This window comes from Dickeya undicola (assembly GCF_000784735.1).
In the GTDB taxonomy this organism is placed as follows: domain Bacteria; phylum Pseudomonadota; class Gammaproteobacteria; order Enterobacterales; family Enterobacteriaceae; genus Dickeya; species Dickeya undicola.
In genome coordinates, this window is the sequence record NZ_JSYG01000024.1 from 1 (window position 1) to 57671 (window position 57671).

The 57671-nt window shown below is 56.6% G+C and carries 44 protein-coding genes and 4 pseudogenes (1 of these 48 running past the window's edge); 11 read left to right on the forward strand and 37 right to left on the reverse strand.

What is annotated here, in order from left to right; genetic code table 11:
* Positions 1 to 456: 456 nt before the first annotated feature.
* The 12 genes from OB87_RS12125 to ftsI all read right to left on the reverse strand — a co-directional run bounded on the left by OB87_RS12125 (position 457) and on the right by ftsI (position 13385).
* A complete protein-coding gene (locus OB87_RS12125; protein ID WP_033569695.1) occupies positions 457 to 942 on the reverse strand; it encodes a DUF2501 domain-containing protein in 486 nt (161 codons plus the stop codon).
* A gap of 122 nt (positions 943 to 1064) precedes the next feature.
* Positions 1065 to 1964, reverse strand: a complete 900-nt coding sequence (locus OB87_RS19475; RefSeq protein ID WP_050515706.1) for a helix-turn-helix domain-containing protein — start codon at positions 1962 to 1964, stop codon at positions 1065 to 1067.
* A 93-nt stretch (positions 1965 to 2057) separates the two neighbouring features.
* Positions 2058 to 3584 (reverse strand): DHA2 family efflux MFS transporter permease subunit, encoded by a 1527-nt coding sequence (locus OB87_RS12135; RefSeq protein WP_033569696.1) that lies wholly within the window; start codon positions 3582 to 3584, stop codon positions 2058 to 2060.
* 10 nt (positions 3585 to 3594) lie between these two features.
* On the reverse strand, positions 3595 to 4773 hold the full coding sequence (locus OB87_RS12140; protein ID WP_033569697.1) for an efflux RND transporter periplasmic adaptor subunit: 1179 nt from the start codon (positions 4771 to 4773) through the stop codon (positions 3595 to 3597).
* 17 nt (positions 4774 to 4790) lie between these two features.
* Positions 4791 to 5261 (reverse strand): MarR family transcriptional regulator, encoded by a 471-nt coding sequence (locus OB87_RS12145; RefSeq protein WP_033569698.1) that lies wholly within the window; start codon positions 5259 to 5261, stop codon positions 4791 to 4793.
* A 196-nt stretch (positions 5262 to 5457) separates the two neighbouring features.
* Positions 5458 to 6219 (reverse strand): ABC transporter ATP-binding protein, encoded by a 762-nt coding sequence (locus OB87_RS12150; protein WP_152605892.1) that lies wholly within the window; start codon positions 6217 to 6219, stop codon positions 5458 to 5460.
* Positions 6220 to 6222: 3 nt separating this feature from the next.
* Positions 6223 to 7035 (reverse strand): ABC transporter ATP-binding protein, encoded by an 813-nt coding sequence (locus OB87_RS12155; protein WP_033569699.1) that lies wholly within the window; start codon positions 7033 to 7035, stop codon positions 6223 to 6225.
* Entirely contained in the window at positions 7032 to 7898 is an 867-nt protein-coding gene (gene opp1C / locus OB87_RS12160; protein WP_033569700.1) for a nickel/cobalt ABC transporter permease, read from the reverse strand. The genes OB87_RS12155 and opp1C overlap by 4 nt, the downstream gene beginning before the upstream one ends.
* Before the next feature lie 2 nt (positions 7899 to 7900).
* On the reverse strand, positions 7901 to 8833 hold the full coding sequence (gene opp1B, locus OB87_RS12165; protein WP_033569701.1) for a nickel/cobalt ABC transporter permease: 933 nt from the start codon (positions 8831 to 8833) through the stop codon (positions 7901 to 7903).
* A 32-nt stretch (positions 8834 to 8865) separates the two neighbouring features.
* Positions 8866 to 10428 (reverse strand): nickel ABC transporter substrate-binding protein, encoded by a 1563-nt coding sequence (gene nikA, locus OB87_RS12170; RefSeq protein ID WP_200884291.1) that lies wholly within the window; start codon positions 10426 to 10428, stop codon positions 8866 to 8868.
* Between the two features lie 71 nt (positions 10429 to 10499).
* Positions 10500 to 11279, reverse strand: a complete 780-nt coding sequence (locus OB87_RS12175) for a class I SAM-dependent methyltransferase (protein ID WP_033569702.1) — start codon at positions 11277 to 11279, stop codon at positions 10500 to 10502.
* A gap of 408 nt (positions 11280 to 11687) precedes the next feature.
* Entirely contained in the window at positions 11688 to 13385 is a 1698-nt protein-coding gene (gene ftsI, locus OB87_RS12180; protein WP_050515707.1) for a peptidoglycan glycosyltransferase FtsI, read from the reverse strand.
* Positions 13386 to 14116: 731 nt separating this feature from the next.
* Here ftsI and katG point away from each other — a divergent pair.
* On the forward strand, positions 14117 to 16318 hold the full coding sequence (gene katG, locus OB87_RS12185) for a catalase/peroxidase HPI (RefSeq protein ID WP_033569703.1): 2202 nt from the start codon (positions 14117 to 14119) through the stop codon (positions 16316 to 16318).
* A gap of 250 nt (positions 16319 to 16568) precedes the next feature.
* Here katG and OB87_RS20380 read toward each other — a convergent pair.
* Positions 16569 to 16800, reverse strand: a pseudogene (locus OB87_RS20380) (IS630 family transposase); the annotation flags it as partial.
* Between the two features lie 805 nt (positions 16801 to 17605).
* Between OB87_RS20380 and OB87_RS12200 the strand changes: the two are divergent.
* Positions 17606 to 18010, forward strand: a complete 405-nt coding sequence (locus OB87_RS12200) for a GNAT family N-acetyltransferase (protein ID WP_033569745.1) — start codon at positions 17606 to 17608, stop codon at positions 18008 to 18010.
* 798 nt (positions 18011 to 18808) lie between these two features.
* On the opposite strand, the pseudogene OB87_RS12205 reads toward OB87_RS12200, so the two are convergent.
* The 3 pseudogenes from OB87_RS12205 to OB87_RS12220 form a co-directional block, all read right to left on the reverse strand.
* Positions 18809 to 19117: pseudogene (locus tag OB87_RS12205) on the reverse strand (IS4 family transposase); the annotation flags it as partial.
* 30 nt (positions 19118 to 19147) lie between these two features.
* Positions 19148 to 20298 (reverse strand): annotated as a pseudogene (locus OB87_RS12210) (IS3 family transposase).
* Between the two features lie 67 nt (positions 20299 to 20365).
* Positions 20366 to 20953, reverse strand: a pseudogene (locus OB87_RS12220) (IS4 family transposase); the annotation flags it as partial.
* Between the two features lie 120 nt (positions 20954 to 21073).
* On the opposite strand from OB87_RS12220, the gene OB87_RS12225 reads away from it, so the two are divergent.
* Complete coding sequence (locus OB87_RS12225) at positions 21074 to 21490, forward strand: CidA/LrgA family protein (RefSeq protein ID WP_033569706.1); 417 nt, start codon at positions 21074 to 21076, stop codon at positions 21488 to 21490.
* The gene (locus OB87_RS12230) at positions 21480 to 22175 is read left to right on the forward strand and encodes a CidB/LrgB family autolysis modulator (RefSeq protein WP_033569707.1); all 696 of its coding nucleotides are present in this window, start codon (positions 21480 to 21482) and stop codon (positions 22173 to 22175) included. The genes OB87_RS12225 and OB87_RS12230 overlap by 11 nt, the downstream gene beginning before the upstream one ends.
* Positions 22176 to 22548: 373 nt before the next feature.
* Here the strand turns inward: OB87_RS12230 and OB87_RS12235 are convergent, their stop codons facing one another.
* Positions 22549 to 23346, reverse strand: a complete 798-nt coding sequence (locus tag OB87_RS12235) for a helix-turn-helix domain-containing protein (RefSeq protein ID WP_033569708.1) — start codon at positions 23344 to 23346, stop codon at positions 22549 to 22551.
* 213 nt (positions 23347 to 23559) lie between these two features.
* On the opposite strand from OB87_RS12235, the gene OB87_RS12240 reads away from it, so the two are divergent.
* Genes OB87_RS12240 through OB87_RS12250 form a run of 3 tightly spaced genes read left to right on the forward strand, consistent with a single transcriptional unit; the run spans position 23560 to position 26411 of the window.
* Complete coding sequence (locus OB87_RS12240; protein ID WP_033569709.1) at positions 23560 to 24279, forward strand: (Fe-S)-binding protein; 720 nt, start codon at positions 23560 to 23562, stop codon at positions 24277 to 24279.
* Between the two features lie 9 nt (positions 24280 to 24288).
* Positions 24289 to 25716 (forward strand): LutB/LldF family L-lactate oxidation iron-sulfur protein, encoded by a 1428-nt coding sequence (locus tag OB87_RS12245; RefSeq protein ID WP_033569710.1) that lies wholly within the window; start codon positions 24289 to 24291, stop codon positions 25714 to 25716.
* Positions 25716 to 26411, forward strand: a complete 696-nt coding sequence (locus OB87_RS12250) for a LutC/YkgG family protein (RefSeq protein ID WP_033569711.1) — start codon at positions 25716 to 25718, stop codon at positions 26409 to 26411. Before OB87_RS12245 ends, OB87_RS12250 begins: the two co-directional genes overlap by 1 nt.
* A 93-nt stretch (positions 26412 to 26504) precedes the next feature.
* On the opposite strand, the gene OB87_RS12255 is transcribed toward OB87_RS12250, so the two are convergent.
* Complete coding sequence (locus OB87_RS12255; RefSeq protein ID WP_033569712.1) at positions 26505 to 28232, reverse strand: ABC-F family ATP-binding cassette domain-containing protein; 1728 nt, start codon at positions 28230 to 28232, stop codon at positions 26505 to 26507.
* 290 nt (positions 28233 to 28522) lie between these two features.
* Positions 28523 to 29287 (reverse strand): sulfite exporter TauE/SafE family protein, encoded by a 765-nt coding sequence (locus tag OB87_RS12260; protein ID WP_033569713.1) that lies wholly within the window; start codon positions 29285 to 29287, stop codon positions 28523 to 28525.
* 233 nt (positions 29288 to 29520) lie between these two features.
* Here OB87_RS12260 and OB87_RS12265 point away from each other — a divergent pair, with 233 nt between their 5' ends.
* A complete protein-coding gene (locus tag OB87_RS12265; protein ID WP_268745837.1) occupies positions 29521 to 29955 on the forward strand; it encodes a LysR substrate-binding domain-containing protein in 435 nt (144 codons plus the stop codon).
* Positions 29956 to 30192: 237 nt separating this feature from the next.
* Here OB87_RS12265 and OB87_RS12270 read toward each other — a convergent pair whose 3' ends face one another.
* The 5 genes from OB87_RS12270 to OB87_RS12290 form a co-directional block, all read right to left on the reverse strand.
* Positions 30193 to 30420 (reverse strand): DUF1272 domain-containing protein, encoded by a 228-nt coding sequence (locus tag OB87_RS12270; RefSeq protein ID WP_033569714.1) that lies wholly within the window; start codon positions 30418 to 30420, stop codon positions 30193 to 30195.
* Positions 30421 to 30470: 50 nt separating this feature from the next.
* Entirely contained in the window at positions 30471 to 31784 is a 1314-nt protein-coding gene (gene efeB / locus OB87_RS12275) for an iron uptake transporter deferrochelatase/peroxidase subunit (RefSeq protein WP_033569715.1), read from the reverse strand.
* A gap of 11 nt (positions 31785 to 31795) precedes the next feature.
* Positions 31796 to 32914, reverse strand: a complete 1119-nt coding sequence (gene efeO, locus OB87_RS12280) for an iron uptake system protein EfeO (RefSeq protein ID WP_033569716.1) — start codon at positions 32912 to 32914, stop codon at positions 31796 to 31798.
* Between the two features lie 26 nt (positions 32915 to 32940).
* The gene (efeU, locus tag OB87_RS12285; protein WP_033569717.1) at positions 32941 to 33786 is read right to left on the reverse strand and encodes an iron uptake transporter permease EfeU; all 846 of its coding nucleotides are present in this window, start codon (positions 33784 to 33786) and stop codon (positions 32941 to 32943) included.
* 217 nt (positions 33787 to 34003) lie between these two features.
* Positions 34004 to 35560, reverse strand: a complete 1557-nt coding sequence (locus tag OB87_RS12290; protein WP_033569718.1) for a sensor domain-containing diguanylate cyclase — start codon at positions 35558 to 35560, stop codon at positions 34004 to 34006.
* A gap of 980 nt (positions 35561 to 36540) precedes the next feature.
* Here OB87_RS12290 and dgcN point away from each other — a divergent pair.
* From dgcN to OB87_RS12305, 3 genes are read left to right on the forward strand one after another with little or no spacing between them, the layout of a single operon-like run.
* Positions 36541 to 37533 carry an N-acetyltransferase DgcN gene (dgcN, locus tag OB87_RS12295; protein WP_033569719.1) on the forward strand — a complete coding sequence of 331 codons (993 nt, stop codon included), beginning with the start codon at positions 36541 to 36543 and terminating at the stop codon, positions 37531 to 37533.
* A gap of 10 nt (positions 37534 to 37543) precedes the next feature.
* Entirely contained in the window at positions 37544 to 38554 is a 1011-nt protein-coding gene (gene dgcA, locus OB87_RS12300) for an N-acetyl-D-Glu racemase DgcA (protein WP_033569720.1), read from the forward strand.
* Complete coding sequence (locus tag OB87_RS12305; RefSeq protein ID WP_033569721.1) at positions 38554 to 39414, forward strand: D-amino-acid transaminase; 861 nt, start codon at positions 38554 to 38556, stop codon at positions 39412 to 39414. The genes dgcA and OB87_RS12305 overlap by 1 nt, the downstream gene beginning before the upstream one ends.
* A 66-nt stretch (positions 39415 to 39480) precedes the next feature.
* On the opposite strand, the gene OB87_RS12310 is transcribed toward OB87_RS12305, so the two are convergent.
* The 13 genes from OB87_RS12310 to tssG form a co-directional block, all read right to left on the reverse strand.
* Positions 39481 to 40416 carry a DKNYY domain-containing protein gene (locus OB87_RS12310; RefSeq protein WP_033569722.1) on the reverse strand — a complete coding sequence of 312 codons (936 nt, stop codon included), beginning with the start codon at positions 40414 to 40416 and terminating at the stop codon, positions 39481 to 39483.
* Positions 40417 to 40459: 43 nt separating this feature from the next.
* Positions 40460 to 41827, reverse strand: a complete 1368-nt coding sequence (locus tag OB87_RS12315; RefSeq protein WP_033569723.1) for a tetratricopeptide repeat protein — start codon at positions 41825 to 41827, stop codon at positions 40460 to 40462.
* Positions 41828 to 41898: 71 nt separating this feature from the next.
* Positions 41899 to 43332 carry a VasL domain-containing protein gene (locus OB87_RS12320; protein ID WP_033569724.1) on the reverse strand — a complete coding sequence of 478 codons (1434 nt, stop codon included), beginning with the start codon at positions 43330 to 43332 and terminating at the stop codon, positions 41899 to 41901.
* Positions 43333 to 43383: 51 nt separating this feature from the next.
* On the reverse strand, positions 43384 to 46881 hold the full coding sequence (tssM, locus tag OB87_RS12325; protein ID WP_033569725.1) for a type VI secretion system membrane subunit TssM: 3498 nt from the start codon (positions 46879 to 46881) through the stop codon (positions 43384 to 43386).
* A 25-nt stretch (positions 46882 to 46906) separates the two neighbouring features.
* Entirely contained in the window at positions 46907 to 48352 is a 1446-nt protein-coding gene (gene tssA, locus OB87_RS12330) for a type VI secretion system protein TssA (protein ID WP_033569726.1), read from the reverse strand.
* 11 nt (positions 48353 to 48363) lie between these two features.
* The gene (gene vasI / locus OB87_RS12335) at positions 48364 to 48927 is read right to left on the reverse strand and encodes a type VI secretion system-associated protein VasI (protein WP_033569727.1); all 564 of its coding nucleotides are present in this window, start codon (positions 48925 to 48927) and stop codon (positions 48364 to 48366) included.
* Positions 48927 to 50465, reverse strand: coding sequence for a sigma-54 interaction domain-containing protein (locus tag OB87_RS12340; protein WP_033569728.1), 1539 nt, complete (start codon positions 50463 to 50465; stop codon positions 48927 to 48929). Before OB87_RS12340 ends, vasI begins: the two co-directional genes overlap by 1 nt.
* A 2-nt stretch (positions 50466 to 50467) precedes the next feature.
* The gene (gene tssH / locus OB87_RS12345; protein WP_033569729.1) at positions 50468 to 53086 is read right to left on the reverse strand and encodes a type VI secretion system ATPase TssH; all 2619 of its coding nucleotides are present in this window, start codon (positions 53084 to 53086) and stop codon (positions 50468 to 50470) included.
* 15 nt (positions 53087 to 53101) lie between these two features.
* Entirely contained in the window at positions 53102 to 53878 is a 777-nt protein-coding gene (gene icmH, locus OB87_RS12350; protein WP_033569730.1) for a type IVB secretion system protein IcmH/DotU, read from the reverse strand.
* A 16-nt stretch (positions 53879 to 53894) separates the two neighbouring features.
* Positions 53895 to 55232: a type VI secretion system baseplate subunit TssK gene (tssK, locus tag OB87_RS12355; RefSeq protein WP_033569731.1), complete on the reverse strand. Its 1338-nt coding sequence runs from the start codon at positions 55230 to 55232 to the stop codon at positions 53895 to 53897.
* Between the two features lie 2 nt (positions 55233 to 55234).
* Positions 55235 to 55771 carry a type VI secretion system lipoprotein TssJ gene (gene tssJ, locus OB87_RS12360; RefSeq protein ID WP_072025468.1) on the reverse strand — a complete coding sequence of 179 codons (537 nt, stop codon included), beginning with the start codon at positions 55769 to 55771 and terminating at the stop codon, positions 55235 to 55237.
* The gene (gene tagH / locus OB87_RS12365) at positions 55771 to 56985 is read right to left on the reverse strand and encodes a type VI secretion system-associated FHA domain protein TagH (protein ID WP_033569732.1); all 1215 of its coding nucleotides are present in this window, start codon (positions 56983 to 56985) and stop codon (positions 55771 to 55773) included. The genes tssJ and tagH overlap by 1 nt, the downstream gene beginning before the upstream one ends.
* A gap of 2 nt (positions 56986 to 56987) precedes the next feature.
* Positions 56988 to 57671: the 3' portion of a type VI secretion system baseplate subunit TssG gene (gene tssG, locus OB87_RS12370; protein ID WP_033569733.1), read on the reverse strand. 330 nt of this gene lie beyond the right edge of the window; 684 of the gene's 1014 nt are visible here — the last part of the coding sequence; its start codon lies beyond the right edge, outside the window; its stop codon occupies positions 56988 to 56990.

Genomic DNA, 57671 nt, shown 5'->3' on the forward strand with positions numbered 1-57671 from the left:
GTATATACCCAAAATAATTCGAGTTGCAGGACAAAACGTATTGCGTTTTGAACAACGCGAAGCGTTGGCCCTTCAGGGCAAGGCTCATGTGAGCCTTGTAACGCGGCAAGTGAGTGAATCCCGATGAGCTTACTCAGGTAAGTGATTCGGGTGAATGACAAATTGGCGTAAGCCGATTTGAACGCTGCTTGCAGCGGCCCCGAAGGGGCGAGGCCCATGAAATGGGCCGAGTAACGTAGCCAACACACCTGCAACTCGAATTATTTAGGGTATAAACGTAGATGCGTGGCGCTATATTACCGGGATTGAACCTGATGATAATCACGCACAACAGAATAGCGTTATGAATAAGGCTCATGAATGAGGGATGACTGAACAGTTTCAGGCATTCTGGATAAGGTGTTGCCATCACCCCGACCTGATGCCACTCATACCGCGCACCGGTCGGGATTTTCGTCAGGAAATAAATTTCACGCCTTGCTTTAATACGATGTCACATGCCTTGGCTTTGACTTTTTCCGCCAGCGGCGTACTGCCCAATGTACTCAGGTTTACCTGTTTTCCCTCTCCGGTATTCAGCAGGCCGCTCAACCCTTGCATATAATCGGTCTGCTTCTGCTGTTCCTGTTGAGAACTCAGGCCCAGTTTACTCAGCAATTGGTTTTTGACATTGTCGGTATTGGTTGCCGAAACCAGCTTCTGTTTCAGGCAATATTGCAGGATACCCGCCGCATTGTTCATGCTACCCGCGCTCAGCGACTGAGTTTCGCCATTAAGCAAGCCGGTCAGCCCACTCAGGTTGCCAGACGAAGCACCGTTCTGGCTTAACTGGCTGGCCGCGCTGGAAAGGGAGTCCTGCCAGCCTGCCGCCTGAGCGTAACTCGTTGCCGTCATCAGGGCGGCCACACCTACGATGTTCACTGCACGTTTGATTAATGTCATAACACGCTTACTCTTTTAGGGTCGAAAACTACGACGCAGTATACCGTCACCGCCGTCAGGCACCATCCGATAAAACCGAAAATCACCTGAGCCGAAGGGCGATTCTGTTTTACCGCTACCGTTTAGTTTCGATCAAATGGAACATAATATTCCACTTCAAAGTAATCTTTATCTATCCCGCCTTGTGAATCTTTCCTACAGCGGATGATTTCCAGATCGCAGCCGTTCATCCGGGTATAAGACCGACCGGGTAAAATATGATGGTAAATCGTTTTCAGAAACGATGTATATCCCTCCACATCCCCGGAAAACAGAAAGCGCAAATAGCGTTCCGTTTCGGCCGATGTCGCTGTGGAATAATGACCAGCGTCAACGTGATGATACGGTTCGGCAGCGCTAATATGATATTCCATTCTCACATGGCGATTAACCCGGTTCGCGTCGGGAATAAAGGTTGAAAAAGAATAAATAACCCCTTCCTGACCATCATATCGACGGAGGGTCTGCTCCCATAATTTTATTTTTTGTGGAATACCGCTTGCCGAAATAAAGTCATCAATACTTTGGGTATGCTCAAAAAAGCAGGTATTAGCCGGTCTGGCGGGCAAATCCACCACTTCGGGAATCGGCAGCCAATCCACGCTCGCGTCTAATGACGGTTGCAGGCCGGAGAAATTCCACCGTACGTCTTTACGATAATGTCCAGGCGACATCCCAAAATGTTTTTTAAAGGTACGGGTAAATGACTGCTGGGAATCAAAACAGTAACGTAACGCCACGTCCTGAATGGTTTGATTGGTCAGCTTTAACTCGACCGCTGCTCTGCTCAACCGTCGGCTGCGAATATACGACCCCAGCGAAACACCGGTTTCCTTCTTGAAGATACGCTGCAAATGCCATTTGCTGTAGCCCGACTTCGCGGTGACGTCATTGATCATCAGCGGGCTTTCGAGATGGTTCTCTATCCAGCCAATTAGATCGACGGTAAATCTCATCATGGACGGCATCGTTGATAACATCATGGCTGAACCCCCTGGCTGACATCAGAAACATTGAAATACGCGCCGATCACACACTGGCATCGGCATCACTTCACTCATCGACCGCATCGCGGGCTAATGCCCGGCAGCAGCCGGTCCTGTTTTGGTAAACGGCGGCCTGGCGAACCAGATGATCACCACCAGCCCCATAAACCCCCAACCCAGTAGATGGAAATAATCAATGGTGGATGCCATCCACGCCTGCTGTTGCACGGTTCTGTCCAACTGTGCCAACGTGGTCTGACTGATACCGCCCATTCGATTGAGGTAATCCACCGCCGCCGGGTTGTAGACGGAGACGCTTTCGCTCAGCACCGCATGGTGATAAATCTCGCGATGCGACCAGATCCAGGTGGTGAGCGACGACGCAAAACTGCCGCCCAACACACGCAGAAAGGTCGCCAGTCCGGAACCTTCCGCCACATCCTTGCCGTGCAGACTCGACAGTAAAATGGAGGTCAGCGGCACAAAGAAAAACGCCACGCCAATCCCCATAAACAGCTGTACGCCAGCCACCGTAATAAAGTCGACGTCGATGGTGAACTGGGCGCGCATCAGGCACGACAACCCCATAATCACAAACGACAACGTAGCGAGCAGGCGCAAATCGACCCGGTTGCCATAGCGGCCGATAATCGGTGTGAGTAACATCGGCAACATCCCCATCGGCGCGGCCGCCAGCCCTGCCCAGGTCGAGGTGTATCCCATCCAGGTTTGCAGCCACTGGGGCAAAATCACATTGATGGCGAAAAACGCGGCGTAGCCGAACATCAGCGACAGTGTGCCGATAGTGAAATTCCGATCGGCAAACAACCGCAGGTTGACCAGAGGCTCACGTTCCCCCAGTTCCCAAATCACAAAAGACACCAGCGCGATGACGGAAATCACTGACATCGTGACGATATCCGAGGAGGCAAACCAGTCCAGGTCGTTGCCTTTATCCAGCACCACCTGCAACAGGCCGACACCGAGAACCAGCAGGCCGATGCCGACGTAATCGACACGGGCGCGCACCGTCGAGTCCTGCCAGTCGCGCAGTTGCACCATCACGACCCCAGCAGCAAACAGACCAATCGGTACGTTGATATAAAAAATCCACGGCCAGGCATAATTGTCGGTGATCCAGCCGCCGGTAATCGGCCCGACAATCGGCCCCACCACGGTCACCATCGCCAGTAACGCCAGCGCCATGTTGCGGCGCGATGGTGGGAAAATCATCAGCAGCAACGTCTGACACATGGGGTACATCGGACCGGCGAAAAAGCCCTGCAAGGCCCGGAACACGATCAGTTCCGTCATGCTGCGCGAGAAGCCGCACAGAAAAGAGGCCAGGCTGAACAACAACACCGAAACGATAAACAACCGCCGCTGACCGACGATGCGCGACAGCCAACCCGTCAGTGGCAGAGCGATGGCGTTGCACACGGCGAACGACGTAATTACCCACGTGCTCTGATCCGAACTGACGCCGAGGTTACCGGCTATCGTCGGCAACGACACGTTAGCGATGGTGGAATCCAGTACCTGCATGAAGGTCGCCAGCGAGATCGCCAGCGTTGCCAGACCCGGATTCGGCGGTGTAAAGGCGGCTTTATCGTTCATCACCGGCACCTTAGCCACGCGAGTTCGTCAACGACGGGCTGTTGTCGTGAAGAATTTTCGCCACCAGCTTATCGGCCTGCTGAAGTGGTTCGTCGTACACATCGGTGCGATAGCGTGGTGCGCGGTGTGGTGCCTCCGGCAGCAGTTCGCCCTGAGTGCTGTGCAGATCCACACGAGCCAGCATCGACAAGCCGATACGCAACGGCCGCTGCTTCAATCCTTCCGGGTCCAGCGCGATACGCACCGGCAGACGCTGGACGATCTTAATCCAGTTGCCGCTGGCGTTCTGCGCCGGTAGCAGGGAGAACGCGCTGCCGGTGCCGATACCCAGGCTTTCGATGGTGCCGTGATATACCGTTTTGTCACCATAGATATCCGCCGTCAGGGTCACCGGCTGCCCCAGCCGCATTTGCAGCATCTGGCTTTCCTTGAAATTGGCATCCACCCAGACCTGATCAAGCGGCACGATTGTCATCAGGGTCGCACCGGCGCTGACGCGCATTCCAACCTGCACCGCACGCTTGGCGACATAGCCGCTGACCGGTGCGACGATGGCGCTACGCGCCCAGTCCAGATACTTACTGCGCAAATCCGCCACCGCGTTTTTAATGTCAGGATGGTCGTCCAGCACGGTGTTATCCACCATCGCCTGATTGGTACGCAGGGCTTGTTCCGCCGCATCCAGCGCGGTACGGGCGCTGTTGACCGCATCCTGATAATGCGCCAGATCCTCAGCAGAAATCGCCCCTTTCGCCACCAGCCCTTTGCGGCGGTTATAGTCGCCAATCGCCTGTTGCAACGCTACCTGTCTGGACGCGACCTGCGCCTGATAGTTATCAACGGTGCTATACAGGCCGCGCACCTGGCGCACGGCGCTAGCCAGTTGCGCTTCCGATTGCTGCAACGCGATGAGGGTATCGCTTGGGCTGAGTTGCACCAGCAACTGCCCTTTTTCCACATAATCGCCGTCGTCCACACTGATCTGGGTGACGGTGCCGCCGACCTGCGGCGTCAGCGTAATCAGGTTACCGCTCACATAGGCGTTATCGGTCGTTTCGTAAAAGCGCAGGTAAAGCTGGTAATAGGCAGCACCGCCTGCCGCAGCCAGCAGTAACACCAGCAGCAGGATGGCAAATTGACGTTTACGGCGGCCGTTGCGCGGCACCGGTGGCGTGGAGGTGGTATCCATGTAAGTCGTGACCTTTATTATTTTGGATAGGTTAAATGGGGGGCATAACGCGCTATCACGTCATCCGGCAACATTTTGGTCAGCAGTTGCATCAGTTGCTCTACATCCTGATGCGTCAGGCGTTCAGTGGTTTGCGCCAGCACAACGTGCATCCCTTCCTGCTCGAAATGCTGGCAGATCGCCTGCCCTTTTTCGGTCAGCGCCAGAATTACCTGACGTTTGTCACAGGGATGAGGCTGCCGCAAAATCAGTTCCCGCTTCACCATCCGCTCAATCATGCGGCTGAGCGCGCCGCCATCCATCATTACGTTCTTGCTCAAATCCACCGGGCTGGTGAAGCCTTTATAGATACTGATCAAGACCTTGAATTGAGACGCGGTGATGTCGCTGTCAGCAAAATAGTCATTCAGCAGGTTATCTTTGAACTGGTTTGCCAGGTGGATCAGCAAGCCAATCGGATAAAGCGTTTTATAACTGGTGTTGTTCATGACACATAAACCTGACTAGGCATTAATTGAAAAAGAAATTAATGCCTAGTCAACAAAATGTCAATATCAATTCTCATTCACACCATTAACCTGACAAAACACAGCACCCACGAGGTATATCGAAACCCGTGATAGCGGGCGATGATGCGCTGGCGTAGAGAAGTTGAATCGATGTGGGTGCCCCCGCCATCCTGTGTTAGCGGAATGTCATGACGGCTTGCAGCAGCGATTGTGAGTATGGATGGGAAACCGTGGATAAATCGTTAACGGCGCAGGCTTCCACGATTTCGCCCTCGCGGAAAAAAATCACGTTATTGCACAGGTACGCCGCCGCCTGAATATCATGCGTAATAAACAGGCAGGAAAGGTTAAACCGCTTTTTCAGGTCGATGAGCAGATCCAGAATCTGCACTTGTGAGGACACATCCAGCGCGCTGATGGCTTCATCCAGAATCAACAGTTGTGGATGTGTCGCCACCGCCCGGCAAATACAGACGCGCTGGATCTGGCCGCCCGACAGTTCATGGACATAACGCCCGCTGAATGCCGACGATAACCCGGCCAGTGCCAATAATTCGATTATCCGCTGATCCCGCTCGGCCCGGCGGAGGGTTTTCTGCAGCATCAGCGGTTCGGACAACGCCTGATACACCGTCATTAGCGGGTTAATCGACGACGTATAATCCTGAAACACGGCACTCATGCGGTGCCTTCTGTTTTCGGGGCAAAAAACCGGTTCACCCGCCAATAATATCTCCCCCCGGTCGGGCCGCTCCAGCCCGCTAATCAGCCGGGCCAGCGTACTTTTTCCGCCGCCGCTTTCGCCGATAATGCCGAGACAATCGCCGTGCTCAAGCGAGAATGAGACGTTCTTTATCACCGTGCGTTGTCTTTTCGAGAAAAACGACCCGCGGTTTTCCCAATAGTGTTTTTCAACCTGCCGAACCTCAAGCAACATGCGTCATTTCCCCATGACCTGATGGAACGCCGCACTTAAGCGTCTGCGGGTATCAATCAGGCTGCGCGTATAATCCTGTTCGGGGTGGGTGAATACCCGTTCGGTTTCCCCCTGCTCAACGATCCGGCCGTCTTTCATCACCACCACATACTGCGCCAGCGCCCTGACCAGCGCCAGGTCATGAGAGGCGAACAGCATGGTGCTATGGCTGTTTTTTTGCAGGTGGATAAACTGCTGCACGATGTGATACTGGGTCATGCTGTCAAGCGAGCTGGTCGGTTCATCCGCAATAATCAACGCCGGTTGCGATGCCAGCGCGATGGCGATCATCACGCGTTGCAGCATCCCGCCGGACAGCTGATGGGGGTATTTAGCCAGCAATTCGGTCGCATCACGCAGCCCGACGTTTTCCAGCATCGCTTTCGCTCGGGCCCGGCGCTGGGCGCGCGTTAACGCGGTATGCTGCTTCAGGGTTTCATCAAGATGGTTGCCTACCGTATACAGCGGATCAAACGCGCTGACGGCATCCTGCATGATCAGCGCTATCTGTTTGCCGCGAATGGTCAGCCACGTTTTGGACGAGAGCTGTTGCAAATCGCAACCGCGGAAAACCGTTTCGCCACTGACGCGCAGCCAGGGCGGCAATAAGCCGAGTACGCTTCGGCATAACAGGCTTTTTCCGCCCCCACTCTCCCCCACGACCGCCGTACAGCAGCGTTCATGCAACGTTAGGGTAATATCGTTGAGTAAGACGCGGTTTTTTCGCGTATCGGCAACCGAAAGCCGGTTTATCTCCAGCACTACCGGCGGCGTCATTGTGACTGACTCTTCATCGCGTCTTCGCGGCTGACATGCCCGGCGGGGTCGAGCGCGTCACGCAAAAAATCGCCGACCACATGGCAGGCGGCAACCACCACAGCAATGGCGATGCCTGCGGGCAACATTTGTGTCGGGTGGGTCAGCATGACGTTTTTCGCCTCGCTGAGCATATTGCCCCACTCCGGCAGCGGCGGCTGAGCACCCAGCCCGAGAAAAGAGAGCGCGGAGATCATCAGTATCACGCTACCAATATCCGCAGAAGCCAAAATAACCAGGTCGGCGGCGGCGGCCGGTAATAAGTGCCTGCGCATGACATAGGCGGAAGGGGCGGCAATAACACGCACGTAATTGACATAGTTTTTACTGCCGTGCCGTAGCGTCATCCCTCTGACCATCCGCGCATACCAGGCCCACTTCGCCAGCACCACCGCCAGAAGGATATTTTGCATCCCCGGCCCGATAATCCCCACAATGGCGAAAATCATCACCTCACCGGGGAAAGAGAGCATGGCGTCGCACGCACGCATTAAGAATCCGTCGATTCTGCCTTTACAGTAACCGGCGATCAGGCCGATGATGGCCCCGGCCAGCACGGTCAGCATCATGGCTGCCAGGCTATAAAACACCGTGGTTCTCACGCCAAAGACCAGACGTGAAAACACACAGCGGCCCAGATTATCCGTGCCGAGCGGATAGAGCAGGCTGGCACCCTGATACTTATGCCTGACCGACGTCAACGCCGGATCATGCGGAGCGATGTACGGCGCGAAGACACCGAAAATCAACACCGTCAGCAGCAACAGACCACACAGCAAAGCCAGTCGATCCTGCGTTATTTTTTTTCCGCGCTTCCACGCCATGATCAGCGTTCTCCCCTGATGCGCGGGTCAAGCCTGACCTGCAACACGTCGGTCAAAAAGTTAAACCCCAGGAACAGCAACGCCATCAGCAACATGTAGGCTTGAATCATCGGATAGTCACGATTGAAGATAGCGGAAAGACACAAGCGGCCGACGCCGGGCCAGGCAAAGATGTTTTCGATCACCACCGTACCGGCAATGAGTTTGGGAATGCTCATGCCTATCGCCACCAACGCGGCGTGCAGCGAGTTCACCAGCACGTGCTTAACGATAATCAGCGGCGCAGGCAGCCCTCTTGCTCTGGCGTACCACACGTAGTTTTGCTGCAAATTGCCGATCATACTGCCCCTGATCAGGCGGATATAGGTGCCGATGTACCCCAGCATCAACGTGCATGACGGCAAAATGACCGACCGTTCTTCCTGCATACCACCGACGGGAAACAGGTCCATGTGAACCGCCAGTCCCCACAGCAACAGCAAACCAATCCAGTAATTGGGGATGGCGACCGTCAGAAAAACCACGCAGCGAACCACGTTATCGAACATTGTGTTTTCGGTTACCGCGCAGGTGATACCCAACGTCAGCGACAACGTGACGATCATCAGCAGCGACACCGCGGCCAGATACAGCGTGGCGGGCAGCGCCTGCATAAACTCATGCCACACCGGCTGCCGGGTGATGAACGACGTGCCGAAATCAAGGTGCAACACCCGCCAAAGCCATAATAAATAACGCTGGAGAAAAGGCCGATCCAGCCCTAACTCATGACGCATCAGTTGCACCGCCGCGTCGGTCGGCACGATCTCGTTCACACGCAAGGCCACTTCAGCCGGGTCGGAAGGTGCCAGGTTCAGCAGCGAAAAAGCCAGAAACGACATCACCACGGCCAGCGGCACCGTCATCATTAGTCGCTTGATGAAATAAGCACGCATCCGCTTCCTTCTCCTCCGCCGGTCCCCGCCCTTCAGAAAAACATTTTCTCAAAGGGAATCTCATACTGTGATGCGTTAAACGACACCCCTTTCAGCCGGGGCGAATAGATGGCTTTGGTTCTTGAATAGGTCAGCGGGATATACACCGCCTCATCGGTCAGCAAGGTGAATAATTGTGCATAGCGTTCCTGACGCTGTTTTTCATTTGGCGTCAGCAATATTTCGCCAATCAGGTTATCGATGTCCGGCTTGTGGGGTAATCCCTTCTGCGCCTGATAATCCGCATGGGCGGGAATGCGGAACGACGAAATATACGATGCCGGGTCGTAAGGCGTTCCCCATGACAACGAATATTGCAGGTCAAAATCGCCCGATTTCTGGCGGTCCAGAAAAGCCTGCTTTTCCTCCCCCAGAATAGTCAGCTGTACGCCGACGCGCTTCAGGTCATCCTGAATCAGCTCGGCAATCTCCCTTTCCGCCGCGTTATTGCGGTTATAAGACAGCATCAGCGCCAGCGGCTTACCCTGCTTTTCCCGCACCGTTTTTCCCGCCGCCAGATGCCAGCCAGCCGCTTCCAGCAATATTGCGGTTTGCTGCGGATCAAACCGATACACCGGCAAATCGATATCACAATAAGGCACACGGCGGGACAGCAGAGTATCGGCAACGCTCTCGCTATTGCCCATAATTCCGCTGGCGATCGCCGCTTTATCGATCGCGTACTGCAACGCCTGACGCACCGCTTTATCCCCGCTAATGGGACGACCGCTATTCAGCACCAGCGCGCGGGAGGCGACCGGCTGGCTCATCAACGTCTGGTATTTTCCCGAAGCCTGAAGCGCAGCGAAGCTGTCCATATCCAGCATATCGCCGTCGGCACCGAAAATGAGCTGGACTGTTTCTTTTTGCAACGCCATCAGCATGGACTGCCGATCAGGTATCACCTGCCACACAACGCTATCAAGGCGCGGCCGGGTTCCCCAGTAACCGGCGTTGGCGACAAACCGCGCGTATTGATTGGGTTTATGCTCCGCCAGCACCCAGGGGCCGGTTCCCACATAACCGGTTATTCCGTCTTTGGTTTTACCGTCAATAAATGCTCGGGGCGACACAAAACGGAACGGTCTGGTCAGACCCAGTTCGATTAGCGTTGGGTAATAAGGATGTTTAAGTGTGATCTCAACGCGGTAACGGTCCAGCACGGTGACCTTATCGATCTGCTGTACCAGTTCAAGCCAGGCATGGCGCTGATAATTGTCCAGCACCGCCTCAATGTTCTGTTTGACGACATCAGCCGTCAACAGCTCACCATCGGTAAACCGAACACCGTGACGTAGAGTGAAAATATAGTGTTTGCCATCGGGAGATATTGTCCAGCTTTCCGCCAGCCAGGGTTTCACCCCTTCGGAGGTATTAATGACCAGCGATTCAAACACCATATTCTGGGCGGCCATTTCGCCCGCATAACCATGCGGATTAATGTCACGAATATCTTTGGTGCTGGCATACACCAATGAATGTTCCGCTGCACCCGCGCACACCGAAAACAGACACAATATTACTGCCAGCAGCGTGATTCGCCGTATCCTAAACATCACCCTCACTCTGAAAATAAATAAGAAACGCCAACGTGCCTGCATCTTGAATTACGACGGGCATAGCCGTTTTATTTTTCCGCAACAACCATAAACATCGGTGTCGACGCGTAATTGATTTTCTCTTCGTCATCCCATAGGTTTTCAGCAATATTTTCATCAATGAAAACCTGATTAAACCCACACGACAGCAAAGCATGACGATCCCACGCCGGGCGTATTTCCCGGCTCAACGGTAGCGTTCTGGCAATATTCTCCATCGCTATCGTATTGGTATTAGCATAGTGGTCATTCATCTTCAGGCGGCGAGCATTTTGTCGATCACGCAAATAGCCGTCACGCGCGTCGGCATTAAAAAGATGCGCATACCAGTTGGCATCGAAATTAATCAACCGGCCACCGGGCGCTAATACCCGCAACCACTCCTGATAGGCGGCCAGCGGCTGTTTCAGATTCCAGGTCACATTGCGCGTCACCAACAGGTCGAAATGATTATCAGGAAACGGCAGCGTATGGACATCCGCCGTCGCTAATGTGATGTCAACGCCATAATAATCGGCATTATTTTTAGCCTGCGCCAGCATGGCGGGCGTTGCATCCACCGCGGTAACGCGATGACCCGCCATCGCCAATGTGACAGCGAAAAAACCCGGCCCGGTGCCAACGTCCAGTATCGTTAATAGCGGTTTTTTCGGGGCGTGATGTAAAATAACGTTCTGCCATAACAGGCGTTTGCCGCCGGTTAATTCCGCGACATTAACATCATTATATCCTTCCGCTCGTTTGCTCCAGTAATGCTTTACTGCATTGAGTAAACCATCACACGTAATATCATCCGTTAATAGTGTCACAACAGTCAGCCCTATTATTACGACAAGTGAATCTCACCCAGAAAAAGTCTGTGATTGCGTTCCGCTGTTATTCAATATTCAATGACGCCCTACGCGGGGAACACGTTTTATACCCTAAATAATTCGAGTTGCAGGAAGGCGGCAACCGAGTGAATTCCCAGGAGCTTACATAAGTAAGTGACTGGGGTGAGCGAGGGCAGCCAACGCACCTGCGACTTGAAGTATGACGGGTATATGCGCAGAGATAGTACACCCTGAAAGAAATACATACCCGCCCCGCGTATGAACTTTTATAAAAACATCACACTTCATTGAGGTAGATCATGAAAGCCAAGACGCGCCGACACCGGTTCACTCCGCTGTCGACGCAACGAATGGCGAGGGTCTAGCGCCTATCTCAATAGGCGCTTATTCGGTGAGCGCGTCTGGCGGAATATTCATATGGCGCAGCACGTCACCCATAATATGGCCAAAGACCGGGCCCGCGACCGACCCGCCGAAATGCTTGCCCGCATCGGGATGATTGATCATCACCACCAGCGCTACCCGCGGCTGACTGGCGGGTGCCACCCCTGCGGTATAGTTGACGTAACCGCCGTCGTATTTACCGTCTGGCCCCATTTTCTCGGCCGTACCGGTTTTAATCGCCAGACGATAGCCAGGAACGGCGGCCGTTACCCCGCTGCCGCCGGGCAGGGCATCGCTCTCCATCATATGCACCACCGTCCGCGCCACATCCTCATCGATGACACGAGTGCCGAGCACTGGCGGCGTCACTTTGGTGATGGAAACCGGGCGGAAGACGCCGAATGACCCAATCGTGGCGTACTCGCGCGCAATCTGCAACGGCGTGACACGCAGCCCGTAGCCGAATGAAAAGGTCGCGCGTTCAATGTCGGACCACCGCTCACGATGCAGCGGGAAATAGCCGCTGGTTTCCCCCTCGATCCCCAGTCCACTGGCAACACCAAGCCCAAAGCGGTGATAGAGATCGACCAGTACGCTTGCGGGCATCGCCAGTGCGATATGCGATACCCCGATATCGCTGGATTTTTGCAAAATACCGGTGATGGTCAGTCGGCTCCAGTGCCCGACGTCTTTGATCAGGTGTCCGTTCACCGGATAAGGCGTGGTGTCGATAACCGAATCCGGCCGGATCAGATGACGTTGCAGCCCCGCCATCACCACCAGCGGTTTGACGGTCGACCCCGGCTCGAAGCTGTCCGATATCGCCACATTCCTCATGTTCTTCTGTGGCTCGCCTTCGTAATTATTAGGGTTGTAGGACGGGTAGCTAGCCATACCGAGGATCTCCCCGGTGTTGACGTCAATCAACACCGCAGCCCCGGAATCGGCCTTATTCAGTTGCACACCGTCACGCAGGTGTGAATAAAGGACAAACTGCAAATAGCTGTCGATGCTCAGCGTCAGCGTCGGTGCCTGCTGCGCCGGGTCGTCGGCCATCAGGCTGACCACGTTGCCGTAACGATCTTTGCGGTAAACCCGCAGTCCCGGTTTGCCCAGCAACAGCTTGTTGAAACTGCGTTCAATGCCGTCCAACCCCTGCCCATCCAGCCCGACGATGCCGATAAGGTTGGACACCGCATCGCTCATCGGGTAGTAGCGGCTGGAGTCCGCCGGGGTCGAGATGCCACTGATATGCAATTGGCGCACGTAGTCAGCTATCCCCGCCTCAACCTGGCGTCCGATATAGAGAAAGTGACGGTGCGCATTCTCCTGAATCTTGTCTTTAATATCGCTAAGCGGCAGCGATAACGCGGTAGATAACGCACTCCACTGCGCAGCGGCCAATGTCGGGTCGCTCTCCAGCACATGGATAGGATCAGCCACCACATCATTGGAAGCCACGCTGACCGCCAATGGATGACCGTTGCGATCGGTGATGCTGCCGCGCAACGGTTGCGTGACCAGTTCACGCAAAGAGCGCTGATTGGCTTCTTTCTCCAGTTGCAGGCTTGCCACTACCTGCAAATACCCGACGCGGGCCATCAACAGCACCAGGCAGACACTGATACCAACACACAATAAAACAAAACGACCCTGAAAATAGGTCACACCCACACGGGTAGAATGGCTTTTGAGCATAAACCGCGCCCGCTAAAATCAGGCAGAGCCTCGCGGTGCGATCATCACGAACGATTGTCACACTGCACCCACAGACTCTGCCTTAAGTAAAAATATCGATTGATCCTGTGGTCGCACTATAAATGACATCGCTTAACGATACAGAAGCAGGAAACATCCCTACGTAATTCATTAATCATTGAAATGAAAGATACAGATGAAAACACACACTGCCGAAAAAGCATACGCCGCATCAGCGACAAGCCCTTTATACCCAAAATAATTCGAGTTGCAGGACAAAACGTTTTGCGTTTTGAACGCTGCTGACAGCGGCCCCGCAGGGGCGAGGCCCATGAAACGGGCCGAGTAACGCAGCCAACGCCCCTGCAACGTGAAGTATGACGGGTATACATCACTGTTTCTCGGTTGCTCGACTTGCGATGTTACATCGCTACATACCGCGCAATAACAACTGCTTTACTTATTAATCTCCACGATTAAATAGTCAGTATCTATCACAATATTCATGTAATTCGATTTCATCTCTGACCCGACGCTGACTAAGATAGATAGTGAGTTTCAACCGAAGGACACGAAGAACCTATCCCAATAGGTGAAATTCAAATTATTGCGTTAGACACTGACGCAGCACCCAATGCCAGCATTACGAGCAATTTCCTGTCCACAGCTCACTACCCGGCAGTGTGTTTAGCCGGGTTGATGGGGACACATGAGCATGAGGTAGAGAACGCATGACAACTGAAAGCAAATGCCCATTCCATCACCAGAGTACGCCGGTTACCGCCAGCGGTAGCGGCACCGACAACCGGGACTGGTGGCCGAATCAACTGAATCTGAAAATTCTGCACCAGCACTCTTCCCTGTCCGACCCGCTGGATAAGGGCTTCAACTATGCCGACGCGTTTAACAGCCTCGACCTTGATGCGGTTAAAAAAGACCTTCATGCCCTGATGACCGACTCGCAGGACTGGTGGCCCGCGGACTTCGGCCACTACGGTCCGTTGTTTATTCGTATGGCCTGGCACAGCGCTGGCACCTACCGCACCGGCGACGGCCGTGGCGGTGCGGGAGCCGGTCAGCAGCGTTTCGCGCCGCTCAACAGCTGGCCCGATAACGTCAACCTCGACAAAGCACGCCGCCTGCTGTGGCCAATTAAGCAAAAATACGGCCAGAAAATTTCGTGGGCCGACCTGATGATCCTCACCGGTAACGTGGCGCTGGAATCGATGGGATTCAAAACCTTCGGTTTTGCCGGTGGGCGTCCGGATGTGTGGGAACCGGAAGAAGATGTGTACTGGGGTTCCGAAAACACCTGGCTGGGCGGCGACAAACGCTATTCTGGCGAGCGCGACCTGGAAAACCCGCTGGCTGCGGTGCAAATGGGCCTGATTTACGTCAACCCGGAAGGCCCGAACGGCAACCCTGACCCGGTTGCTGCGGCTAAAGACATCCGCGAAACCTTCAGCCGCATGGCAATGAACGATGAAGAAACCGTCGCGTTGATCGCAGGCGGCCATACCTTCGGCAAGACCCACGGCGCGGGCGATGCGGCGCAGGTCGGCCCGGAACCGGAAGCCGCCGGTATTGAAGAGCAAGGTCTGGGCTGGAAGAGCACATTTGGCAGCGGCCACGGCGGCGACACCATTTCCAGCGGTCTGGAAGTGACCTGGACGCAGACGCCGACCCAATGGAGCAACTACTTCTTCCAGAACCTGTTCGGCTACGAGTGGGAACTGACCAAAAGCCCGGCCGGTGCCCATCAGTGGCAACCGAAAGGCGGTGCGGGCGCAGGCGAAGTGCCGGACGCGCATGACCCGTCCAAACGCCATGTGCCGACCATGCTGACGACTGACCTGTCGCTGCGTTTCGACCCCGATTATGAAAAGATTTCTCGTCGATTCTACGAGAATCCAGACCAGTTTGCCGACGCGTTCGCCCGCGCCTGGTTCAAACTGACACACCGCGACATGGGGCCGCGTGCGCGCTACCTCGGTTCAGACGTTCCAGCCGAAGAGTTGATCTGGCAAGACCCGATCCCGGCGGTAAATCACGCGCTGGTCAGCGAGCAGGATATCGCCACCCTGAAAGCGAAAATCCAGGCTTCTGGTCTGAGCGTTTCCCAGTTGGTGTCAACGGCCTGGGCATCGGCGTCTACCTTCCGTGGTTCCGACAAACGCGGCGGTGCCAACGGTGCACGTATTCGTCTCGCGCCGCAGAAAGATTGGGCGGTTAACCAGCCGGATCAGTTGGCGAAGGTACTGGGCACGCTGGAAAACATCCAGAACGCGTTCAACCACGCCCAGTCTGGCAACAAGCAAGTGTCACTGGCTGACCTGATTGTGCTGGCGGGTGCCGTCGGGGTGGAACAGGCTGCAAAAGCCGCCGGTCACGCGGTTACCGTGCCCTTCACGCCAGGGCGGATGGATGCCTCGCAGGAACAAACCGACGTCGAGTCTTTCGCGGTGCTGGAACCGATTGCCGATGGCTTCCGCAACTACCTGAAAGGCCATTACAGCGTAGCGGCCGAAGCGTTGCTGGTGGATAAAGCACAATTGCTGACGCTGAGTGCGCCGGAAATGACGGTGCTGGTAGGCGGGTTGCGCGTACTGGGTGCCAATGTCGGCCAGGCCTCGCATGGCGTATTCACCACACAGCCTGGCGCGCTGACCAACGACTTCTTCGTGAACCTGCTGGACATGGGCACGACGTGGAAAGCAGCGGCAGGCGCGGAAGGCGTGTTTGAAGGGCGTGATCGCGTGAGCGGCGACCTGAAGTGGACCGGCACCCGTGTCGACCTGATCTTCGGTTCCCACTCGCAACTGCGTGCGCTGGCCGAAGTTTACGGCAGCACCGACGCGCAGGCGAAGTTTGTACATGACTTCGTTGCCGCCTGGACCAAAGTGATGAACCTCGACCGTTTCGATCTGGCGTAATCCTCGCCCACCCCGGCGTGTTTCACGCCGGGGTATTTCCAATGCAACTTCAGTCAACATCCTTCCCGTTAACCTTTATCCTGTCAGGCTGTATCGCATAATTACTTTTGTACAATCCAGCAGATATTGAACCAGAAGAAAGTTTTTACATGGATCGTTACGATTTACCAGGTAATACATCCCGGCGCTAAACAGCTTCTCATATTACTGCTCAACGTCGTGGTTTTTATAGATGATGTAGTTATCAACCACCAACGTAGGAGACTCGGCCCGTCCCCGAATGCAGAGCGCCAGCCAGATAATGTCTGGTTCTGTCCCGGCGTGGCGATACGCTTCTGCTACCCTTTGGGCATCCAGTCGGTACCGATTTTCGGGTTCAGGTCGATATCGACTTCATCCTGATAAAACACAGGGTTCGCCGCCACTCCCTGAGCCATAGCCTGCTCAATAGCAAGCCGCTTTTCATCATAATGCAGGTCTTGGGGATATTTGGCGACGCTATTTAGAATACAGGGTTATATCCCCCTGAAGAGATCAAAAAGGTCTGGGTCTGTGACTTAACCTGGCACCGATATTGGGAGGAGATAAGAAATCAGAAATTTCTTATTATGGTTGGGTCAGATTCGGGGTTTTTCGAAATCGCAGAGTGCAAGGTATTTATTTACTCACAGAAACAAGTTGGGTCGTTAACCAATGGCTTAGTTTTTCTCATCATGATTATTGATAAATACAAGTGTGGATATGGAAATTATTGGCACTGGTTAATTTGTGATTCCCCCATTATTAATGATGTATCAGCATCATTTTTTGCCAAAAAAAAACAGAAATGAATTTTGTTTCCGCCTGGTTAATATCAAGAAAACATAATCAAAAAACACATTTAAACTCCTCCGTTAAAATAAAATTACAAACACCCATTATAAATACTTCTTTTATTAATTTTTTAATTTAAGTTATTTGATTTACTTAATTTTTTCAAGATACACACCCAGCTTACCCCATATCAGGCAGATAAAAAACAAATGATAAAATGCAGTTTTAACTTGAGATAATTGTTGCGACCCAGCTCTCGCGCAGAATATTAAAAAATATAAGACCATATGTACCAAAATGAATCAACTCATTAAAATATATTAAATAAGTCATTACTCATAAATTAATTACACAGGTTTATTTTAAGGTTATTGGAATAGTAAAAACAATATCGAGCAGTTATTGTCATTTTATTGCAATATGAAGGAATTATAAAAGGAGACGCAATATCAATATGAAATGGAGTTATCAACAATGCTTCCTGAATATATATTTGTTAATTCAGTTCCTCCGGTCGAGGATTTTTGTCGACTCAGGTATATAGCAGGACTTAAAGAACGTCCTCTGTCTGTTGCTAAAATTGCACTCTCTCGGAGTTGTTACGGAGTGTATGTTATCAACAAAGCACAGATCGTTATTGGGATGGGGCGTATTGTCGGGGACGGAGCGCTTAATTTTGAGATTGTTGACGTAGCTGTTGATCCGGCATACCAGCGACAGGGTATTGGAAGAGAAATAATGTTTAGGCTGAAATCATGGCTGGAAGATCAGGCTAAATATTCATTTGTTTCATTAATAGCAACGGTTCCAGAATTTTATAAGGAATTTGGGTTCAGGGGTATTCCCTCTCCGTGTGAAGGGATGTTTCTTGTATGGTAGCTATCCGGGTAGACACCTAAGCAGAGGTTTTTATGTTGCAGATTTTTGAGTCATTAAGATACATGTGATGTCACTCCATTATGACCTCAAATCTGACCACTAACTTTTTCCGATGCAGAAGGAAAACCGAAAATGCATCGGGGCAATTTTTCACGCGATTACGCTAAATAAAACACAGAAATGCCGATGTCGAAAGGCATCGCTTTTCTGTGTTTGGCTCCTTTAACTGGCTCACCTTCATTAGGAACTGTCTGATAATGCGGGTATGCTTACAGTATTACTGCCCTGTTTCCTCAGCCCCTATATACGCGCTAAATATTCATAAAATATTCACAGTAAGTAAAAAATAAATATACCGCCGAATCTGTTTATCCATCGAGTGATAAAAAATATCCGCAGCGATTATTAAATACAAATATAGAACACAAAATAAAAAATTTTAATCAATTTATTTTTAATATAAAAAATTAAATCCCCGCACAGAAAACGCATCTCTTTTTCACGAGTATACTTTGGTATACATGACCTATACTTTTTAATCGTGGACGCTCTGTCTCGATTGTTTTATTTTCCTGCCATGCATTAAAGAATAACGCCGCACCATCGTCGTATTGCTCAGAGCACACTGACAATGCCGGTATCCGAGCCTATCCCAGTAGGCGTTATTGGCATAGCCAGTTTGGACTCGGACAGCGCGGAGAACCCGCAGCGTACACGGAGTACGTGAGGAGTTCGAGCACTGCCCAGGGCCAAAATGGCAAGTGAAATAGCCCTAATGGGATAGGTAATGCCAGTCAGTTAAGCCACTGACTGGCATTTTTTATACGCTTTTCCGTATTTACGCGGTCTTTCCTTCACCACTCGCGGGAAGGCCCTTTCTCTCCTTCCCGCGAGTTTCACCAACTGCGCCAGACTCTCCAGATCTCGCATCAGCTCCGGGATACGGCCCGGTGACGCTCCCTGCAACGTCATCAGCATTCTCATCACCAGACCGCTCGACTCGCTGAAGCTCAGCTGATTCGGCCAGTAGCCCTTCAACTGTCCTGCCATCTTTATCATCTGATAACGTACCAGGTTATACGCCAGCAGAACGCCCCATAACTCCTGTGATCCTACCCACGTAATGTGGACACAGCCCTAAGCGAGGTTCTGGTTTTCAAATTGTTCCGGACTGATACCGCCACAGCCACTGTGACGGCGCCACCAATTGTAATCACACTCGATATAATTAAATACCGTCGTCCGCATTATTTCCCGACTGATAAAGCGTTCACCATGGATGCATTAGACTTTCAGTGAGTGGAAGAAGCTTTCCGCACAGGCATTATCATAGCAGCAACCTTTTGCACTCATGCTCCCATGCAGATGATGCCGTTTCAGCAGGCTCTGGTAGTCCGCGGAGCAGGACTGCCCGCCACGGTCAGTGTGAACGATAACGTTTTTCGGTCGTTTACGCCGCCACAGTACCATCTGTAGCGCATCACAGGCCAGCTGTGCCGTCATCCTCGATGACATCGACCAGCCAATAACAGCACGCGACCATAGGTCAATGACGATGGCCAGATACAGCCAGCCTTCATCTGTACGTAAATACGTGATATCTCCCACCCATTTTTGATTTGGACCGCTGGCGATGAAATCTTGCTTCAGCAGATTTTCAGACACAGGCAACCCGTGCTCCCGGTAGCTGACAGGACTGAACTTCCGGGCCGCTTTTGCCCGCAGCCCCTGACGGCGCAGGCTGGCAGCAATGGTTTTCACATTATATTCCGGTAGCTCATCAGCCAGTCGCGGGGCACCGTACCGCTGTTTGGCGTTATTGAATGCCTTACTGACGGCATCATCACAGACACGTCGGAACCGGTGACGCGAGCTGACCTGATGGCGGCGACAACGCCAGGCATACCAACCGCTGCGGGCGACCCGAAGCACCCGGCACATGGCTTTGATGCTGAACTCTGCCTGATGTTTTTCGATAAAGACAACCTTCATTTCAGGCGCTTCGCAAAGTATGTCGCGGCCTTTTGGAGAATGGCCAGCTCCTCGGCCTGTTCAGCCAGCTGGCGTTTGAGGCGGGCATTTTCGGCCGCCAGTTCATTCTCGCGCTCTGAGGAGGTCATCTGTTGCTGTTGTTTACTGCGCCAGTTGTAGAGCTGGGATTCATAAAGGCTGAGCTCGCGGGCAGCGGCAGCGACACCGATGTGTTCAGCGAGTTTCAGAGCTTCATCGCGGAATTCGGGTGTGTACTGTTTACGGGCCGTTTTGCTGGTTGATGCTGGTTTTGTCATGAGTAATCACCTCTGGTTGAGAGTTTACTCACTTAGTCGCGTGTCCACTAATGGTGGGGAGGATCACCTGCTCCACCAGCTCCGGCTTTTTGCTTCTCAGCGTCAGTCTGCTCAACTGCATCGTCTGTTTTATCTCCCGGTAACCCAGCTCGATTTCCCAGCGATGGCTGTACAGGTCGGCCATCTCCCCGCCGGGATAACGCATCGCATCCGTCATCGACGTCAGCAGATAAAACACTTTTCCTTTTCGCGTGACCGTCAGCAACCGCGCCGTCATGCTATCGCCCAGCTCCGGCCATTTTTTCCGTGCCTGCAGGCTGGTTTTCAACGTGACCAGATGGTCGCCCTTGCCCAGCTTTCTGACCACGTCGTACTGCGCGCCCTTTTTCAGGGGGATCATCCAGTGCCGATGCTCTCCCGCCTGATGCCAGGCGTTCAGCAGACCCAGCGAGTAATAGCCTTTATCGAACAGCGTCAGCGTGTTGTCGCCGGTCTGTGCTATCAGGTGTTCTGCCAGCGTGTATTCACTCTCTTTCATCGTGCCGAAAGCCGCCGCGGTTAACAGATGGCTGGTCAGCTCCATCTGACAGACCATTTTGACCTGCGGGTAGAGCCCGGGTTGCCCGGCATAGGTCTGGCGCGGGCATAGAATGTCCGTCAGTCGATAAATATCGTCCTGATTTGATAATAAGCGCCACGGCCAGGCGCGCGATAATTCCCCTCGTTATCCCTCCACTTTTATTTGTGGCAACCCTTATCCGTGGCAAATGCGTTCATGAATACCTTTATGACCCGCTTCTGGCATCAGGCCAGGGCATTTTTACTGATTTATGCCTGTTTATACCTCGGTATCGGCCTGTCTGCCCTGCTGCCTATCACTTTGCCGGGCAGCATCATCGGTATGCTGATCCTGTTTCTGTTGTTGTCATTGCAGATTATTCCGGCGCAGTGGGTCAAACCGGGGTGCCATGTGTTGATCCGCTACATGGCGCTGCTGTTCGTGCCGATTGGCGTCGGCGTGATGCAGTATTTCGACTTGCTGCGCGCCCAGTTTGCGCCGGTCATCATTTCCTGTGCGGTCAGTACGCTGGTGGTGCTGATCACCGTGAGCAGTTGCTCGCATCTTATTCACGGGCGTAAATCGGCCCACCATCCAACCGACGAGAAGAAAGGAGCCGACCATGTGGCCTGATATCCTGTGGTCGTTGCCACTGACGTTGCTGGTGTTTTTTCTGGCACGCCGCCTGGCTATACGCCTGAATACGCCGCTGTTAAACCCGTTGCTGGTTTCTATGGTGGTACTGATTGCGTTTCTGCTGCTCAGTCACATCCCCTATGTGCGTTATTTTCAGGGCAGCTCGGCGCTCAACAGTCTTCTGCAACCGGCGGTGGTAGCACTGGCGTTCCCGCTGTACGAGCAACTGCATCAGATCCGGATGCGCTGGAAGTCGATCATTACCGTTTGCTTTCTCGGCAGTGTCGTGGCGATGGTCACCGGCACCTGGATTGCGCTGCGGTTAGGGGCAACGCCCGCGATTGCCGCGTCGATCCTGCCAAAATCAGTCACCACGCCGATCGCCATGGCGGTGGGCGGCAGCATTGGCGGCATTCCGGCTGTCAGTGCGGTGTGTGTGATCTTTGTCGGTATCCTCGGCGCGGTGTTCGGGCATACGCTGCTAAACGTCATGCGGATTCACACCAAAGCATCACGCGGGCTGGCGATGGGCACCGCCTCGCACGCGCTCGGCACCGCCCGCTGCGCAGAGCTGGATTATGAAGAAGGCGCGTTCAGTTCGCTGGCGCTGGTGATCTGCGGCATTATCACCTCGCTCATGGCACCGTTGTTGTTCCCGATGATGATGGCGTTGGCACACTAGATTCGGCTGTAGACAAACAGCCAATTGTCTTACGAACGATGAATTTTGTACGATAAGTGAATGGTTTCGTGCGTGATAAATGATGGTGTATCTCTGCCATTCTACCGCACGCACGACAAGGAGAGGTTCAAAACGCCACCTCTCCTTGACCACTGGCTTGAGGGCTAAACTGTGCCGCTTCGCGGTCCCTTCGGCGTTCGCCTTCGCTGTTCGGGCCGCCCGTGACGCGCTCCCGACGCGACACGAGCTTTCGCGGCATCCATGCCGCTCACCCGGCGAAGTCGTCCACCTCAGCACAGTTTTAACGCCGGAACCCCCTTTGTCTTGTACTTATCGGGGTCGCCAGCAGTCTGACCGCAGGCAAAAAATGGTATTAATAACGCGTCGGTGGTACGCCGAACATTTGACGGAAGGCGAAGGTAAACGAGGCGGTGCTGGCATACCCCAGATCCAGCGCCACCTGCGTCACGCTACGGTTGTTCTTTAGCATCACCACCGACTCCAGCAGCCGCATCCGTTTTTTCCACTCGCTGAACGCCACCCCGGTTTCCTTTTTAAAGCGACGTGAAAAGGTGCGTACCGACATGCCGGTACGCGCGGCCCATTCCTCAATACCATGCAGCGCATCCGGTGTCTGCTGAATAGCACGGCATACCCGCATCAAGGTGGTGGAAGCGGGCCACGACAGCGAAAAGCCAGCATCCGGCAACTGTCGCAACAGCGTGGTCAGCACCCGGACCAGTTGGGCGTCATCGCCATCGTAATCGTACTGCTCCGGCACATGCCCGGTGGCGTAGTGGATAAACTCACGGATGAAATCGCTCACCAGCACCACCTTACTGCCGCTGTGGTCGATAGCCACGTAATCCGGCTCGATATACAGGCTTTCCAGCAGGACATCGCTGGTCGCCAGAATGCGATGCGGTACATGCGCCGGGATCCACACGCCGTACAACACCGGCACAATCAGTGTTTTGCCTTCAATCTCCACCCGCATTCCGCCTTCCCGTGCATAGAGAAATTCGACAAACGGGTGTTGATGCTGCGCCACTTCCGTCTCCTTCGCCAGCGGGTAGGTGCGAAAGTAGACCGGGCGCGGCAGCGTCAGCAACACCGGCGCAGGTTGCCCAGCCACTGGCAGACGAGGGGAAGAAACAAACGAACGCGACATGACAGGCTGGCCTCTATTCGATGCAGTTTGTCTCGATAGGGTAGCGCAGGTCAGCCTGGCTTACCCGATAATTTGGATGCCATACCTGTACTCACTTTTACCACTGCTGGCGGCGTCTGATTCTGCTGCGACCGGCGTTTTACAGCCGAAGCCTGTGATCGTTTTACTTTAACCGATGCGTAGTTAACCCATAAGACTGGAAGCTAAAACAACATGAATGTGAATTTCTTTGTCACCTGCATAGGCGATGCGCTCAAATCGCGTATGGCCCGTGACAGCGTGCTACTGCTGGAACAGCTCGGCTGTCGCGTTCACTTTCCCGAGCGGCAAGGCTGCTGCGGGCAGCCTGCCATCAACAGCGGGTATATCCGCGACGCGCTGCCGGGCATGAAAACGCTGATCGCCACACTGGAAGCGAACGATGACCCGATTATTTCGCCCGCCGGGTCCTGCACCAACGCCATCCGCCATTATGCCGACTGGCTGGCTGAAGAGCCGGAGTGGGCCCGCCGCGCCGAACGGGTCGCCAGCCGGATGGTTGACCTCACCTCATTTATCGTCAACCAACTCGGGGTGACCGATGTCGGTGCCCGTCTGCCGGGCAAGGCGGTCTATCACCCCTCCTGTAGCCTATTTCGCAAACTGGGTGTGCGCGAAGAACCGCTCACCTTGCTACGTCAGGTACGCGACCTGGAACTGCTGCCGCTTCATGGTCAGGAAACCTGCTGCGGCTTTGGTGGCACCTTTTCCGTCAAAATGGCGGAGATCTCCGGTGAAATGGTGAAAGAAAAGGTGGCGCACATCATGGAAGCCAAACCGGATTACCTGATCGGTGCCGATGTCAGTTGCCTTATCAACATCGGTGGACGGCTACAGCGTGAAGGGCACGCCGTTCAGGTATTGCATATCGCCGAAGTGCTGATGAGCCGTTAAGGAGACGCCATGTACCTCAAAACCAGCAACCTGCCTTTTCGTGAGCGTATCCGTCAACAGATCGACGACCCGATCATGCGCCAGGCGGTCGTCAATGCGCAGGAACGCATCGGTGCCAACCGCCAGAAAATGGTCGATGAATTGGGCCAGTGGGATGTCTGGCGCACGCGGGCAGCACAGATTCGCGCCCACGTGCTCGATAATCTCGATGCCTACCTGTATCAGTTGTCGGAACAGGTGACCGCCAACGGCGGCAAGGTGTTTTTCGCCGCCACGCGTGAAGACGCCACCCGCTATATCCTACAGGTGGCACAAGCCAGACAGGCTCGCAAAGTGGTGAAATCCAAGTCCATGGTGACCGAAGAGATCGGCATGAATGCCGTGCTACAAGGTGCTGGCATAGACGTGGTGGAAACCGATTTGGGCGAGTACATCCTGCAACTGGACGAAGACGCGCCCTCCCACGTGGTGGTGCCCGCCATCCACAAGGATCGCCATCAAATCCAACGTGTGCTGCAACAGCGGCTGGGTTACGACGGCCCGGAAACGCCGGAAGCGATGACACGCTTTATTCGCCAGAAAATCCGCGAAGACTTCCTCAGCGCCGAGGTCGGGGTTACCGGCTGCAACTTTGCAGTTGCAGAAACTGGCACCGTCAGTCTGGTGAGCAACGAAGGCAACGCCCGGCTATGCACCACCCTTCCCCGCACTCATATCGCCGTCATGGGGATGGAACGCATTGTGCCCACCTTTGACGAGCTGGACGTGATCCTCACCATGCTGGCACGTAGCGCGGTCGGTGCCCGGCTCACCGGCTACAATACCTGGCTGACCGGCCCCAAAGGCCGCGGCGACGTTGACGGCCCGGATGAATTCCATCTGGTGATCGTCGACAACGGCCGCTCACAGGTACTGGGCTCACCGTTCCACGACATTCTGCGTTGCATCCGTTGCGGTGCCTGCATCAATACCTGTCCCGCCTACCGCCATATCGGTGGCCACGGCTACGGCTCTATCTACCCCGGTCCGGTCGGCGCGGTGCTGTCGCCCTTGCTGGGCGGCTATGAGGATTTCAAACACCTGCCTTACGCCTGCTCGCTGTGCACCGCCTGCGACGACGTGTGCCCGGTACGTATTCCTCTGTCCTCGCTGATTCTGCAACACCGGCGCGTACTGGCGGAACAGGGCATGACACCCGCCGCCGAACGTCACACCGTGCAGTTGTTCAACTACGCCAACCGCCATCCGGGGATGTGGAAAGTCGGCATGATCGCGGGCGCACACGCCGCGCGCTGGCTTATTCGCAACGGCAAGATGCCGTTTAACATTGGTGCCATCAGCGAGTGGACCGCCGCCCGCGACCTGCCGAACGCCGACGGCCAAAGCTTCCGCAGTTGGTTCAAACAGCATCAGCGCCAGACCAAGGAGAAACGTTAATGGAAAACCGCGACGCCTTTCTATCTACCCTGGCCCGTCGGCTCGGCCGCGAGCCACGCCACACGCCACCGCCCCTGCCCCCGCTGGACAACGACCCGGCCCGCACCCGCCTGACCGAGCTGACACCACAGCAACGCTGTGATGCCTTTATCGACTACGCCAGCAACGTGATGCAGGTGCACTGTGAAGTCACCTCACCAGCCGAAGTGGCGCAGGCCGCCATCCGGCTGTGCCAGCGTTATGGCGGTGCGCCGGTGCTGGTCAGCGGCGATGCGCGACTGGTGGAGCTGGGTGTCACCGACCACCTGCGGCAGTTGTACCAGGCCCCTTGTTGGGACCCAACCGGCGGCGAGGAAAATGTACGACTGGCGACTCAGGCCCGCATCGGGGTGGTGTACGCCGAGTACGGGCTGACCGAATCCGGCGGCGTAGTGTTATTCTCCACACCGCAACAAGGGCGCGCCATCAGCCTGCTGCCGGAGTCCACGCTGTTTATTGTACGCAAAAGCTGCCTGCTGCCACGCGTGGCGCAACTGGCGCAGCACCTGCGCCAGCGGGTTCAACAGGGCGAACCGCTGCCGTCGTGCATCAACCTGATCGCCGGGCCTAGCTCTACTGCCGATATCGAGCTGATTAAAGTGGTGGGGGTACACGGGCCGCTGAATGCCGCGTACCTGATTATTGAGGATTGCTGATAGCCGTACCGCCTGCCTGATCGTGAAGGCATACCAGGTTGGCGGAATGAGCCGCAAGTTGATGCCCCCTCTGACGAGGGGGCTAGGGTTGACTTACTCCAGTCCCAACAGCGCGTTAAGACGGTCGATCCGCTCACGCCACTGCGCCTGCAACGCCGGTTTCTGGTGTTTTGCCTTACGCGCCAGATCCTCGGCCAGCCGGTTTTCCAGCTCAACCAGTTGTGCCAGCAGCACGTCTGCTTCATCGACCTGATCCGGTTCTGCCACCAACGGCTGCACCGGATGTACCGCCGCGTCGCCATCGGGTTGCGCCCCCAGACGCTGATAGACCTGATCCAGGTCGTGCCACTCGCTCAACTCACCCTGCTCAACCAGCCAGAAGCGGTTGCAACTCTGGCTAATCAGCGCCCGGTCGTGCGTCACCAGCAACACGCCGCCGCCAAAGGTTTGCAACGTGTCGGCCAACGCTTCTTTGCCTTCCATGTCCAGATGGTTGGTCGGTTCGTCCAGCATCAGCAATCCGTAGCGCGCCAGCGACAGCCCGACAAACAACAGCCTGGCACGCTCGCCGCCACTCAGGGTGGCGACCGTCTGCTGATGGCGCGACCACGGGAAACCGGCGCTAATCAGCGCCATCTTGCGGTCCTGCGCCAGCGGAGCGAACGGCGTCAGTGCATCAAACAACGTATCGTCGTCACGCAGTTGATGCAGCGTCTGGTCGTAATACCCCAGCCGAACGCGCGGGTGCAGGCGAATTGCCTCGTCCGTCGTCGGCTGCTGGTACTGCTGCCACAGCAGACGCAGCAACGATGACTTGCCACAGCCGTTGCGGCCGATAATCGCCACCCGGTCGCCGCTTTTCACCCGCTGCAACGGCAGGGTGAATAACGGCGGGCAGGTCGGTGCCGGACATACCGACAGCGCCGACATCTCCAGCAATCGATCAGCCGCCAGCGCTTCACCGTGCAGCGCCAGCCGCCACTGACTGCCTGCGGTCAGCTCGGTTTGCTCGTCCTTCAGCCGTTCAATGTGCTTTTCCATCTGCTTGGCTTTACGCGCCAGATCTTCGTTATCGTAGACCTTGCCCCAAATAGCCAACCGTTTGGCGCTGGCGGTAACGCGGTCGATTTCCTTTTGTTCCGCTTTGTGGCGCAACGCATCACTGTGGTCACGCGCCACCAGCGCAGCACGGGCAGCGCTACAGGGCAGTGCAAAGTAATGCAGCTGCCGGTCGCGCAGGATATAACTGCCGTTGGTGACGTTATCCAGCAGTTGGCTGTCGTGGGAAACCAGCACAAAGCTGCCGCTCCAATGTTGCAGGAACTGCTCCAGCCACAATAGCGTCGGTAAGTCCAGATGGTTGCTCGGCTCGTCCAGCAATAGCAGGTCCGGCGAGGTGATCAATGCCCGCGCCAGCAGCAGTCGGGTATGCTGCCCACCACTCAACGTGCCGGAAGAAAGCAGCCAGTCCCGTTCGCTGAATCCCATCTCCGCCAGCAACGCCTCCGCCCGCCAGCGCTCGCTGGCACGTTCAGGCTCAGGTAAGCGAGCCAGCACCGCTTCCAGCATCGTCAACGAATGCAGCGCCGGTGGCAGATGTTGCTCAACACGCGCCAGCAGGCAGTGATGGGCTTGCGTCACGCTACCGCGAGTTGGCGTCAACGTGCCGTCCAGCAGTTTTAGCAGCGTGCTTTTGCCGCAGCCGTTATGGCCAATAAGACCGAGACGGTCACCTTGGTTCAGGGTAAAAGAAACGTTGTCCAGCAGAAGGCCGAAGGGTGTATCCACGCTCAGGGCGTGTACTGTCAGTAAAGTGCTCATTGCTTACTCAAGAGTTATAGGCATAAAAATGCCTCGTCAACACATCGCTGACGATAACCCGGTAAGCCCGAGGGAAGGAGAAATGCGGTTTGCTTCGCTCAAGCCACCGTTATCGCAGCACGATATCGATAACGCTTGAGCAGCGGCGATCGCCAAAAGGATGTGAAGTGTTAAACATTTCACAGCGCAGCATGAGGGTCCTCCTTATTGTTATCCGTAGGTGAGTCGATGACCGGATTGTAGCGGCAACGGGCGGGCTTCGCCACCCGTCAGACGCCGTTTCCGGCGCGTTATTTCGTTACCAGCATCACCAACGCCACGCCCACCAGCACCAGACAGAACGCCAGCCGTAACACTGCCACCGGCAATTTATGCGCCAGCGCCACCCCCCACGACACGCTCAGAATGCCGCCTACCGCCAGCGGGATGCCGGTCGCCCAATCGACATTACCAGCCTGGGTGTAAGACACCAGAGCCGCCAGCGCGCCGGGCACTACCAGCGCCAGCGCGATGCCTTGCGCCTGGGTTTGGGTGAATCCGAACAGTGTCACTAACGCGGGCACCACCACCAGCCCACCGCCAACGGTAAAAATGCCGGACATAAAACCGCTCGCCACACCGAGCACCGGCAGATAGCGGTGAGACAGTACCGAGGTCGGCGTGCGGCTGCGCTGGCTGTTGATCCACTGCCAGATGTAATACGTCGCCAACACCAGCAGGAAAATGGCGAACGCCTTTTGCAAATTATCAACCTGAATGGCCGAGGCGATATGCGCGGCGAGATAAGCCGACACCGTAGCGAAAGCGCACAACATCAGCGTCATACGGGTGTCGATCTTATTGCGCTGCCGATAGCGCAGAAAACCGATCAGCACGTTCGGGGTAATCATGATCAGCGCTGTTCCCTGCGCCAGGTGCTGGTTCATGCCAAACAGCATCCCCAGCACCGGAATGGCGATCAGCCCGCCGCCAATTCCCAGCATCCCGCCGCACACCCCAAGCCCCATCCCCAGAATCAAACACAACACCACATGAGTCATCAGCAAACTGGTCATAAATAACCACTACATCCTGTTACATCGTTTTTAGAAATCATGAATTGAATAAAACGCGTCTTCTATGATCAAACCACGTCATGACGGAGATATTCCGCAATTTCGATCAGATTCAGGTCAGGGTCGCGTAGATAAACCGTTCGAATAGGATGACATCCTAGGCGCAGACGGCCCTTTTGATAATTCCTCAATCGTCAATCACCCTTTCCTGACAGGAAAGGGTCGCCGACAATGTGCCCTCTCCCGGCGTGGAAAAGATCACGTACCGGGAAGACCAGTTAGTGGTGCTGGTGTCGCCCCACCATCCGCTGGCTGAATACCAGGACGTCACCTTTGCCGACACCTTGCCGTTCGATTTCGTCGGCCTTAACAACAGCAGTTCGCTGCTGAAACTGTTGCAGGACACCGCCGAAGAACACGGGAAAATGCTGCGTCTACGCATTCAGGTCAGCAGTTTTGACGGTGTATGCCGTATGATCGAAGCCGGGCTGGGCATCAGCATCCTGCCCGAGGGCGCAATTCGTCCGGAAATTCTCGGGGCGGGGCTGCGTGCCATCCGCCTGACCGATGGCTGGTCCACCCGTAAGCTGTGGCTGGGCATTAAATCCGGGGCGATATTACAGCCTGAAGCCGCCAATTTGCTGGCACACCTGCGCCAGCCGGTGTGAATCATGTCTGCGGTCAGTCGGCGTACTGAATCTCGGGGCGATCACCTCCACCATGCTGGAAATCACCTCCAGATTGCTGGACGCGTTGCGTCAACAGCAACCATTTTTGTGCGTGAAATCGACAGTGTGAAAGCCGACACGCCATTACCGACAGACCGCGCCTGATGACCCGCCACCCCTCGGGTCGACGGGTATTTTCACGTCAGGAACAAGCCGTCAGCAACCAACAATCGCGCGCTAACGGGCCAACACCCGCCGGGTCGACGCCGGGTTATTGATGAGCTTTTCTGCCGGTCGAACCGGCCGACGAACCAGTTCGCCGCCGCAGTTAGGGCAATGACCGTGCAGTTTTTCCTCGGCGCAATCAGCGCAGAAGGTGCATTCAAACGAACAAATCCGCGCCAGTAAGGAATCCGGCGGCAGATCAACGTCACAGCATTCACAATTAGGCCGCAATTCCAGCATGGTGACACTCCTGTTTTACGCTCTCAACCCGGCTTATCATGCGGCCTGACTTATGCCTTCAGCAACCCGCTCGCCAGCCAATCGTCGGCATGTTTCACCCCCGGCAACACGAAGAAGTAACCACCGCCGATCGGTTTGATGTACTCCTCCAGCGGTTCGCCGTTGAGCCGTTTTTGCACCGTCAGAAAGCCTTTTTCCAGGTCGGCCTGATAGCAAACGAACAGCAGCCCCATATCCAACTGGCCGGAATTGGACACCCCCAGCGAGTAGCTGTAGCCACGGCGCAACATCAGATTGGCCTGGGTTTCCCGCGTGCGCGGGTTCGCCAGACGAATATGCGCATCCAGTGGAATCACTTTACCTTCCGGGTCCTGACTGTAGTCCGGCTCATCATGTTCATGAGCCATGCCCAGCGGCGCACCGCTGTGTTTTTCCCGGCCGAAAATGGTCTGCTGCTCCCTGAGCGGCGTGCGGTCCCAGAATTCGACATGAAAACGGATGATACGCGCCGCCTGATAGCTGCCGCCCACCGTCCATGCCGGTTCGCCGGATGGCGCGCCAACCCACAGGATTTGGTCCATCAGCGTATGATCGCCGGTATTGGGGTTCGCGGTGCCGTCTTTGAAACCTAGCAGGTTGACAGGGGTTTCCTGACCTTTGCTGCGCGCCGCGTGTGCGGAAATAAACCCTTCCCGCTTCCAGCGCACGCTGAGCAAGTCTGGCGTCTGCTTGATGATATCGCGCAGCGCGTGTAACACCGTTTCGTTGGTGTTAGCGCAGATCTGCAACAGCAGGTCACCATGACACAGGCTGGCGTCCAGCGCGTCGTTGGGAAAGCGCGTCATGCGCTGCAATTTCAGTGGTTTGAGCGCCTGTAAACCAAACCGCTCGTCAAACAGTGACGCGCCGACCGAGACGGTGATGGTGAGATTATCCGGATAGATTTCCGGCCCCATGATGCCGGAATCCAACGGCGGCAGACGCGGGTCGACATCCGGCACGTTGCCGCCCTGCGTCAGAAACGCGATACGCTGGGTCAGCAACTGGAACAGCCGGGTCAGATCCGATTTGCTGGTTGCCAGCACATCGAACGCGACCAGCAACATCGCGGCCTGTTGCGGCGTGACGATACCGGCCTGATGCGGACCGTAGAACGGCTGTTTTTCCCAGCGTTCATCCTGCGGTGCCTGCGGTTTGTCCTCCGCCTGCGCCAGCCGATCGGCACCAAGCGCCAGTACGCCGCCCATCATCCCCAACCCCTGCAACAGTCGGCGGCGTGAGGGCGATGCGATGTCCGGCTGTACCGGACATGTGGAAGGCTGGGAAGAATGCGGCCCGTCCTGCGGGCCCGTGGTATGGCTCATGATAGCTCGCCTCAATCCAGACCGAGCACGCCGCGCAATTGCGCCAGGTCTTCCGCCAGCGTGGTGATCGGCCCTTTCAGCGCGGTGCGGTCGGCATCGCTCAGCTTCTCGTAGGATTCAAACCCGTCTTTGGTTTTATACTTCGCCAGCACGCCGTCGACCGTTTTGAAGTTGGCGTCTACCTTGGTCAGCAACGGTTTATTGGCTTTCTCCAGCAGTGGACGCAGCAGGTTAACAATCTTCTGTGCACCGTCAACGTTGGCCTGGAAGTCCCACAAATCGGTACGGCTGTAGCGATCTTCCTCGCCGCTGATCTTGGTCGCCGCCACTTCTTCAATCAGCCCAGCCGCGCCGCCCACCACTTTATTCGGCGGGAAGGTCAGGCTGGCGATGCGTTTTTGCAGTTCCTGCGTATCGGCGTACAGCTGATCCGCGTAGTGCTCCATGCCTTTGGTGCTGTGATCAGCAAACAAGGCTTTCTCCAGCCGGTGGAAGCCGGTGAATTTCGGGTCGTCCGCTTTCTTCTCGTAGTCGTCTTCACGGGCGTCGATGCTGCCGTCCAAATCGGAGAACAGCTCAGCGATCGGCTCGATACGCTCGTAATGCTGGCGGGTCGGCGCATACAATTTGCGGGCGTCGTCCAGCTTGCCCGCCTTGATGGCAGCGGTGAACAGTTTGGTCTGCTGGACCAGACCTTCCACCTCTTTGGTCACGTAAACCTTGTATTCGGCGATCGGCCCCACCAGGTCCAGTACGTTGGTTTTCGCCACGGCCTCGCCGCTGGCGGTCACCACCAGCTTACCTTTGGGATTACTGAGCAGGCCACAGGTCATGTCGTATTCACCCGGCTCCAGATTGGCGGTCATTTTCTGGGTGAAGCCCGGCGCGATGTTTTCACGCTCTTCCACCACCATCACCCCTTTGAGGATTTCCCACTCCAGGTTCTTCTGGCTGGCGTTGGTGACCACAAACTGCGTTTTACCTGCTGCTACCGTGACCTGCATCGGTTCGCACTGTTTGTCGTTAACCGTGATCTTTACCTGCGGAATGTCAGCGGCCAGAGCACTGAATGCCGGTAAAGCCAGCAACGCGGCGCACAGCGCCGTATGGCGAAAGAATGGTGTAGACATAGACCTATCCCTTTTTACATTGATTATTAATGATGATGTTTACGCGACGCCGAAGCCGCGATCGGCTCCATGCGTTGCGGCAGGAAAAAGAATGCCAGCGCCGGGATCAGATACAGGAAATAGACCACCACTTCGCTGACGGTCGGGGTTTCCTGGTAGCCGAACATACCTTCCAGCAGCGTGCCGAATAGCGAATGGGTCGACAACGTAGCGCTAAAATCGAAGGCGATTTGCTGAAATTGATTCCACAATCCCGCTTCGTGAAACGCGCGGATCGCCCCGGCAGCCAGACCGGCGGCGACAAACAGAATGAACAGGCTGCTCCATTTGAAGAACCGGGCCAGATGCAGTTTCACCCCACCCCAGTAGATCATCATTCCGACCACGACGGCGCACAGCAGCCCCAGCACGGCACCGATCGGCGCATAGATGCCGACATCCTGCTGGAACGCAGCCAGCAAAAAGAACACCGACTCCAGCCCCTCGCGCGCCACGGCGAAGAACACCATCGCCACCAGCGCCCAGCCCTGACGCTTGCTGGCGTTGAGCGCCTGGTCAATAGCGCCTTCCAGATGAAGACGTACCGAACGCGACACTTTGCGCATCCAGAACACCATGTAAGTCAGGATCACTACCGCCACCACCGCCACAATGCCTTCGAACAGCTCCTGCTGTTTCTGCGGAAATTCGCCGGTGGTGGTGTTGATGAATACGCCAAGCGCCAGACACAACGCCAGCGCCAGCACCACGCCTGCCCAGACCGCGCCCAGCCACTGCGCGCGTTGGGTACGCTTCAGGTAGCTGGCGATCAGACTGACGATCAGCGCCGCCTCCAGCCCTTCACGGAACATGATAAGTAACGGTACAAACATGGGTGGAAACTCCTCAAACAGACCGAGCGACGCCCCTCACCGTCCAACTGCGTCACATAGGGATGTAAATCAGACAAAGAATGATAATGATTATTATTAATAGAGAAATGTAAGGATAGGTAAAGCACTTTTTTCTAATCAAATATTTCAACGCCACAGCCTGATACCGTAGCGCACGACGCACTCAACGTGCGAAGCCTGTCTCGGTAGGAGCCGCCTACAGTCGCACGCAGCGGTCACGGCCTTTTTTCTTCGCCAGATACAGCGCCTGATCGGCCCCTTCCTTCAGGCGCTGAATGTCGCAGGGGTTATCGCTGGAGTGCGAATACACCCCCACGCTCACCGTCACCACCTGACAGGGCAACAGCGAAGCCTGATGCGGCACCGCACACTGGCGCACATTCTCCACGGCTTGCTCGCCGTACTCCGCCGCTTGTTCGCCACTCATGCCCGGCAAAATAATGGCGAACTCCTCGCCACCGTAGCGGGCGGCTAGTGCGCCATCAGGCAACGGTAACTCGCTCAGCACGCCGCCAAGCTGGGTAAGGCAGCGGTCACCCAGCACATGACCGTAGGTATCGTTGTAGGGTTTGAAAAAATCCACATCCAGCATCATCAACGACAAGGTTCCGCCCTCTTCACGGGCTCGGGTCAGTGACTGCTCCAGATAAAGATCAAAACGCCGACGGTTAGCCAGCCTGGTGAGTGGATCCACCATCGCCAGTTTTTGCAGCACTTTATTCTTGTCACTTTCTTCCTGATGCAATCGGCTGATCGCCTCTTTATTTTTCACCGTTAGCCGAATCTGCTTCAGCACGAAGCCGCCGAGAACAAACATGGCGAACAGCACCATCACGTTGAGTATCATGGCCGAAATATTTTCCGCCAACCAACGTACCTGTAGTGCGCCCCGGTCCAGACTGGCCGCCACCACTAACGGATAACGCTGTAGTTTCACATAACCAACAATACGCACTCGGTTATCCAGCGTGGTGCGCCAGGTTCCACTGCCACTACCTTGGTCCAGTCGGGACTTTTCAAACAAGCCGCCGTCAGCGAAATTACTATTAATATATTGCTCACGATTGGGATAAAGATAAATTGCATGGCCGTTCGCATTCATTAATGACAGTACGCCATCATAATCCAGGCTAAAATAACTGTAGAAATTACCGAAATAATTATGATCGATTGTAGCCAGGAATACGCCTTTGAACTCACCATTTGGCCCATTGATTCGCTTCGCTACCGGAATAATACGTTTACGGGTGATCGTACTGACAATCACCTTACTGATAAACAATGATGAGGTATTATTTTCCCTAAGCCAGGTAAAATATTCCCGTCGGCCAACATTATAAATATAGAGTGGCCCTTTTCCGGTGGAGGAAATCAGATTTCCCTTTTCGTCAAACAGATAGAACCCCACCAATTGTGGCAGCACCGCCCGATGGGTATCCAGAACGCTTTTCACTCGCGTCGAGTCCAGCATACCAGTTTGTGACAACTCCTGTAGCATGTCATCAATCGCCACTTCAATCGGCACAAACGTATCTTCCGCCTGACGTGACATCGCGACGGACAGGTTAGTGACGTTTTTCTCCGCCTCCGCCAGCCTACGCTGATAGGAGTCCAAAAAGTTCCAAATGCTGGTGGTGACAAAAATCAGGCTACAGACGACCAGAAAAGCCATCATGGTAATACCGGGGGAAGAATAGAAAGATAACGATCGCAGGAAACGCAGAGCACGAGACAGGAAATTATTATTTAACATATGCGTTCTCAGTAAGAGCCTCCCCATCCCCACCTCGCTACATCAGGCAAAGCGTATGAGTTATAGCGTATGAACAATGTCATATGAACAATGGCGTATGAACAATGGCGTATGAACAATGGCGTATGAACAATGGCGTATGAACAATGGCGTATGCTATCACGTCGCCATATTGCGCCATAATACCTTCGCCCTACTTTAGTGCAATGCCAGCATTCAGGATGAAATGAATAACCGCACGCGCCCGTTGTTCGGGCCTTTTATTAACGGAATAACTCATCTTAATGGTGAATAATTTAACATCCCTTATTATCGACTGACCAATAATGAACAACCGCACCAAAATAACGCACACGCCGCACTAAAATAATCATTATTCTTTTTATTACACCTGTTTTTTATAAAAATCGGCCCATCTTTATTTTTTCACCAACTGACGATATTTAATTCTTAAAAATTAAACAACAGCAGCCATCAAATTAACATAATGGAACAAAAGTAGAATATATCACTTATTTTTTGTCATTATTGACAATATAACACCGCTTGATAATATCGAGAAAACTTGTCGAGATTAATGAATCGAATATCAACATCGACTCATAACAGATTGACGAAATTATTAATCCATTGATTTTAAATACCGTCTCAGCTTACCAATTGGTGAGATGGCAGCCTTTTATCCTGAGTTTATACCCAAAATAATTCGAGTTGCAGGGCAACACGTTTTTCGTTTTGAACAACGCAAAGCGTTGGCCCTTTAGGGCAAGGCTCATTTAAGCCTTATAACACGGCAGCCGAGTGACAAACTCGTCGGGAACGAATTTGACCAGCCAACGGCTGGCCTCTGGTGAGAGACAGGATGTCTCTCATTTCATCCCCAGTCACTTACATAAGTAAGTGACTGGGGTGAGTAACGCAGCCAACACACCCGCAACGTGAAGTATGACGGGCATATTATTTTAATGACGGAGTTTGCGATGAATATTAAAAAACCTTATTTGTTGTTCCTTGGCGATGCTCACGACCAATTGGCCGCTAAAGTGGCGATCGGCATTAAACAGTGGCATCCGGAATATTGCGTTGGTCAATATCGCATGGCGGGATGCCAGGCAGATTGCGGGCTGCCGGATATGGATATCGCTACTGCGCGGGCAGCGGGCGCGCAGACGCTGGTGATCGGCGTGGCGAATCGCGGCGGCATCATTTCCGATGCCTGGGTCGCCGTGCTGCGTCAGGCGCTGGAGTGCGGCATGGATCTGGCTGCTGGTTTGCACAACAAACTGGAGGATGTGCCAGAGATTAGCGAGCTGGCGGTGCGACTGGGGCGCTCGCTGTTCGACGTGCGTCACCCGACACAGAGCTTCCCGGTGGCCTGCGGGCGCAAACGCAGCGGCAAACGTTTGTTGCCGGTCGGCACCGACTGCTCCTGCGGCAAAATGTACACCGCGCTGGCGATTGAAAAAGCGCTGCTGGAACGTGGTGGCAATGCCACTTTCCGCGCTACCGGCCAGACAGGCATTCTGATTTCCGGTGCAGGCGTCAGTATTGATGCGGTGGTGTCCGATTTCATCGCGGGTGCGGTGGAAACCCTCGCACCCGATAACCATGCCGACCACTGGGACGTGATCGAAGGTCAGGGGTCGCTGTTCCATCCCTCTTTTGCCGGGGTGACCACCGGTATCATCCACGGTGCCCAGCCGGACGCACTGGTGTTATGCCACGAACCGACCCGCACCCACATGCGCGGCGTGGACTATCCGCTTCCAGACTTGCAAGCCTGCATCGACCTCAATCTGGCGATGGCTCGCCTGACCAACCCGAACGCTCGCTTTGTTGGCGTCTCCATCAACAGTGCGCACCTGAGTGAAGCCGACGCGCTGGCCTACATGGATAAACTGGAACACCAGTTGGGTCTGCCGGTAGTCGACCCATTCCGTCAGGGCGTAGGCCGCATCATCGATAACCTGTAAGGACAGCATCATGGCGGAACTGATCGTCACTCATGAACGCTGGGCGTTAAAAGAAACCTTCACCGTTTCACGCGGTAGCAAAACCCACGCCGATGTCATCAAGGTGACGGTATGCGACGGGCGCTACGAAGGCCACGGTGAAAGTGTGCCCTACGCTCGCTACGGCGAAAGCATCAGCGGCGTGGAAGCTCAGTTGCTGGCACTGCGGAATGAGGTGCGCAGCGGCCTTGACCGGAAAACATTGCAGACACGGCTGCCGCCCGGTGCGGCGCGTAATGCGCTGGACTGCGCATTGTGGGATCTCGACAGCCAGCGGCAGGCCAGGCCCGTGTGGCAACTGGCCGGACTGCCACGACCGGAACCGACGACCAGTGCGTTTACGCTGTCGCTGGATACCCCGGAACGCATGGCGCAGGCGGCGCACCGCAACGCGCACCGTCCGCTGCTGAAGCTGAAACTGGCAGACGAACACGACATCGAACGGGTTGCCGCGGTGCGCCGTTGGGCACCGCAAGCGCAGTTGATCGTCGATGCCAACGAAGGCTGGAGCGCCGATCTGTACCTGAAGCTGGTGCCGGAACTGCAACGTCTTGGTGTCAGCATGATTGAACAGCCGCTGCCCGCCCACGACGACGCCGCACTGACCACGCTGCCGCGGCCGATTTTGCTGTGTGCCGATGAATCCTGCCATGACCGTCAGTCGCTACCAGGCCTGGCAGCGCGCTACGACATGGTGAACATCAAGCTGGATAAAACTGGCGGGCTGACCGAAGCGCTGCTGCTGCGTCAGGCGGCTCAGGCGCAGGGGCTGAAGATTATGGTGGGCTGTATGGTCAGCACCTCGCTGTCGATGGCACCGGCCACGCTGGTGGCGCAGGGCGCGGAAATCGTCGATCTCGACGGGCCACTGCTGCTGGCGGACGACCGGGTTGGCGGGCTGGAATGGCGCGGTAGCCAACTGTACTTATCTGAAGAAGGGTTGTGGGGCCACCCCCGCCCTTGTTTAACGGGAGTGGTATAATGTCACGTACTGTTTATGTTAACGGGCACTATCTGCCTGAGGAACACGCGACGGTTTCGGTGTTCGATCGCGGATTTCTGTTTGCCGATGCGGTGTATGAAGTCACCGCGGTGGTCAACGGTCGGCTGGCGGAATACGACGGCCACATGGCGCGGCTGGCACGATCCTGCCGCGAGCTGAACCTGCGTCTGCCGCTTAGCCAGGCGGCTTTGCGGGAGATTCATCTGGCGCTTATCGAGCAAAACCGGCTGGAAGAAGGCGGTATCTATCTGCAACTGAGCCGAGGCAGCACCGGCGACCGTGATTTTGCCTTCCCCACCGACGCTGAGCCGACGCTGGTGCTGTTTACCCAGTCCCGCCCGGTTCTCCACCATCCCAACGCGGAGAAAGGCATTCGCGTCATCACCTGCCCGGACCTGCGCTGGCACCGGCGTGACATCAAAACCGTCAGCCTGCTGATGGCCTGCATGGCGAAAGAGTGGGCACACGCCAAAGGCGCGGATGACGCCTGGCTGGTGGAGAATGGCCTGATTACCGAGGGCAGTTCCAGCAACTGCTTTATCGTCGATGCCGACAACCGCCTGATTACCCGCCCGCTCAGCAACGACATCCTGCACGGCATTACCCGCAAAGCGCTGCTGCAACTGGCCGCCGACCATCATCTGACGGTGGAAGAGCGGGCATTCACGCCGCAGGAAGCGCTCGCCGCCAAAGAAGCCTTTATCAGCTCCGCCACCACCTTTGTCTGGCCGGTGGTGGAGATCGACGGTGTCACGATTGGCGATGGTCGCCCCGGCCCACTGGCGCGCCAGCTGCGGGACATCTACATCGCCATGATTCGCGAGCAGACCGCCGGGTAACATCGCCATCATCCGCTTAATCATCAATGAGCGGATGATGACTTCTCTCATGACGTAGACGTCACACTATTCCTTTTTTTGACACTGCGGAAGGTTGTTAACCTTGACGGAATCGCATTGCCAACGGGTCTTTCCATCAGTAATCGTATAGCCATCGATATCCGGCTTAATATTCACTTCACGCGGGTTTAGCCCAGACAGTTGCATCGGCTCGACGTCCAAAAACCAAACATGCTCACCGTCGGTCGCCAATTTTTCATTATTCGGCAGCATACGAATCTCCGCCACTTTCACCCCGGCCGGAAGCCCCTGATACAACCGTCCGAAGATATAGAAACCGTTTTTGTCCAGCGCAGCGTTGAACGACAGGCAACGGAAACTGGCGGCATCAGCGTCAGTTTGCAGTTCGCCACGGTAGTACTGTTTACCGTCGATGTTCGCCCAGCCAAAGCAGTCACCCGCGCGCGGTGCCGACTTTTGATAGGGAACCACGCTGGTTTCATTCTCCACAAAATAGTAGTTCTGCTTGTCGAACGCCTGATTCATCGCCAGCGTCCGGAAACTGGCCACATCCACCCCGTTAAGGATTTCGCCATCCGGTAGCCAGATGTGATTGCGATCGCGGAAAAACGGAAAATCCAGCGCCTGGAAACTGTCGGCGTCGATATCCTGTTGGATACGCTCGCAACCGACATAGGTGCCGACATTGGTAATCAAAAACCGCTCGCCAAGCAGTCTGGCGCTATCCGGCTTGAAACCCTCCGGCAGAGATTGCTGGTTGCAGTAGTAGTGCTTGCCAGAAACCGCCAGCACCATGCGCCCTTCCTTGCTCAGCACGCGAAAGTCTGTCGGTTTGGCGTCCTTCAACACCTGCGGGTCCGCATAGGTCGATGCCCGGTACACCACCTTACCCTGCTCAACCTGATAGGGGGGCTTCACTTCCGCCTGAACTGACAACGCTGCCATACCCAGCAACAGAGCGAGATATCCGTTCCGTTTCATACGCTTTCCTTTTGTTTTACTCTCGATAGTTTTATCCAGTGAATCACTGTGTATCCGTTTCCTTACCCGCCGACCAATGCATCGCCAGTTTCTGCCCAGCCTTGATTTCATCTGGCTGCATGGTGGCTTCCAGATCATTACGGGCGGCGATGGCCTCCGCCATCCCTTCGGTCGCGGCCAGCGAATACCAGGCGTAGGAATGGATACGATTGCGGGATGCGCCCAGCCCATCCTGCCGCATCATCCCCATGCGATACTGCGCCATACGGTTACCATCATGCGCGGCGAGGCGGTACTGTTTCATCGCTTCCACATAGTCCGCCTTGCCACCCTGCCCCAGCCGCAACATCTCACCGTAGGCCAGTCGGGACTGGGTATCGCCGGTCGCCGCTGCCGCGGCAAACACCTCGCGGGCCCGTTCCAGCTCGCCGCGTTTCAGCAGCCAATCGCCCAATTCACGCTGGGCCGGTACATAGCCAGCCGACGACGCCAGCACCAGATACTGTTCTCGTTTGGCCTTATCGGTTTGTATCTGGCTCAGTTTGTAGTCCGCCTCGCCATTGCCCTTGCCAGATGCCCGCTCCAGCCAGTAATTGGCCTGCTTGTCATTCTGCGACACCCCTTTATCGCCACGGCGGTATGCCTGCGCCAGCCACAACTGTGCCGAAGCATCACCACCGGCTGCGGCTTTTTGATACCAGTCCAACGCATCTTTACCGCTGGCGTGCTGGGCCATCCACAACTGCGCCTGGGTTTGTCCCTTGTCCGCCGCCCGGAAATACCAGCGCTCTGCCAGGTCGGTCCGCTTCGCCACGCCTTTTCCTTGCTCATAACGCTGAGCAAGCTGATACTGCGCGTCCCGATCGCCCAGATCCGCTGCTTTTTCTATCCACTCGGTCGCCTCTTTTTCGGCACCGGGATGCGCGGTATACCACTGCGCCACTACCAGTTGCGCCGGGGCATACTGGTTGTCGGCCGCACGCTCAAAGGCGTCCAGACAGGCCGCCACCAGTTTACCCTGATGCTGCGCCTGACAATCGATACCCAGCCGGTAACCCGCCTCGCCGCTACCCAGCCGCGAGGCTTTCTGCCACCACTCGCGTGCCAGCGGCGTATTTTTCGGTTCACCGAGTCCTGCCTGATACCAATCGCCCACTTGTAACGCTGCGGTGGCGCGGATTTCACCCGTACCGGGCAGCAGTGTCAGGCCCGCGGCCTTTTGCATCCACTGCATGGCTTCGCTGTAGTGTGAACGGGAAGCCAGCTGTTTCGCCAGCCGGTATTGTGCTTCTCCGTTGCCACGCTCTGCCGATTTACGCAAATCCGCGTCGGACAGCGACGACACCGGTGCCTGGCAGCCAGCCAGCAGACACACGGACAGCGCCGTCAATAATTGTATTTTTCTCATCATGTTACCGTCGTTACCCCTGGTGACATCCGGCGACACCGCCGGGCAGCGCCATCCCGCCCGGTGTGGCGGCCTTAACTGCCGTTATCGCCTTGCTGCAACCGATACAGCCGGATATTGAAAGCACGCAATTCATCTTCCATGCCGCGCAATTCCGCCGGGGTCAGCGACTGACGGGCGGCCTTGCGAGTTTCCAGCGCCCGCAACCGCATTCCAAAGGGAACGTCTGAGGATAAATCTTTCTGAATATCATACAGTTGTGATTTCAGATACGAAATGGTCACCGTGCGTCGCTGTTTCTCCAAATCCAGCAACTGTTGCAGCGTCTCGCCCACCCCAGCACGTGCCTGCTCGTAACCGCTGACGCGCGGCGGCTTGTCACCCTGCTGACGGTCGAGGGCTATCTGCCACTGGCGGTCCATCTCCTTGACGGCCAGCGAGTCTGGATACAGTTGTTGCATGACGCCTTTCAGCCCTTCGCCATACTGGTACAGATAGAACGGCGAAGCGTTCTTGACCTGCTCCAGCTGTGCCTGATAGCGATTGATCAGGTCGCCTTCCATGCCTTGCAGCTTCTGTTCACCCAGCGCGATACGCACCCGGCGGATGTCACTGTGGTCCGGTGCGGACGGCAGCGCATAAGCCGGTTGCTGTAGGAGCGCCAGCGCCTCGGTTTTTTGGTCCTGCCAGTATTGCCAGCCGCTCACCGCCGCCACCGGCAGCCCGCAGGTCAGTACGCCGCAAACGAACCAGAACCAGCCCGGTTTTTGTTTGCGATGTGCTTCAATCTTCAATACCGTTGGTTTCATCTGCCCTTTCTCCCGCCCGACCAGAATACTGCCTGACGGCAGCGCGGGTTGTGCCGCTGCCGCCGCCGAAGCCATTCCGCCCGGTTCCATATCGGACTGGAAGAACACCATCGGCGGGATCTGCATATCCTGCTGTTTTTTCAGCGACTGATCGTCAGAGACGATCACAATTTCGGTTTCGTCGAACAGGTGGGTGTACCCTTCGATAAAGTGCAGCAGGTTTTCCACCCGCGGAATGCGGCTCAGGCCGGAATTGTGCAGCTTTTCGCTCATCAGTTGCAGGGCGCGCTCGCAGCGGTACACCAGCCGTTTGTGTTCGTGGCTGATGGCGTACTGGCGGATCACCTCGCTGATGCGGGCGATAAACCAGTCCAGAATTTCGATGCGCGCCCGTTCCTGATGTACCGGCGGCCAGAAGTTTTCCCACTGGGTGACGATCAGGTTGGCGAGAAATTCACAGCTCTCGGTAAAACCGTTCAACCCGGCCAGCCGTGAACGTGCCAGGGTGAAATAGATGGCGGTTTGCAGGTCGACACCCTGCTTTTCAAAAATCGCGGTCGCCATATCGTGCACCCGCATCCAGTCAACTTCCGGGCGGGATGCATGGCTTAGCTTGTTGATTTCCGCGCGTAACGCCTCGTACTCGGGCAGCATCCGTGGATCTCGGCCCACTTTCAGGGCCTGTTGTGCATCTTGCATATCACATCATCCGGCTACGGACGCATTCGCACCACGAATGCGTCCTCTGGGTTAATAGAGAGAATCCGGCAGTTTGAACTGGCTGAACAGGCCACCGGCAAACGGGTTATGGCTGGCATCGGTATAAACCCGATAGGTCATGCCGCCTTGTTCCAGCGAGAAACGCACGTCGAAGGTGTTGTCGTTCACCTGCGTCAGCTGGCCGTTAGTCAACAGGCGGAACATCGCCCACGGACCGGTGAAGCTCAGACTGCGTGGCGAACGCTCGCGGTCATCCGGCACCAGCGTCAACTTGCTTTCAGCACCGTCACGCATACTGTTCGGCCACACCAGCGGTGTTTTGGTCCGGCGTCCGTGGCTGTACTCCAGCAACTGTCCGTCAAGGTTCAGCACGCTACGGCGTTTGTTAGCGGTCAGTTCCACCGGCTCCACTACAAAGTGGATTTCCAGGCTACCCTGCGCATTGAACAGCGTCTGGCGGATACGGGTCGCGCGATCAAGCTGTTTCACCAAATCGGTTTGCATTGCCGACGCGCCTTCCCCTTCCAGCATCCCGCCTTCCATGATCGACTTGAGGTTGGTCTGGTAGAAGCTGTCCAGCGTACCGCCAGCCGCGAAGAAACGTTCCATCTCGGACAACGGCACATCCTTGTCGGAAGACGGATTGAACGGATAACGATCCGCCAGTTTCTCGTTGAACGGCGTCACCACCTTGTCCAGCCACTCCTGATTGAGCGACGACATCGCCAGCCCGGTCACCAGACTGGCGCTTTCTCCTGCCAGTTGGCCGACCCAACGGTCCAGCGGTGCTGGCAGGCTACGAGCGTATTGCTGCAACGCGAACACCGGATCGGCAAACTTGTTGCCCTGACGCGCCTGCACTGCTTTCAGCGCCGCCTGCCCCGGATCAGTGGCGTTCACGATCTGATCCAGATAGTGGTAGAGATCGGTCAGCTTCTGGTTAACCTCCTGCACCAGCGGCCCCTGCTCGCCCCGTCCGCTCAGCGCGGCGTTGATGGTCATGAACGGGCGACCGATGCGGGTATTGATGCCTTGCGCGGTGTCGTTCTCGTCATCCGCCAGTTTGCGAATGCGGGTGTTGTCGCTCACCGTGGTCAGCACGCGCTGGAACGGTTGGTCGTTACCGGTAATATCAGTCAGTATATTCAACGCCTGTTCCGGGCTTTCCAACGGCTGTACATCGATATTCGCCAGCGCTTTCTGCCACTGGTTGATGTAATCGGTGATGTAACGGTCGTTCACCTGACGCAGGATCTCTTTGCGGTCGGCCTCGCTCAGGTGAGCACGCTCACGCTGGCCCAGCACCCAGGCATCCAGCGCGGTCAGGTCCAGCAGCGTCTTGTCCTGCTTGAGGTAGAAATCGTTGAAACCGGGATAGGTTAACAGTCGCGGCACCATACCGGCCTTGTCGTTGCGCAGGGTGAATACCGAATCAAACGTCGGCCCCACTTCGTCGCGCAGAGCCAGATCCGGCGGCAGCACCTGCGTCGCCTTCATCACCAGACTTTGATAGACGCGCTGGTACATCGGCAACTTGCTCAGCTCGCGCTGGGCGCTGGCAATCGGGTCCACAAACGGCGCAAACGTGGAGATCGCCACCGTATCCTTCTGCTCGCGCGACTGGTGCCAGTCGGTATGCTCCAGCGCGTAATCCAGATGTTGCATCAACTGTTCCTGCACCTTGCCCTGGCCCGGAAACGCTTTCTGCCAGCGCAGCGCCATGAACTGCTCCACCAGCGTCTTGTTGCGCCCGGAGGCATCGTCCAGCATCCGCATCACCCGCAGAATAGTCAGTTTCTGCTCGCTACCCGCCGGTGCCTGATTCAGGTCTTCCAGCAGCCCTTGCATCACGGCGGGCAGGAAGCGCTGGTTGAGCATTTGCAGGTAGGAACCTTCCACGTAAGGGCCGATCTTATCACCCTGATACAAGCCGAGATCCGCCAGCATCGGCGTGCGCTCGTGGTAGTTGCCGAACGACAGGGTCGCGTCGCGGATCAGGTTCAACCGCGGCAGTTGCTGGTAACCGTACCCCGCCTGCCCTTCCAGCTCGTTGGTGCCGATGAACGCCTGCGCCTTGGTCAGCACGTTACGCCCGGCCTCTTCGTTCACCCGGAAGAAATGGTGCCAACTGCCGATCATCGCCAGCCCGAACAGCACCATGCAGGTAATGCCGATGCTCATGCGGCGGCGGCGATACAGGCTGTGCAGCCGGTTTTCCCCCGCCAGGCTGGCTTCCGGGAAAATCACTTCTGGAAACAGCTTCTGAACAAAGAAGGTATTGGACTCGCCGCGCATGGCAGCGTTGATCGGCTCCGGCAACTGATAACGCCGGGAAGCAGACTGGGCAAAGGCGTCAAACGGCACCCCTTGCTGGTATACCGAGCTGGCGTACACACCACGCACCAGAAACGCGCGATCATCACCGGTCGCCAGCGTTTCGTTCAGCACTTCCGTCACGTAATCCTTCAACCCGGCCAACTGGCGCACAAAGGTGAACAGCGCATTGCGCACGCTGCGGTCCGACTGCGTGAGCAGCATTTCCGGCAGATTATTATTGAGGTTGGTGATCCAGTCGTCCCAGAAGCGCTCCAGCTCTTCCAGCCAGCCTTTGCCGTGGCTGGCCTGCGGGGTGAACGTCACCCCCAGCACCGCCTGACGCGCCTCCCGGTTCAGCGAGCGGTACACCACGTCAAAACCACGCAGCATATCCAGACGGGTCAACGCCACATACAACGGCAAACGGGTGTTGATGTTAACCGCAATTTCCTGCAAGCGAGCGCGCATCACCTGCGCGTATGCCTTACGTTCCGACACGCTGGCCTGCGACAGCCAGGAGAGATCGACCGTCAGCACCAGCCCGTTCAGCGGTTGGCGACGACGGTTGAGGCTCAACCACTGCAATAGATGCTGCCACAGTCGGGCATGACGCCCGGCCGACGGCTCCGCCCCAACGTCCGGCTGGGCCAGCAACTGGCCGCTCGGGTCCCAGATCACCGCCGACTCGCCGACCCAACTGCTGACCTGCTGGCCGCCCGCGACTTCGCGCAGTTCCGCATCCAGTTTCGGGTTCAGCTTGTTAGCCGGGTTAGCGCGATGAATCAGGCTGCTTTTGCCGCTGCCGGACAGGCCGATCGCCAGATACCAGGGCATCGCGTACAGGGCTTTTTTGCCTAACTGAGTCTGAAACGCCTGCAACCAGCGGTCCAGAAAGGTTTGCTGGCTGTCGACATACACCTGGAGCGGGTCCTGCTCGATAGTCTGCTGTTCACGCTGTATCGCGCGCACTTGCTGGACCCGACGCCACACGCGCCAGGCGCTGTAGGCAAAGCCCAGCCACAGCCACAGCAGCGTGAACACCACGCGGCCCCACACGCTTTGCAGCGGGCGCATGTCGCCGAGGGTCAGACGCGGCCCCAGCCACCAGGCCAGTACCAGCGCCACCACCCATACCACCACCCCCAGCAGCAGCCAGGACGGTTTCAGTTTCGGCAGCTGTTGCCGCAGAAAGGTAATGATTATTTTCAACATAAGTGACCATTCAACTCCGAATGTCTTATTTCCTGCGGGACGCGCCCAGCCGTTCCAGTCGGCTGACCATTCCCGGTTCCCACTGCATCAGGCCCAGTCGCTCGCTTTCCTGCCACAGGTGCTGATAATGTTGTGCCGCCAGCGCTTTCATGCCTTCTTCCGCCAGCAAATCCGCCAGCACCAGTTCAGCGCAAAAACGCTCGCGCGGTTCTTTCAGGCGACGAATACGTTCATCCAACAGTGACAGCGCCGCCCCCAGCCCTTGCTCGGCGCAACAGGCCGCCGCCTCGGCGGCCAGGTCGTCCTGCCGCTGAATGCCGCCACCACCGCGCCCTGGCTGCGCGGATTGCAGCCACTGGACGCATTTGGCGGACAGAAACGGTGACCCGTCGCTGAACGACAGCTCGCGTAACTCCGGCAACCGGGCGAGAAACGCCGACAACTCATCGGCGATGGCGCTGGCGACCGCACCATGTCCCAGCCGGGTTGCCACCGTCGCCGACAGCATGTGGCCGTCAAACCAGTACGGTGCCAGCGTCAGGCTCTGTTCAATCTTGTTCCACAACGCCAGGTCCGCCTGTGGCAGCGCGCTCTGGTACTCATCCACCCGGTCAGGCGACACCGGTGCCAGTTGGGTTTTATTACCGCGAGCCGCCATCGGCGGTGTAGCGATCCCAGCCCAGACCGCGTTGCGGCGCAGGCGGTATCCCACCGGCGCTTCCGGCTGTCTCTCCACCAGCAGCGCCGCTACATTAAGCTGCGTCTGCTTCCAGTTGCGGTCATCCGAACTGTTGATTTCCACCGTAGCAACCGCGCTGGCCGTTCCAGCAGCATGACCATGAGCGCCACCCGCGACAGCGCTGCCCCCGGTCGCTCCAGCTGTTCCATCGGATGTCGGCACAGCCGCCGCCTGATTGGCTTTTTCCTGTGCCTGATGACGTTGGCGAGCACGGTGAAGCGCCGCCACCAGTTCGTCGGTCAGGTCGGCTTTATCCGCCGCCAGCGCACTCCAGCGCGCCGCCAGTTGTTCCGCCAGCTGATGCAACTGACTGAGTTCCGCCCCGGAGGCGCTTTCCGCCATGCGGGGCAGCACGCCCTCAAACCGGCGGATAATCTGCACCATCAGCTTCTGCTTTTGTACCGGGCTGGCGGGAAAGGCCAGCGTCCAGTACGCCTCCAGCCAGCTATCAAGCAACATGATCGCGGTAGCGAACGGCGTCGCTTTCGCCGGGTGCTGCAAACAGCGCAGCAGTTGCACCAGCACGCGCATGTCTTTGGTACGGCTTTCCAGCAGCGTCAGGCACTGACCGGCGACCGCATTGAGATCCACCTGGCTGTGCGCCAGCGATCCCAACTTAACCAGTTCGGTTTCTACCTGCTCCCATAACGGGTCATCCCCCGCCACCGCCGCGCGCAGCGCCTCGTCGGGCAGGGTCGTCAATAGCCGCTTACACCAGGGGTGTGAATGCATACTCATCACTCCTACCAGCGGCACTGCTGACGCAGCGGTGCCAGCGCCTCGCCCAGCCCGGTGAGATCGATACGCAGCACATGATCCTGAGAGCCATTCAGCACCAGCTCCCGATGGCCGACCCAGCGCTTGAGCGCGTCAATGGCAGGCAGGCCACGGCCAAATTCCAGTAACGTGCCGCGATTGCGCACAAACCAGTTGTCCGGCGCGCTGGCACCGTCAAGTTGCGAGGTGACGTTATCACCCAGCCACGGCTGGCTGAGCGTCAGGCGCAAATGGGTAATGCTGCTGGCGCAGCTGATCACCAGTGTGTTTCCATCCGCCAGCGTCCGCGTCAGGGTCAGGTCGCCGTTGACCGCCTCGCGATTAAGGTGAAACGCGTTCTCCCCCGTCGTACCATTATTCGTCGCAGGCGGCACAGCGCCCGCACGTTCCGTCTCGCGTCCGAGTGCGTCATAACAAGCCAGACGCACCTGTGGCGACGTCTCATTGCGGCACTGTTCCCACAGTGATTGCCAGGCGGGATCAGGCGAGCCGACTGCCGCCATCAGCAGCGGCACCATCGTCAGCATCATCAATTCACCTCCAGTTTCTGGCACTTGTGATCCAGGGTACGTTTAGGAATATTCAAACTTTCTGCGACCAGCAGCCGGTTGCCCTGAAACTGCTGCATACGCGCCGCAATCACCGCGGCTTCATACTGCTGGGTAGCGATACGCAAATCCTGGATATGGTGGAAAGCATCACTATCGGCGGCGTTTTCGCCACAGACCCGCTCACGCAACTCTGGCGGTAATGATTCCAGGCGAATAGGCTGCCCTTGCGGCGTATGCGCACAGGCCACCTCCAGCAGGTTCTTCAGTTCACGCACATTGCCGGGAAAGTCGTAACCCACCAGCTGTTTAAGAAATGCACGGTGCAACGGCCCCAGATCCTTCTGCTGCTGGCGGGCGAACTGCCCGATAAAGTGTTCACACAGCAAGCTGATGTCGTCTGGGCGATCGCGTAGCGGTGCCACCTGCACCAGACACTGACAAAGACGGTGATAGAGGTCCTGACGGAACTGCCCTTCGTCCACCTGTTGCTCTAGCGGTTGATGCGTGGCGGCGATCAGCCGAAAGTCGGAATGTCGCTCCTGCCCCGCACCCAGCGGCCGGAAGCTGTGCGTTTCCAATACCCGCAACAGTTTGGCCTGCATCAGCGGCGGCATATCACCGACTTCATCCAGAAATAGCGTGCCGCCGTTGGCTTGCGCCACCAGCCCGACCTTGCTGCTTTGCGCGCCGGAAAACGCACCTTTCTCATAGCCGAACAGTTCACTTTCAATCAGGTTTTCCGGTATCGCGGCACAATTGATGGCGATGAACGGCCGCTCGGCGCGATCGGAACACTGGTGCAACAGCCGGGCCACCACTTCTTTGCCGACGCCGGTTTCGCCGTGAATCAGCACCGACAACCGATGGCTGGCCGCCTGACAAATCTGCTGATGCAGTTCCCGCGCGGCGATGGACTGACCAATCAACCCAGCGGCGACCCGTTTCTGCCGCTCACGTCGCAGCGCGCCTTCATCTTTAATCTGCCGTAATGAATCTCGCAGCGCGGTCTGCTCGCGCTGGCTGCGGCCTAAATCGCGGATCAGCGCCAACTGACGGCAGAATACCTGCGCCAGTTGTGCGCAATCGCCCTGTTTTCCCAGCGTCTGTAGCCGTTCTGGTGTATCCAACAGCGCCAGCACCGCCAGCGGTTTACCGTTGTCCGCCTGCAACGGCATGGCATACAGCCCACACGCGGTGCCTGCGTCGATCAGCAACTGACGAAAACCGCTATGTTCGATACGCGCACCGCCGTACAACGACGCCCAACTGCGTGTTTGATTCTTGAGTAACACATAGGCCAGCGGGTGACTGAAATCATCCACACCGAGCGTCAGCGACAGCGGCGTGTGATGTACCCAGCCGTTGCAGATCAACTGACGCCCGCTGACATCCACCATCCCCAGCAGCGCACCCTGCGGCTGCCATGCGGCGCGCAGGGTACTCATCAGCCAGTCACACAGACCGGCTTCATCTCGGTGGCGCGTCAGCGAGAGCACCAGATCGAGGGCTGATTGCATACTCAGCCCTCCACCTCGGAGCGGAACTGGTTGTCTTCTACCCGGAAATGGATGCGGCTGACCGGCTGCCCCGCCGACAGGCGTTGCAGCAATTGCAACGACACCGGCGGCAGCAGCGCGCCGTCGATCACCGACTCCAGCATACGTGCGCCGTTTTCACTGCGGTTCGCCAGACGCAGGATCTCTTCAGGCACCGCATCGTCGATCACCACCTCGGCACCAAAGCGTTGCTGTAGCAACGTCACCAGACGGTGCAGTTTGCCCTGCACAATCGCCACCAGCGTGTCATGACCCAGTGGCAGGTAAGGAATCACTTCCATTCGCGCCAGCAACGCCGGTTTGAAGAATGCCGCCAGTTCCGGATAGAGAGCATCCAGCAGTTCGCCGGGTCGTTCGGCAACATTGACGTGCTCGGCAACATTGACAATCGTCTGGAACCCCAGGTTGGAAGTCAGGAAGAACACCACATTGCGGCAGTCGATCACCCTACCTTCTCCGTCTGCCAGTTCGCCTTTATCAAACGCCTGATAGAACAGGTTGAGCACGTCCGGATGGGCTTTTTCCACTTCATCCAGCAGCACCACCGAATAGGGTTTCTGGCGAATGGCCTCGGTCAGCACCCCGCCTTCGCCAAAGCCGACGTACCCCGGCGGCGAGCCGATCAGGCGAGAAACCGTGTGCTTTTCCTGGTACTCGGACATGTTGATGGTGGTGAGATAGTTACGGCCGCCGAACATCAGATCGGCAATCTGCACCACGGTTTCGGTCTTACCCACGCCGCTCGGCCCCACCAGCAAAAACGCGCCCAGCGGTCGACCGGGACGACGCAGGTCAGCACGCGCGGTCAGCAGGTGCTTGTGCAACTGGGCGATCGCCAGTTGTTGCCCTTTGATGCTGTCGCCGAGGTAATCCGGCAGACGGGTAACCACGTCCAGCTCGCCCTGAGAAATCCGGTTCAACGGCACCCCGGTCCACTCGGCGATCACCGAGGCAATCTGGGTTTTATCCACATGCGGGGACACCAGCACCGCCGGTTGTTGCAATTCGGCCAATGCACGCTCGTTGTCGGCCAGTTCCGCGACGGCGGCGGCGGCATCGAAATCTTCCGGCGCGTCATCGGCCAGCAGCGCGGTACGCAGGGTGACTATCTGCTGTACCAGCGTTTTCTGCCGCTGCCAGTCGGCTTCCAGTTGCGCCAGTGTCGCCGCATCCGCTTCGCGGGCAGTACGCAGCGTCGCCAGCCGTTCCGCCGTATCGCCCAGACCGATGCGGCCCTGACGCTCCAGTTGGGCAATTTCCATCGCCTGCTGGTGTAACCGGGTCTGCAACTGGCTGACTGCACGCGGCGGCGTGGTCAGGTTGATGGCGACGCGCGCGCAGGCAGTATCCAGTACGTCGATAGCCTTGTCTGGCAACTGACGCCCGGAGATATAACGTGCAGACAGATTAGCCGCCGCCTGCAAGGCTTCTTCGTCGATCAATACGCCGTGCGATTGTTCGTAAATGCTGCGTAGCCCGCGCAAAATCACCGTGGCTTCGTCGACGTTCGGCTCGCCCACTTTCACCAGTTGGAAGCGACGCGACAGCGCGGCGTCTTTTTCCACGTATTTCTTGTATTCGCTCCAGGTGGTGGCGGCGATGGTACGCAGCTCGCCGCGCGCCAATGCCGGTTTAAGCAGGTTGGACACATCCAGCCCCCCCGCCTGATTACCGGCACCAATCAACGTGTGCGCTTCGTCGATAAACAGGACAACCGGTTTCGGTGCCTCTTTCACTTCCTGCATCACACCTTTAAAGCGCTTCTCGAACTCACCTTTCACCGACGCACCGGCCTGCATCGCGCCCAAATCCAGCGTCAGCAGTTCCACATCACGCAGCCGTTCCGGCACCAGACCGGCGACAATGCGCAGCGCCAGTCCTTCAATCAGTGCGCTTTTACCCACCCCGGCCTCACCGACCACGATCGGGTTATTTTTACGACGGCGGGACAGAATATCGATCATCAGGTCGATTTCATGATCGCGGCACAATACCGGGTCCAGCTGGCCCTGACGGGCGGACTCAGTGACATTCTGGGTATAGCGGGACAGCTGAGTGGTGGCGGCGGCCGCCTGCTCCGGCGTCGCGCCAGCGGCAGACATCACCTCGGTTTCCGCGGAATCTTTCACCCACTCGTCAAACTGCTGGCGCAGCAGCTCGCGGTTAATCTGCGCCAACTGGCGGGTCACCGCCGCCGACAGATAACGTGTCGGCGTCATCAACAGCACCAACAGCAGCACGCCGCTGCGCAGATGGGCGTGTTGAAGTTCCGCCGAGGCCAGCAGCCAGCTGTCCTGTAGCCATTCCACCAGCAACGGCGAAAACGACGGGTAGCCTGCCTCAAACCCTTTGTCTGCGGCATTAGGTTGCAGCAACGCCGCCAGCTCGTCGGCATCCATCCCGGCGCGTTTCAGGATCTGACGCACATCGCACAACGGCGTCTCCAGCATTTTCAGCAGCAGGTGTTCAATGCGGATCTCCGCGCCCTGATGCTGAATGCATAGCGCCGCCGCTTCTTCCATCATGTGGCGGCACAGCGGGTTGAGTCGCTCAACCAGGATCGGCAGTTCGATTCGAATCACGAGAATACGCTCCTGTTATTGTAATAATTCTCCCAGCTGACGCAGTACGTCCTGGGTCTGGTTGGTTAGCTGGTAGTGATAGAGGCCAAACGCCGCAGCCATCACCACGCACAGGCCGATAAACAGCGTGCGCAGCGAAATCTGTTTACGCAGTTGGTAACGGGAAGACTGCTGCCCCAGATTGAGGTGAAACACCGTCGGCGGATTTTCCGGCTCCGGACGCAGGGTGTCGTGCAAACGGCGCACCACCCGATCCAGCTCTTCGCGACCTTGCGTCATCACCCGGTAGCGGCCTTCGAAACCGAGGCACAGACACAGGTAGATGAACTCCAGAATGTCGCGGTAGCGCGTCGGGTCATCCAGCAGCTTCTCCAGCAACACGAACACCTTCTCGCCACCCCAGGTTTCATTGTGGAAACGGGTCAGCAGCGAATGGGCGGACCATACGCTCTGGCCGCCCCATTCCCGCCCCATCACCGCTTCGTCGATGAAGGTGCACAGAATGTAGCGAAAAGACAAAATCACGCCGTTTTCGTAACCGTGGGAGTGCAGTTCCTGCTCGATGGCCTGAATCTCGGACTGCACGCGCTGGTATAGCTCCGCCACACCGTCGTATTCAGACAGCTGGCGTACCCGCTCCACCATGCCCAGCAAGGGGGTAACGGCGTCGATCATCGGGTTGATGCTCTGCCCGCGCAGGCGAAACCAGTAATCGGAATCCATATCCAGTTGCCGGGCGTTGTCATACAGCAGGTCGCCCAGTTGCTCGCTTTTGATGATGTCGGTACTCACGGGTTCCTCCTGTTAACTACTGGCCGCGGATGGCCCACAGTTGCATATCCAGTTCCGGGAATTCGCCAGCGATGTGGAACGCCAGCGTGTTGCTGGTGACCAGCGATTTCCAGGCCGAGCTTTGCCTGTCCAGCTGGAAGTAGCTGTAACCGGCGTGGTACGGCAACTGACGCGGTGCCACCGGCAGCGGCAGCAACGGTACGCCAGGCAGTTGCAGGCTGATGAGTTCGCGGATTTTGTCGCTGGAGGCGATCTTGGTTTGCTGCAACAGTTGCTTGCGCAAATGCTCCTGCGGCATACGAGCGCGCACCGCCAGCACAAATTCGGCGCTGCTCATCAGCTCGGCGTCGCCCACCAGCGCCACCCGCACGCCGTAAGGCTGCGCCTTCATCTGGATCGACACCGCACGCGGCGACAGTACGGTGCTCAGCGCCTGGCGCAGCGCCATCATCAGCGGTTCAAAGCTGGATTGCTGATGCTCGTGACGATAAGCGGGAAACTCCGGCGGCAGGCGCGACTCGTCGGTAAAGGTCATCAGTTCGCCGCACAGTTGTACCAGCGCTTCGTGCAGCCGTTCCGGGTGCAGCGTGCCGAGGCGCGCCAGATGCGAGAGCTGCGGCTGAGCGCGGTTGAGCAATTGCAGCATCATGAATTCCGCCACGTCCGCCACCCCTTGCTGACCCGGCGCGGCGATGCGCTGCGACAGACTGCGGGCGCGTTCCGCCACCAGACCGGCGGACTCGCCCAAAAAGCGTTTCAGGCTCGGAATGGCGGTCACGCTGATGCTGCACGGCATGAAATTAGGGTCGAGCACCAGACCACCGTCTGGCCGCTTATCGAGAATATTGGCAATCGCCAGCGAGGCGTAGGCGCTGCGGTCATCGCGCTCCAGCATCAATCTCAGGCTAACCTTGCCCACTTCCACCGACACCACATCGCCGCCTTCGCTGTGCAAATCGCGCACATCATGGCGGTGCGACTGCAACCGGGTGGCGACACCGGCACCGGATTGTCCGACTTCGCTGACGCCGTTCACCGCCAGCGGCAACGCCAGATAGACTTTCTGGTTAGCCAGCGCCACATCGGTGACCTCCAGCGGTTGCGGCAACGCGTCATCCCCCGGAATGTTGAATACCGTGCCGTCCGGCATCACGCCGGTGGCATTCACCAACGCGATGCGCCCAAAGTTGAGGTATTCTTCGTTAATCGCCAGTGATTGCAGGCCGTAGAAATAATCGCTGAGCGCGCTAAGACGGGCATGTAGTGCGTAGTCCGTGTGTCTTTGCTGTTGCTGGAAATGCTGCGGCTTGATGAACAGCCCTTCCCGCCAAATAATCCGATTTCGGCTCGACATAGTTATTCTTCTTCTTGATCTTTCTTGATTTCGACTTCTTCACGGCGCAGATGCACCAGAAGCTGATAAGTGCGGCCGGTGTTTTTCAGCTTGATAACCTTGCGCCACTCAGCACTGTCCGGGTCGGCGTACTTGGCGATCACCCCGATGTAATGCACTTTCTCATCCAGCTTGACCGGCGGCAGGTATTTGAACTGCCCCGGCAGCAGCGTGTAGTCCTGATGGCTGATGTAATTCTTAGCCAAGGCTTTTTCGATATCAGTGGTCACCTGATCGTAATCGGTAGCCAGCAGACGGGAGTCTTCCGCCAGCATCACCAGTTGAAACTCGATTGGCGCGGCATCACCGCTCTCGCTGGGGTTAACGTCTGGCTCCGCCACCAGGCTGAAACCCACGGTGGACGGCTGGTTATCATTGTTGCCAATCTGAATATCCGGATTGGCCGCCACCTTCGCCATTTTGCCAAGCGTGGTGCAACCGGAAAGCAATAGCATCAAAACGCATAACCACCCGGTTCGGCGCATGAAGGCTCGTAGCATTATTTCTGCTCCTGTTGCTGGCGCACTGCGCGGTCATAAGCCTGCGCATACACCTGATGGAACAGTTTCTGGAACCCTTGCTGACGCGGTGAGGTCAGCTCGCGGTAGTAGTGCTGATACATCTGCCATGCCCAGCCGTCGTCCAGCGCTTGTCGTTCGCCGCTACGGCGATAATGTTCGAACCGCCCCAACAGCGCCGCTGGCGAAAACGCCTGCAAAATGCTTTCCAGCGCCACGGCGATCGCCTGCTGGTTAGCCCGGTGATGCGCCTGCATATTGCTGAGCACTTCACTGATCGCCGCCGGGGCAGACAGATGCACCGGGCTTTTATCGTCAGCAAACAGCAGCGATAAGGTGTCGGTGTAATCCAGCCCCAGCCGCAGCGGGTTGTCTTCGATCGGCCGCAAATGCGTATCCGCCAGTGCGGCCTGGTCGGCCTGCAACGTCAACAACCCTTCCACCATCGCCTTCAGGCTGCGGCCCATCTCTTCGAGCATCTCGTGCAGTTGCTGCGCATCACCGGTATTGAGCGATACACCCAGCCCACGCAACAGTGGTGCCAGCGTTACAGCATCAGTCGGCCCACCCAGATTCGCCCCAGCGTGGGGGTTATCAATGGTCGGTAATTCCACAAATTTCTGATCCATGGTGTCCTCAACGGCAGAAAAAGAAGAAAGCGAGGTCGGCAGTTCGTCGCCGTGCTCACCCTCCGTTGCCAGCGGCGAGCGGCTTTGTTCCTGCTGCAACGCCCACAACGGGTCGTTAAATCGGTCCGCCGTCGCCTCGTCGGCGGGCGTATTGCGTCGTTCTTCCCCCAGCCACCCTTCCAGTACGTCACCGGGGCGTTGCCCCAGGACCTGATCGATGTCTTGCTCGTGCGCCGGATCATCGAGATAGACCCCCAGCCGAAACGGACCGATCACCAGTTCGTCGCCCTGCGCCAGATACACCCGACGATCACGGCCGATAGGCGATAACGCGCCGTTAATGAAGGTCTGGCCGCTCAGGTCGCACACACAGAATTGGCCGTCCTGCAGTTCGATGCGCGCATGTTCCGGCAAGACCGCCCCGAGCCGGTCACGCAGTTGCCACTGATCCTTTTCCGATGCGCCCAGCGTGCCGCCGCGGTGATCAAACCGGTGCTGCACCTGCGAATTGATATCCAGCTGTTCGCTGTTGAGCACAACCAGAGTGAGTGGGTTGTTGTCGTTCACAATTACTCCTGCACACAAATCGTCACATACGGGTCGGCCGGTGGCTGCCCAAGAAAGCTGCTCCATCCCAGACGACTGCTCTGGTCATCACCCAGCCGCAAGCCTCTGGCCTCTCCGTCGGCAAAACCGAGGCGCAGGTCCCAGGCCAGTTGATCACGCAAGATGAAGGAAACAAAACGCACCAGCGGCTGAAAATGCTCGCCGTTGGGTAGAAAACTGAGAAAACGACTGAAACTGAGGTTATCCACCTTGAGTAGAAATTTACCGGCGCAGTCGTTTACCTTGTCACCAATGACAAAATCTCCGCCCAGCACGCTGTTGGCGCGCCCTAACCGGTTTTGTTGATCTTCAAAAATCGGCACTTTGCGGTGTTGCCAGGCGATGACTTCGACGTCTTCCAGGTCAAAGCAGTGGATAACCAGGCCCGCCACCACCTCCGGCGAGCGGCTGGGGCTGGCTAGCAGACCGGCGTAAGACAGCATCTTGGCCCGGTTGACCGGTAAGCTGTCACGCACGGCATCATTACCCAACCCCACCAGCGCGAACATCAGCCGGGAAAAACCGTCCTCGCCATCATTTTGGAAACGCACGTGATAGCGGTATTTACGCCAGGCACGGTGCAATAACGTCAGCAATCGATGATGGAAAAAATCGAGAAACACGCCCAGCTTTTGCTCGCCCTGAGC

Coding starts and splice junctions, on each gene's coding strand:
- OB87_RS12125 (WP_033569695.1), bottom strand. CDS start 942: ATGACATTAATCAAACGTGCAGTGAACATCGTAGGTGTGGCCGCCCTG.
- OB87_RS12225 (WP_033569706.1), top strand. CDS start 21,074: ATGAATACCTTTATGACCCGCTTCTGGCATCAGGCCAGGGCATTTTTA.
- OB87_RS12245 (WP_033569710.1), top strand. CDS start 24,289: ATGTACCTCAAAACCAGCAACCTGCCTTTTCGTGAGCGTATCCGTCAA.
- OB87_RS12270 (WP_033569714.1), bottom strand. CDS start 30,420: ATGCTGGAATTGCGGCCTAATTGTGAATGCTGTGACGTTGATCTGCCG.
- tssJ (WP_072025468.1), bottom strand. CDS start 55,771: ATGCTACGAGCCTTCATGCGCCGAACCGGGTGGTTATGCGTTTTGATG.
- OB87_RS12155 (WP_033569699.1), bottom strand. CDS start 7,035: ATGACGCCGCCGGTAGTGCTGGAGATAAACCGGCTTTCGGTTGCCGAT.
- tssK (WP_033569731.1), bottom strand. CDS start 55,232: ATGTCGAGCCGAAATCGGATTATTTGGCGGGAAGGGCTGTTCATCAAG.
- OB87_RS12255 (WP_033569712.1), bottom strand. CDS start 28,232: ATGAGCACTTTACTGACAGTACACGCCCTGAGCGTGGATACACCCTTC.
- efeU (WP_033569717.1), bottom strand. CDS start 33,786: ATGTTTGTACCGTTACTTATCATGTTCCGTGAAGGGCTGGAGGCGGCG.
- dgcA (WP_033569720.1), top strand. CDS start 37,544: ATGGCGGAACTGATCGTCACTCATGAACGCTGGGCGTTAAAAGAAACC.
- OB87_RS12135 (WP_033569696.1), bottom strand. CDS start 3,584: ATGAACGATAAAGCCGCCTTTACACCGCCGAATCCGGGTCTGGCAACG.
- opp1C (WP_033569700.1), bottom strand. CDS start 7,898: ATGGCGTGGAAGCGCGGAAAAAAAATAACGCAGGATCGACTGGCTTTG.
- efeO (WP_033569716.1), bottom strand. CDS start 32,914: ATGTCTACACCATTCTTTCGCCATACGGCGCTGTGCGCCGCGTTGCTG.
- OB87_RS12200 (WP_033569745.1), top strand. CDS start 17,606: ATGCTTCCTGAATATATATTTGTTAATTCAGTTCCTCCGGTCGAGGAT.
- ftsI (WP_050515707.1), bottom strand. CDS start 13,385: ATGCTCAAAAGCCATTCTACCCGTGTGGGTGTGACCTATTTTCAGGGT.
- OB87_RS12340 (WP_033569728.1), bottom strand. CDS start 50,465: ATGCAATCAGCCCTCGATCTGGTGCTCTCGCTGACGCGCCACCGAGAT.
- OB87_RS12260 (WP_033569713.1), bottom strand. CDS start 29,287: ATGACCAGTTTGCTGATGACTCATGTGGTGTTGTGTTTGATTCTGGGG.
- OB87_RS12140 (WP_033569697.1), bottom strand. CDS start 4,773: ATGGATACCACCTCCACGCCACCGGTGCCGCGCAACGGCCGCCGTAAA.
- OB87_RS12250 (WP_033569711.1), top strand. CDS start 25,716: ATGGAAAACCGCGACGCCTTTCTATCTACCCTGGCCCGTCGGCTCGGC.
- OB87_RS12310 (WP_033569722.1), bottom strand. CDS start 40,416: ATGAAACGGAACGGATATCTCGCTCTGTTGCTGGGTATGGCAGCGTTG.
- efeB (WP_033569715.1), bottom strand. CDS start 31,784: ATGAGCCATACCACGGGCCCGCAGGACGGGCCGCATTCTTCCCAGCCT.
- dgcN (WP_033569719.1), top strand. CDS start 36,541: ATGAATATTAAAAAACCTTATTTGTTGTTCCTTGGCGATGCTCACGAC.
- OB87_RS12290 (WP_033569718.1), bottom strand. CDS start 35,560: ATGTTAAATAATAATTTCCTGTCTCGTGCTCTGCGTTTCCTGCGATCG.
- OB87_RS19475 (WP_050515706.1), bottom strand. CDS start 1,964: ATGATGTTATCAACGATGCCGTCCATGATGAGATTTACCGTCGATCTA.
- OB87_RS12235 (WP_033569708.1), bottom strand. CDS start 23,346: ATGTCGCGTTCGTTTGTTTCTTCCCCTCGTCTGCCAGTGGCTGGGCAA.
- OB87_RS12150 (WP_152605892.1), bottom strand. CDS start 6,219: ATGTTGCTTGAGGTTCGGCAGGTTGAAAAACACTATTGGGAAAACCGC.
- OB87_RS12240 (WP_033569709.1), top strand. CDS start 23,560: ATGAATGTGAATTTCTTTGTCACCTGCATAGGCGATGCGCTCAAATCG.
- opp1B (WP_033569701.1), bottom strand. CDS start 8,833: ATGCGTGCTTATTTCATCAAGCGACTAATGATGACGGTGCCGCTGGCC.
- OB87_RS12230 (WP_033569707.1), top strand. CDS start 21,480: ATGTGGCCTGATATCCTGTGGTCGTTGCCACTGACGTTGCTGGTGTTT.
- OB87_RS12315 (WP_033569723.1), bottom strand. CDS start 41,827: ATGATGAGAAAAATACAATTATTGACGGCGCTGTCCGTGTGTCTGCTG.
- katG (WP_033569703.1), top strand. CDS start 14,117: ATGACAACTGAAAGCAAATGCCCATTCCATCACCAGAGTACGCCGGTT.
- tssM (WP_033569725.1), bottom strand. CDS start 46,881: ATGTTGAAAATAATCATTACCTTTCTGCGGCAACAGCTGCCGAAACTG.
- OB87_RS12145 (WP_033569698.1), bottom strand. CDS start 5,261: ATGAACAACACCAGTTATAAAACGCTTTATCCGATTGGCTTGCTGATC.
- tssA (WP_033569726.1), bottom strand. CDS start 48,352: ATGCATTCACACCCCTGGTGTAAGCGGCTATTGACGACCCTGCCCGAC.
- OB87_RS12305 (WP_033569721.1), top strand. CDS start 38,554: ATGTCACGTACTGTTTATGTTAACGGGCACTATCTGCCTGAGGAACAC.
- vasI (WP_033569727.1), bottom strand. CDS start 48,927: ATGATGCTGACGATGGTGCCGCTGCTGATGGCGGCAGTCGGCTCGCCT.
- nikA (WP_200884291.1), bottom strand. CDS start 10,428: ATGTTTAGGATACGGCGAATCACGCTGCTGGCAGTAATATTGTGTCTG.
- OB87_RS12320 (WP_033569724.1), bottom strand. CDS start 43,332: ATGCAAGATGCACAACAGGCCCTGAAAGTGGGCCGAGATCCACGGATG.